This window comes from Streptomyces griseorubiginosus (assembly GCF_017614965.1).
In the GTDB taxonomy this organism is placed as follows: Bacteria; Actinomycetota; Actinomycetes; order Streptomycetales; family Streptomycetaceae; genus Streptomyces; species Streptomyces griseorubiginosus_B.
This window is the reverse complement of sequence record NZ_WVUG01000007.1, coordinates 1-55,494: the sequence shown is the minus strand read 5'-3', so window position 1 is coordinate 55,494 and position 55,494 is coordinate 1. Positions and strand designations below refer to the sequence as shown.

54 protein-coding genes and 1 pseudogene (1 of these 55 only partly in view) are annotated in these 55,494 nt (G+C 72.1%); 22 read left to right on the top strand and 33 right to left on the bottom strand.

The annotated features are described in order from the left end of the window. The 5 genes from GRC12_RS02740 to GRC12_RS02720 form a co-directional block, all read right to left on the bottom strand. Positions 1-2,233, bottom strand: the 5' portion of a protein-coding gene (locus tag GRC12_RS02740) for a helix-turn-helix transcriptional regulator (RefSeq protein WP_208777001.1). The gene continues 722 nt to the left of window position 1, outside the view; only the first 2,233 of its 2,955 coding nucleotides appear in the window; its start codon is at positions 2,231-2,233; its stop codon lies beyond the left edge, outside the window. Positions 2,234-2,323: 90 nt separating this feature from the next. Further along, a complete protein-coding gene (locus GRC12_RS02735; protein WP_208777000.1) occupies positions 2,324-2,677 on the bottom strand; it encodes a UBP-type zinc finger domain-containing protein in 354 nt (117 codons plus the stop codon). Next, a complete protein-coding gene (locus GRC12_RS02730; protein WP_208776999.1) occupies positions 2,674-4,131 on the bottom strand; it encodes an ATP-binding protein in 1,458 nt (485 codons plus the stop codon). Before GRC12_RS02730 ends, GRC12_RS02735 begins: the two co-directional genes overlap by 4 nt. After that, on the bottom strand, positions 4,128-5,804 hold the full coding sequence (locus GRC12_RS02725; RefSeq protein WP_208776998.1) for an FAD-dependent oxidoreductase: 1,677 nt from the start codon (positions 5,802-5,804) through the stop codon (positions 4,128-4,130). The genes GRC12_RS02730 and GRC12_RS02725 overlap by 4 nt, the downstream gene beginning before the upstream one ends. A 135-nt stretch (positions 5,805-5,939) precedes the next feature. Beyond that, positions 5,940-6,533, bottom strand: coding sequence for a TetR/AcrR family transcriptional regulator (locus tag GRC12_RS02720; RefSeq protein ID WP_208776997.1), 594 nt, complete (start codon positions 6,531-6,533; stop codon positions 5,940-5,942). Positions 6,534-6,673: 140 nt separating this feature from the next. Here GRC12_RS02720 and GRC12_RS02715 point away from each other — a divergent pair, with 140 nt between their 5' ends. Next, a complete protein-coding gene (locus GRC12_RS02715; RefSeq protein WP_208776996.1) occupies positions 6,674-7,606 on the top strand; it encodes an SDR family oxidoreductase in 933 nt (310 codons plus the stop codon). 24 nt (positions 7,607-7,630) lie between these two features. Here the strand turns inward: GRC12_RS02715 and GRC12_RS02710 are convergent, their stop codons facing one another. Beyond that, complete coding sequence (locus GRC12_RS02710; protein ID WP_208776995.1) at positions 7,631-7,987, bottom strand: VOC family protein; 357 nt, start codon at positions 7,985-7,987, stop codon at positions 7,631-7,633. Between the two features lie 60 nt (positions 7,988-8,047). Between GRC12_RS02710 and GRC12_RS02705 the strand changes: the two genes are divergently transcribed. Then, positions 8,048-8,920, top strand: a complete 873-nt coding sequence (locus GRC12_RS02705) for a universal stress protein (RefSeq protein ID WP_208776994.1) — start codon at positions 8,048-8,050, stop codon at positions 8,918-8,920. A 1-nt stretch (position 8,921) separates the two neighbouring features. Here GRC12_RS02705 and GRC12_RS02700 read toward each other — a convergent pair whose 3' ends face one another. From GRC12_RS02700 to GRC12_RS02690, 3 genes are all read right to left on the bottom strand, one after another. Beyond that, positions 8,922-10,157 (bottom strand): DUF4032 domain-containing protein, encoded by a 1,236-nt coding sequence (locus GRC12_RS02700; protein ID WP_208776993.1) that lies wholly within the window; start codon positions 10,155-10,157, stop codon positions 8,922-8,924. Between the two features lie 41 nt (positions 10,158-10,198). Next, complete coding sequence (locus GRC12_RS02695; RefSeq protein ID WP_208776992.1) at positions 10,199-10,945, bottom strand: MBL fold metallo-hydrolase; 747 nt, start codon at positions 10,943-10,945, stop codon at positions 10,199-10,201. Between the two features lie 169 nt (positions 10,946-11,114). Then, the gene (locus GRC12_RS02690) at positions 11,115-11,741 is read right to left on the bottom strand and encodes an alpha-ketoglutarate-dependent dioxygenase AlkB (RefSeq protein WP_208776991.1); all 627 of its coding nucleotides are present in this window, start codon (positions 11,739-11,741) and stop codon (positions 11,115-11,117) included. A 182-nt stretch (positions 11,742-11,923) separates the two neighbouring features. On the opposite strand from GRC12_RS02690, the gene GRC12_RS02685 reads away from it, so the two are divergent. Both GRC12_RS02685 and GRC12_RS02680 read left to right on the top strand, forming a co-directional pair. Further along, on the top strand, positions 11,924-12,556 hold the full coding sequence (locus GRC12_RS02685) for a TetR/AcrR family transcriptional regulator (protein WP_208776990.1): 633 nt from the start codon (positions 11,924-11,926) through the stop codon (positions 12,554-12,556). Positions 12,557-12,573: 17 nt separating this feature from the next. Then, positions 12,574-14,244, top strand: a complete 1,671-nt coding sequence (locus GRC12_RS02680) for an FAD-binding dehydrogenase (RefSeq protein ID WP_208776989.1) — start codon at positions 12,574-12,576, stop codon at positions 14,242-14,244. 1 nt (position 14,245) lies between these two features. On the opposite strand, the gene GRC12_RS02675 is transcribed toward GRC12_RS02680, so the two are convergent. Then, positions 14,246-14,596 carry a DUF488 domain-containing protein gene (locus GRC12_RS02675; RefSeq protein ID WP_208776988.1) on the bottom strand — a complete coding sequence of 117 codons (351 nt, stop codon included), beginning with the start codon at positions 14,594-14,596 and terminating at the stop codon, positions 14,246-14,248. 150 nt (positions 14,597-14,746) lie between these two features. On the opposite strand from GRC12_RS02675, the gene GRC12_RS02670 reads away from it, so the two are divergent. The 5 genes and pseudogenes from GRC12_RS02670 to GRC12_RS02650 form a co-directional block, all read left to right on the top strand. Continuing rightward, positions 14,747-16,150, top strand: coding sequence for a M1 family metallopeptidase (locus tag GRC12_RS02670; RefSeq protein WP_208776987.1), 1,404 nt, complete (start codon positions 14,747-14,749; stop codon positions 16,148-16,150). A 47-nt stretch (positions 16,151-16,197) separates the two neighbouring features. Further along, on the top strand, positions 16,198-16,956 hold the full coding sequence (locus tag GRC12_RS02665) for a L,D-transpeptidase family protein (RefSeq protein WP_208776986.1): 759 nt from the start codon (positions 16,198-16,200) through the stop codon (positions 16,954-16,956). Between the two features lie 18 nt (positions 16,957-16,974). Further along, the gene (locus GRC12_RS02660) at positions 16,975-17,673 is read left to right on the top strand and encodes a response regulator transcription factor (protein WP_208776985.1); all 699 of its coding nucleotides are present in this window, start codon (positions 16,975-16,977) and stop codon (positions 17,671-17,673) included. Further along, the gene (locus tag GRC12_RS02655) at positions 17,670-19,496 is read left to right on the top strand and encodes a sensor histidine kinase (RefSeq protein ID WP_208776984.1); all 1,827 of its coding nucleotides are present in this window, start codon (positions 17,670-17,672) and stop codon (positions 19,494-19,496) included. Before GRC12_RS02660 ends, GRC12_RS02655 begins: the two co-directional genes overlap by 4 nt. Positions 19,497-19,670: 174 nt before the next feature. Beyond that, positions 19,671-19,788: pseudogene (locus GRC12_RS02650) on the top strand (pantoate--beta-alanine ligase); the annotation flags it as partial. Between the two features lie 62 nt (positions 19,789-19,850). Here the strand turns inward: GRC12_RS02650 and GRC12_RS02645 are convergent. Next, on the bottom strand, positions 19,851-20,846 hold the full coding sequence (locus GRC12_RS02645) for a zinc-binding dehydrogenase (protein ID WP_244371929.1): 996 nt from the start codon (positions 20,844-20,846) through the stop codon (positions 19,851-19,853). Between the two features lie 54 nt (positions 20,847-20,900). Between GRC12_RS02645 and GRC12_RS02640 the strand changes: the two genes are divergently transcribed. Further along, positions 20,901-21,716 carry an AraC family transcriptional regulator gene (locus GRC12_RS02640; RefSeq protein WP_208776983.1) on the top strand — a complete coding sequence of 272 codons (816 nt, stop codon included), beginning with the start codon at positions 20,901-20,903 and terminating at the stop codon, positions 21,714-21,716. 34 nt (positions 21,717-21,750) lie between these two features. Here the strand turns inward: GRC12_RS02640 and GRC12_RS02635 are convergent, their stop codons facing one another. Then, the gene (locus tag GRC12_RS02635; protein WP_133048717.1) at positions 21,751-22,008 is read right to left on the bottom strand and encodes a WhiB family transcriptional regulator; all 258 of its coding nucleotides are present in this window, start codon (positions 22,006-22,008) and stop codon (positions 21,751-21,753) included. A 110-nt stretch (positions 22,009-22,118) separates the two neighbouring features. Further along, entirely contained in the window at positions 22,119-23,333 is a 1,215-nt protein-coding gene (locus GRC12_RS02630) for a saccharopine dehydrogenase family protein (RefSeq protein WP_208776982.1), read from the bottom strand. A 101-nt stretch (positions 23,334-23,434) separates the two neighbouring features. Between GRC12_RS02630 and GRC12_RS02625 the strand changes: the two genes are divergently transcribed. Further along, positions 23,435-24,166, top strand: a complete 732-nt coding sequence (locus GRC12_RS02625) for a TetR/AcrR family transcriptional regulator (protein ID WP_208776981.1) — start codon at positions 23,435-23,437, stop codon at positions 24,164-24,166. Here GRC12_RS02625 and GRC12_RS02620 read toward each other — a convergent pair. Continuing rightward, positions 24,132-25,040, bottom strand: a complete 909-nt coding sequence (locus GRC12_RS02620) for a LysR family transcriptional regulator ArgP (RefSeq protein ID WP_308286458.1) — start codon at positions 25,038-25,040, stop codon at positions 24,132-24,134. The genes GRC12_RS02625 and GRC12_RS02620 overlap by 35 nt on opposite strands. Before the next feature lie 66 nt (positions 25,041-25,106). Here GRC12_RS02620 and GRC12_RS02615 point away from each other — a divergent pair, with 66 nt between their 5' ends. After that, positions 25,107-25,724 carry a LysE/ArgO family amino acid transporter gene (locus GRC12_RS02615; protein ID WP_208776980.1) on the top strand — a complete coding sequence of 206 codons (618 nt, stop codon included), beginning with the start codon at positions 25,107-25,109 and terminating at the stop codon, positions 25,722-25,724. A gap of 70 nt (positions 25,725-25,794) precedes the next feature. After that, positions 25,795-27,126 carry an MFS transporter gene (locus tag GRC12_RS02610; RefSeq protein ID WP_208776979.1) on the top strand — a complete coding sequence of 444 codons (1,332 nt, stop codon included), beginning with the start codon at positions 25,795-25,797 and terminating at the stop codon, positions 27,124-27,126. 286 nt (positions 27,127-27,412) lie between these two features. On the opposite strand, the gene GRC12_RS02605 is transcribed toward GRC12_RS02610, so the two are convergent. The 3 genes from GRC12_RS02605 to GRC12_RS02595 all read right to left on the bottom strand — a co-directional run bounded on the left by GRC12_RS02605 (position 27,413) and on the right by GRC12_RS02595 (position 29,891). Then, positions 27,413-27,868: a cyclic nucleotide-binding domain-containing protein gene (locus GRC12_RS02605; RefSeq protein ID WP_208776978.1), complete on the bottom strand. Its 456-nt coding sequence runs from the start codon at positions 27,866-27,868 to the stop codon at positions 27,413-27,415. A gap of 266 nt (positions 27,869-28,134) precedes the next feature. Beyond that, complete coding sequence (locus GRC12_RS02600; RefSeq protein ID WP_208776977.1) at positions 28,135-29,622, bottom strand: aminotransferase class I/II-fold pyridoxal phosphate-dependent enzyme; 1,488 nt, start codon at positions 29,620-29,622, stop codon at positions 28,135-28,137. 47 nt (positions 29,623-29,669) lie between these two features. Beyond that, a complete protein-coding gene (locus GRC12_RS02595; RefSeq protein WP_208776976.1) occupies positions 29,670-29,891 on the bottom strand; it encodes a 3-deoxy-D-manno-octulosonic acid transferase in 222 nt (73 codons plus the stop codon). Positions 29,892-30,154: 263 nt separating this feature from the next. Between GRC12_RS02595 and GRC12_RS02590 the strand changes: the two genes are divergently transcribed. From GRC12_RS02590 to GRC12_RS02570, 5 genes are all read left to right on the top strand, one after another. Continuing rightward, a complete protein-coding gene (locus GRC12_RS02590) occupies positions 30,155-30,598 on the top strand; it encodes an ATP-binding protein (protein WP_208776975.1) in 444 nt (147 codons plus the stop codon). 196 nt (positions 30,599-30,794) lie between these two features. After that, a complete protein-coding gene (locus GRC12_RS02585) occupies positions 30,795-31,655 on the top strand; it encodes a SigB/SigF/SigG family RNA polymerase sigma factor (RefSeq protein ID WP_208776974.1) in 861 nt (286 codons plus the stop codon). A 41-nt stretch (positions 31,656-31,696) separates the two neighbouring features. Then, positions 31,697-31,939: a DUF5133 domain-containing protein gene (locus GRC12_RS02580; protein WP_208776973.1), complete on the top strand. Its 243-nt coding sequence runs from the start codon at positions 31,697-31,699 to the stop codon at positions 31,937-31,939. A 163-nt stretch (positions 31,940-32,102) separates the two neighbouring features. Then, complete coding sequence (locus GRC12_RS02575; protein WP_208776972.1) at positions 32,103-32,945, top strand: DUF1206 domain-containing protein; 843 nt, start codon at positions 32,103-32,105, stop codon at positions 32,943-32,945. A gap of 28 nt (positions 32,946-32,973) precedes the next feature. Beyond that, complete coding sequence (locus tag GRC12_RS02570) at positions 32,974-33,405, top strand: hypothetical protein (RefSeq protein WP_133048730.1); 432 nt, start codon at positions 32,974-32,976, stop codon at positions 33,403-33,405. 75 nt (positions 33,406-33,480) lie between these two features. Here the strand turns inward: GRC12_RS02570 and GRC12_RS02565 are convergent, their stop codons facing one another. The 8 genes from GRC12_RS02565 to GRC12_RS02530 all read right to left on the bottom strand — a co-directional run bounded on the left by GRC12_RS02565 (position 33,481) and on the right by GRC12_RS02530 (position 43,301). Beyond that, complete coding sequence (locus tag GRC12_RS02565) at positions 33,481-35,724, bottom strand: FUSC family protein (protein WP_208776971.1); 2,244 nt, start codon at positions 35,722-35,724, stop codon at positions 33,481-33,483. 80 nt (positions 35,725-35,804) lie between these two features. Then, positions 35,805-37,181 (bottom strand): NAD(P)/FAD-dependent oxidoreductase, encoded by a 1,377-nt coding sequence (locus GRC12_RS02560; RefSeq protein WP_208776970.1) that lies wholly within the window; start codon positions 37,179-37,181, stop codon positions 35,805-35,807. 190 nt (positions 37,182-37,371) lie between these two features. Then, positions 37,372-39,102, bottom strand: a complete 1,731-nt coding sequence (locus GRC12_RS02555) for a PP2C family protein-serine/threonine phosphatase (protein WP_208776969.1) — start codon at positions 39,100-39,102, stop codon at positions 37,372-37,374. Beyond that, positions 39,099-40,157: an ATP-binding SpoIIE family protein phosphatase gene (locus GRC12_RS02550; RefSeq protein WP_208776968.1), complete on the bottom strand. Its 1,059-nt coding sequence runs from the start codon at positions 40,155-40,157 to the stop codon at positions 39,099-39,101. Before GRC12_RS02550 ends, GRC12_RS02555 begins: the two co-directional genes overlap by 4 nt. After that, positions 40,157-40,597, bottom strand: a complete 441-nt coding sequence (locus GRC12_RS02545) for an anti-sigma regulatory factor (RefSeq protein ID WP_208776967.1) — start codon at positions 40,595-40,597, stop codon at positions 40,157-40,159. The genes GRC12_RS02550 and GRC12_RS02545 overlap by 1 nt, the downstream gene beginning before the upstream one ends. Further along, a complete protein-coding gene (locus tag GRC12_RS02540; RefSeq protein ID WP_208776966.1) occupies positions 40,597-41,007 on the bottom strand; it encodes an STAS domain-containing protein in 411 nt (136 codons plus the stop codon). The genes GRC12_RS02545 and GRC12_RS02540 overlap by 1 nt, the downstream gene beginning before the upstream one ends. Then, the gene (locus GRC12_RS02535; RefSeq protein ID WP_208776965.1) at positions 40,997-41,902 is read right to left on the bottom strand and encodes an STAS domain-containing protein; all 906 of its coding nucleotides are present in this window, start codon (positions 41,900-41,902) and stop codon (positions 40,997-40,999) included. The genes GRC12_RS02540 and GRC12_RS02535 overlap by 11 nt, the downstream gene beginning before the upstream one ends. Positions 41,903-42,131: 229 nt before the next feature. Then, entirely contained in the window at positions 42,132-43,301 is a 1,170-nt protein-coding gene (locus tag GRC12_RS02530) for a PP2C family protein-serine/threonine phosphatase (RefSeq protein ID WP_208776964.1), read from the bottom strand. A gap of 139 nt (positions 43,302-43,440) precedes the next feature. Here GRC12_RS02530 and GRC12_RS02525 point away from each other — a divergent pair, with 139 nt between their 5' ends. After that, positions 43,441-43,917, top strand: coding sequence for a MarR family winged helix-turn-helix transcriptional regulator (locus tag GRC12_RS02525; protein ID WP_308286457.1), 477 nt, complete (start codon positions 43,441-43,443; stop codon positions 43,915-43,917). Between the two features lie 79 nt (positions 43,918-43,996). Here the strand turns inward: GRC12_RS02525 and GRC12_RS02520 are convergent, their stop codons facing one another. Then, positions 43,997-44,371: an anti-sigma factor antagonist gene (locus tag GRC12_RS02520; protein ID WP_208776962.1), complete on the bottom strand. Its 375-nt coding sequence runs from the start codon at positions 44,369-44,371 to the stop codon at positions 43,997-43,999. 224 nt (positions 44,372-44,595) lie between these two features. On the opposite strand from GRC12_RS02520, the gene GRC12_RS02515 reads away from it, so the two are divergent. Both GRC12_RS02515 and GRC12_RS02510 read left to right on the top strand, forming a co-directional pair. Then, the gene (locus tag GRC12_RS02515; RefSeq protein ID WP_208776961.1) at positions 44,596-44,928 is read left to right on the top strand and encodes an STAS domain-containing protein; all 333 of its coding nucleotides are present in this window, start codon (positions 44,596-44,598) and stop codon (positions 44,926-44,928) included. A gap of 168 nt (positions 44,929-45,096) precedes the next feature. Next, positions 45,097-45,525, top strand: coding sequence for an ATP-binding protein (locus GRC12_RS02510; protein WP_208776960.1), 429 nt, complete (start codon positions 45,097-45,099; stop codon positions 45,523-45,525). Positions 45,526-45,546: 21 nt separating this feature from the next. Here GRC12_RS02510 and GRC12_RS02505 read toward each other — a convergent pair whose 3' ends face one another. Both GRC12_RS02505 and GRC12_RS02500 read right to left on the bottom strand, forming a co-directional pair. Further along, entirely contained in the window at positions 45,547-45,981 is a 435-nt protein-coding gene (locus GRC12_RS02505; RefSeq protein ID WP_208776959.1) for an ATP-binding protein, read from the bottom strand. 77 nt (positions 45,982-46,058) lie between these two features. After that, positions 46,059-47,966 carry an AMP-dependent synthetase/ligase gene (locus tag GRC12_RS02500; protein WP_208776958.1) on the bottom strand — a complete coding sequence of 636 codons (1,908 nt, stop codon included), beginning with the start codon at positions 47,964-47,966 and terminating at the stop codon, positions 46,059-46,061. A gap of 153 nt (positions 47,967-48,119) precedes the next feature. Between GRC12_RS02500 and GRC12_RS02495 the strand changes: the two genes are divergently transcribed. After that, a complete protein-coding gene (locus tag GRC12_RS02495) occupies positions 48,120-48,353 on the top strand; it encodes a DUF6480 family protein (RefSeq protein WP_208776957.1) in 234 nt (77 codons plus the stop codon). An 11-nt stretch (positions 48,354-48,364) separates the two neighbouring features. Here GRC12_RS02495 and GRC12_RS02490 read toward each other — a convergent pair whose 3' ends face one another. The 5 genes from GRC12_RS02490 to GRC12_RS02470 all read right to left on the bottom strand — a co-directional run. After that, positions 48,365-49,453, bottom strand: a complete 1,089-nt coding sequence (locus GRC12_RS02490; protein WP_208776956.1) for a glutamate--cysteine ligase 2 — start codon at positions 49,451-49,453, stop codon at positions 48,365-48,367. A gap of 62 nt (positions 49,454-49,515) precedes the next feature. After that, positions 49,516-51,720 (bottom strand): 1,4-alpha-glucan branching enzyme, encoded by a 2,205-nt coding sequence (gene glgB, locus GRC12_RS02485; protein ID WP_208776955.1) that lies wholly within the window; start codon positions 51,718-51,720, stop codon positions 49,516-49,518. Positions 51,721-51,724: 4 nt separating this feature from the next. Next, positions 51,725-53,086 carry a maltokinase N-terminal cap-like domain-containing protein gene (locus GRC12_RS02480; RefSeq protein ID WP_208776954.1) on the bottom strand — a complete coding sequence of 454 codons (1,362 nt, stop codon included), beginning with the start codon at positions 53,084-53,086 and terminating at the stop codon, positions 51,725-51,727. Positions 53,087-53,121: 35 nt separating this feature from the next. Continuing rightward, positions 53,122-54,846: a maltose alpha-D-glucosyltransferase gene (gene treS / locus GRC12_RS02475; protein ID WP_133048749.1), complete on the bottom strand. Its 1,725-nt coding sequence runs from the start codon at positions 54,844-54,846 to the stop codon at positions 53,122-53,124. 25 nt (positions 54,847-54,871) lie between these two features. Beyond that, a partial coding sequence (locus tag GRC12_RS02470) for an alpha-glucosidase C-terminal domain-containing protein (protein ID WP_208776953.1) occupies positions 54,872-55,494 on the bottom strand: 623 nt, incomplete at its 5' end.

Genomic DNA, 55,494 nt, shown 5'->3' with positions numbered 1-55,494 from the left:
CGTCCACCGTCTCCCGCGTCCTGCGCACCGCCTCCCCCGGGTCACCCCGCAGGACGGACGCCTCCGTCAACGCGATGCCGGCGACCAGCGTGCCCATCCAGTCGAAGGGCCCCTCCAGCAGCGTCCGGGCCCGCTCGGCCGCCGACAGGTCACCCCGGGCCAGAGACACGTACAGCGCGGGCCCGGACGCGTACCCGCCCGCCGCGGGCAGCACCGCGGCATCCGTCGCCGCGGCCCGCAGACACGCGTCCCAGTGGCCCAGCGTGTACAGCACCAGCAGGTGCAGATAGCGCATCTCCAGCGGGTACGGCGACGACAGCAGCCCGGTGCGACGGGCGCGCTCCAGGCCCTCGGTCACCCAGGGCAGGCACCCCTGGAGGTCACCGGCCTCGAAGCAGCCGACCGCGAGGTTGAACAGGACGCGCATCTCCACCGGCGCGTTCCCCGAGCGCCGGGCCAGCTCCCGGGCCGCCTCGAGCCGCTCGCGTCCCTCGGGGGTACGGCGGCCGCCGCTCTCCAGGACCGCCAGGGAGACCAGCAGGTCGGCCTGCGCGTCCCGCACGCCCAGTTCCTCGGCCACGTGCAGCGCCTGGCGGGCCACCCGCAGCGCCGTCCCGTTCTCCCCGACCTGGCGGGCCGCCAGGACATGGGTGGCCGCCGCCCACACCCAGGTCCGGGTCGGCGGCTCGGCGGGGATCAGCGCCAGTGCCTCGCTGCTGTAGGCGAACGCGGCGGTCAGGCTGTCCACGTCCAGCAGGTTGCCGGCCAGGGTGTAGCGGACGCGGGCGGCGAGCTCGGAGTCGGCGTCCTGGCCGATGTGGGCGAGCGCGGAGCGAGTGAGGGACACGGCCCGGTGCGACTCCCCGGCATGTCGGGCCGCGGCCGAGGCGCGCAGTGTCAGGGGCACCCGGTCCAGGCCGTCGCCCACCGGGCGGTCCGCCGCGTCGACGGCCTCCCACAGGTCGAGGGCGGTTTCCAGGTGCCGTAGCTCCTCGGCGGGCGCGCCCACGCGCTGGGCGTGGTCGGCGGCCTCCAGGGATGCGGCGAGGGCCTCGGCCAGGTCATGGCTCTCCCGGTAGTGGTGGGCGCGCTCGGCCGCGCTCTCGGCCCGGTGGCCGCACACGGACAGCAGCCGGGCGAACGCGCCGTGCAGCCGGGCCCGCTCACCGGGCAGCAGGTCCGCGTACACCGCCTCGCGGGCCAGCGCGTGCCGGAAGGCGTAGGTGTCGCCGGTCCCGGGGACGAGGAGCTGCCGGCCGATCGCCTCGCGCAGCGCCGACTCCAGCTCGTCCTCGGGCAGGCCGACCGCCTCCCGCAGCAGGTCGTGCTCCACCCGCCGCCCGGCGACGGCGGCCGTGCGCAGCACCCGCTGGGCCGTCTCCGAAAGCTGCTCGATCCGGATGAGCAGGACGTCGGCCAGCCCGCTGGGCACTCCGCCCGCCCCGGTGTCGGTCGCCGCGAGCAGTTCCTCCGCGTAGAAGGCGTTGCCCTCCGCCCGCTGGACGATCCCGCGGACCGTGTCCTCCGGCAGCGGGCGGTCCTGGAGGGCCCGCACCAGGCGGGTGACGTCCGCGTCGCCCAGGGGCCGCAGTTCGAGCCGCTCCACGGCCGGCAGACGCACCAGCTCGGCCAGCAGCGGCCGCAGCGGGTGACGGCGGTGCAGGTCGTCCGCGCGGTAGGACGCGAGGACGGCGAGACGGTGGGTCGGGGCGCCGCCCGCCGGGCGCTGGAGGATGCCGCGGCTGAGCAGGAACCGCAGCAGGTCGCGGGAGGACTGGTCCGCCCAGTGCAGGTCCTCCAGGATCAGCAGCAGGGGCACGCGGTCGGAGAGGTCGGCCAGCAGTCCGGCCATGCCCTCGAAGAGCCGCAGCCGGCCGCCCGCGTCCCCCGAGGCGTCCGTCCCCGCGCCGAGCAGCCGGTCCACCACGGGATGCGCGGCCAGCACCTCGGCGCACCGCTCGTCAGCCGCCAGCAGTCCGAGGATCTCCGTGAACGGCAGATACGGCAGACCCACGTCACCGAGGTCCACGCAGTGGCCGGTGAGCACGGCCATGCCGGCCGCCGACGCCCGCGCGGCGACCTCGGCCAGCAGCCGTGTCTTGCCGACCCCGGCGTCCCCCGCCACCAGCACCGCCCCCGCCTCGCCCCGGCGGGCGCGCTCCAGCACCTCGCCGAGCCGGGCGAGGTCCTCGTCGCGGCCGATCAGCGGCGTGGTGAAGGCGTTCTCAGACACGCATCCATCCTGGCACGCGGCACTGACAGCGCGGCTGGGACAGAGGTTGCCGGACCGGACGTGACGGGGCGTGCGAGGCCGTCGGAGGGGTCAGGACCGCAACACCCGCGCCCAGTCCGCCGGGACCCGTCCCGCCGGCCCGGGTGCGGGCTGGTCCTCGGGGTGGGCGGCGGGCGGCGCGAGGTCGGGGCCCGACTCGTACAGCTGTGAGCTGTCGAAGTCCCAGAACCACTCCTCGCCCGGCTCGAAGCTGCGGATCACCGGGTGCCCGGTCTCCCGGTAGTGCGCGGTCGCGTGCTTGGAGGGGGAGTCGTCGCAACAGCCCACGTGCCCGCACTGCGCGCAGCGCCGCAGATGGAACCACCAGCCGCCCGCCGCGTCGCACTCGACGCACCCGCTGCCGCTCGGCGGGACGCTGGGGTCGATTCCGTTGGCGCTGGTCATGCGGGCTCCTCGGGTGTCTCGTCGGCCGTGGCCGTCAGCGGAAGCAGGACCTGGAAGCGGGTGTCCCCGGGCTCCGACTCCACCTGCAGGGTCCCGTGGTGCTTGTTGACGACGATCCGCCAGGAGATGTCGAGGCCCAGCCCGGTGCCCTCGCCGACCGGCTTGGTGGTGAAGAAGGGGTCGAAGATGCGGTCGCGGATCTCCGGGGGCACCCCGGGCCCGGTGTCGCGGAACTCGACCAGCAGCTGGTCGTGCTCCAGCGCCGTCCGCACCGTCAACGCGCCCTCCCCGCCCGCGCCGTTGATGGCGGCGACCGCGTTGTCGATCAGGTTGGTCCACACCTGGTTGAGCTCCGCCGGGTAGGCCGGGATCTTCGGGAGCGTACGGTCGTAGTCCTTGACGACCTTGATCCGTTCCCCGATCTTGCCCGAGAGCATCAGCAGGGTGCTGTCGAGGAGTTCGTGCACGTCGACGACCTGGTAAGGGGCCCGGTCGAGCTGGGAGTACTGCTTGGCGGCGTCGACGAGGTGCGAGATGCGGGCCGTGGAGTCGGTGATCTCGTCCATCAACAGCTCGGTCTCGACGGTGTAGTTGAGCCAGCCGACCGCGTTCGGCAGGAGGTCCTCGTCCACGGCGGCCGCGACCTGGTCCAGCCAGTCCACGTCCAGGCCCGCCTGCACGAAGGTCGGCGCGATCCGCCAGCCCTCCTGGATGTCGTGGTCGTCCAGCCAGTCGCTGAGGGCGTCCTCCCGGTCCGAGGCCTCCAGCGGGCTCAACGCCGGTGCCTTGGCGACGCGTTCGGCGGTGCGCTCCTGGATGTCGATGAGGTTGGCCATGACCTCGGCCGAGTAGTTGCCCTGGGAGATGACGGCCAGTTTGTGCCGCATCTTGGCGACCCGCTCGCGCAGCGTCGCGGTGGCCCGCACGGCCGCCGCGGCCGGGTTGTTGAGCTCGTGGGTCAGACCGGCCGACAACGAGCCCAGCGCCAGCAGCCGTTCACGCTGCCCGACGGCCCGCTGGGTGTTCTTCGAACCCCAGAACAGCCCCTCCAGCAGATGGACCGCCATCGGGAACTCCGCCGCCATGAAGTCCGCGAACTGCTCGGCCGGCAGCACGAAGAACCGTGAAGGCTCCGTCACCCGCATGGAGTTGGCGTAGACCTGGCGCACGCGGTCCCCGAGGTAGGCCTGCACGGCTCCCGCGTACACCCCGGGCTGGGAGGTCCGTGAGACCTCCACGTCGTCGTCGCCGACCCGCCGGGACAGCACGACCGCGCCCTCGATCATCACGTAGAAGCAGGTGGCGGGGTCACCCTCGGTGTAGACGGGCCCGGGGTCGAAAGCCTCGACCCGCCCCTTGCTGCACAACTGCCCCAGCTGCTCGGGGGAGAGCTTCTCGAACAGGAACAGCGACCCGATCTCCTGCGCGCTGCACGGCAGCAGCCGCCCGCTCACGACTGCTCCAGATAACGGTGGACGAGCATCACGGCCATGGCTCCCTCTCCGACGGCGGACGCGACGCGCTTGGCGGACTCGGCGCGCGCGTCGCCCGCCACGAACACGCCGGGAATGTTGGTCTCCAGGTGGTACGGCGGCCGGTCCAGCTCCCAGTCCGCCGGCGGCCGTCCGTCGGCGGTCAGGTCGGGCCCGGCCAGGATGAACCCGTGCTCGTCGCGCAGCACGGTGCCGTCCAGCCAGTTGGTGAGCGGGGCGGCGCCGATGAACACGAACATCCACTGCGCGTCGACCAGTTCGGTCTCCCCGGTGTCCATGTCGCGCAGGGTGAGCTGTTCCAGGTGGTCGGAGCCGTGCGCCGACTCGACGACGGTCCGCGCCCGCACCGAGATGTTGGGCGCCTCGTTGATCTGCTGGATCAGGTAGTAGGACATCGAAGCGGACAGGTCCGCGCCGCGCACCAGCAGGGTCACCGACTTGGCGCCGCGCGACAGGTACATCGCCGCCTGCCCGGCGGAGTTGGCGCCGCCGACGATGTACACGTCCTGCCCCTGGCAGGAGGCCGCCTCGGTCAGCGCCGAGCCGTAGAACACCCCGCAGCCGGTCAGGTCGGTGCACCCCGGTGCCTCCAACTGCCGGTACGACACGCCGGTCGCCAGGATCACGCTGTGCGCGGCGACCGCCGACCCGTCGGAGAACCGTACGGTCCGCGCACCGCCGTTGACCTCGAGTCCCGTCACCTCGCGCGCGGTGAGGATCTCGGCGCCGAACTTCGCGGCCTGCCTGCGGGCCCGGTCGGTGAGCTGAGCCCCCGACACGCCGTCGGGGAAGCCGAGGTAGTTCTCGATCCGGGAACTCTGCCCGGCCTGTCCGCCGGTCGCCGACCGCTCCACCAGCACGGTCCGCAGCCCCTCCGAGGCCCCGTACACGGCGGCCCCCAGTCCGGCGGGTCCGCCGCCGATGACGACGAGGTCGTAGAAGTCCGCGGCCGGTGTCGTCGCGAGCCCCACCTGCGCGGCCAGTTCGGGTGCCTCCGGCTCGACCAGAATCGTGCCCTCCGCGGTGATCACGAGCGGAAGCCGCTGTCCGTCCTGCCCGGCCGCCGCCAACAGCCGCTGCCCCTCGGGCTCCTCGGCCGAGTACCAGCGGTAGGGCACCTGGTTGCGGGCCAGGAACTCCCGCACGTCGGAGGAGCGCGCCGACCAGCGGTGGCCGACGACCTTGGTGCTGGGCACCGAGCGGAAGTCACTGCACCGCCACGCCTCCAGCAGGTCGTCCAGCACCGGGTAGAGCTTCTCCTCCGGCGGATCCCACGGCTTGAGCAGATAGTGGTCGAGATCGACGACGTTGATCGCGTCGATCGCCGCGTTCGTGTCCGCGTACGCGGTCAGCAGCACCCGCCGCGCGCCCGGATACACGTCGAGCGCCTGCTCCAGGAACTCGATGCCGTTCATCTGCGGCATGCGGTAGTCCGCCAGGATCACCGCCACGAGATCACCGCGCAGCTTCAGCTCCCGCAGCGCGTCCAGCGCGGACTCGCCGGACTCCGCGCGGACGATCCGGTACGACGCGCCGTAGCGGCGCCGCAGGTCCCGGGCGACGGCCCGGGACACTCCCGGGTCGTCGTCCACGGTCATGATGACGGTCCGCGCTGCGTCGGACGCCTGTGCCATACGTCTCCCACCCCGAGGTCGGACTGACGGCACGGCGTCCCCGTACCGCGCCGGCTCCCGCCCATCGTATGTTCGATCGCCCTGGTTCGCTCCGGGATAAAGAAGCCGGTGTGAAGATCGACTGCCGCTCCGGATTCAAGCGCTCGCTGTGGCCTCGGTACCGAGGGCGGCGGCGCGGTCCTGCAGGTCGCGCAGGGCGGTGTGCGCGATCTCGGTGTACGGCTGTTCGTTGCCGGGCTCGGTCCAGCGCGCGAAGGCCGTGGTGAAGGCGAGGACGCCCATCTCGGCGGCCAGGCGTGAGGTCGTGTCGTCGACGCCCCTGTCGCGCAGCGCTTCGCCGACGGCCTCGGAGAGCCGGGCGAGCTTGAGCAGTTCGCGTTCCCGGAGCTCGGTGTGGGCCGTGGTCACCGCCCGCCGCTGCCGGGCCAGATCCTGGCGTTCCGGTGTGAACACATGGGCGACGGACTCCAGCGCCGCGGTCAGGCATCCGGCGACGGTGGTCTCCGGCGGCGCGCCGCGGACAACCTCGGCGAAACGCTCCGCCAGCTGGTCCCGGCCGCCGAAGACGACCTCGCGCTTGTCGGCGAAGTGCCGGAAGAAGGTGCTCTTGGTCAGTCCCGCGCGGTCCGCGATCTCGGCGACGGTGGTGGCGTCGTACCCGCGCTCGACGAACAGGGCGAGTGCGGCGCGCTCCAGGCGTTCGCGTGCGTTCGGTTCCCATCGGGCCATGGGGCCCATCCTAGGCGACAGGACCAAGTCCCATGACTTTGCCCCGAAGTGATGGCACCAAGTCTCATCACCTTGCTACGGTGATGAGACCGGGTCCCATCACGGGGGCCGGATCTTCTCGCATTCCTCCAGGAGCCTCCATGCGTGTTTTCGTCACCGGCGCGTCCGGACACATCGGTTCGGCCGTCGTGGCCGACCTCCTCGCGGCCGGGCACGAGGTCGTCGGCCTCGCCCGCTCGGACACCTCCGCGGCGGCCGTCGCCGCTCTCGGCGCGACCGTGCGCCGCGGTGATCTCGACGACCTCGACGGTCTGCGGGAGGCCGCCGCCGAGTCCGAGGGCATCATCCATGCCGCCTTCAAGCACGACCTGATGTCGACCGACTTCGCCGCCGCCGTCCGCACGGAACTCGCCGTCGTCCACGCGCTCGGCGACGTGCTGACCGGCACCGGCAAACCGCTGGTCACCGCGTCCGGCATGGGTGTGCCGGAGGGCCTTGGCCGGCCGTTCACGGAGGAGGACGCCGCGCCGCCCAGCACACCGGAGGAGGCGGGCACACCGCGCGCCCGGGCCGACTCCGAGAACGCCGTCGTCGGCTTCGCCGAGCGCGGCGTGCGCTCCGCGGTCGTCCGGATCCCGCCCATCACCCACAGCAGCCGTGACCGCCATGGCCTGACCCCCATGCTGGTCGCCATCGCCCGGCAGAAGGGCTTCGCCGGTTACCCCGGGGACGGGGCGAACCGGTGGCCGGCCGTGCACACGCTGGACGTGGCCCGCCTCTTCCGGCTGGTGCTGGAGAAGGCGCCGGCCGGTACCCGGTGGCACGCGGTCGAGGGTGAGGGGACACCGCTGCGGGAGATCGCGCAGGGCATCGGTGACGGCCTCGGACTGCCCGTCAAGAGCGTGCCGCTCGACGACGTGCGGTCCCACTTCGGTCCGTTCCTGGCCACGGTGATCGCCCGTGACCTCCCGGCGTCCACGCGCACGACCCGCAGCGTCCTCGGCTGGGAGCCGACCGGCCCTGGACTGCTCGACGAGTTCGCGGCGGGCACCTACTTCACCGAAGGCGACTGAGCGCCAACCCGCCCTCCGGCCGGTTCAGTTCCGCCGTGAACCGAGCACGCAGAACTCGTTGCCCTCCGGGTCCACCAGAACCACCCACGACTCGTCGCCGGACTGTCCGACGTCCGCGTGCCGTGCGCCGAGGGCCAGCAGCCGGGTCACCTCGGCGTCGCGGTCGTCGGGACGGAAGTCCAGATGCAGCCGGTTCTTGACCGTCTTGGCCTCCGGCACCGGTACGAACAGCAGCCCCGGCAGACGGTCCTTCTCGGGGCGGATCTCGAACTCGTCGGCCGCGTCGTTGACCACGACCCACCCGAGCGCCTCGGTCCACCACCGTCCGAGGGCGACGGGATCGGCGGCGTCGACGATCACTTGCTCCCATTCCAAGGTCATGGGGCAAGAGTAGAGAAGACTGTCGCCGACGACGTGACCACGACACTGGGAGGCATCCGCATGACGCGCCCGATCACCGCAGGGGTCGACGGAACCGAGGAGAGCCTGGCCGCGCTGGACTGGGCGGCCAGGGAGGCGGTCCGTCGGGGGCTGGCTCTGCGGGTGGTGCAGGCCTGGCGGTTCCAGCCGTACGACGCGATCGACGCGGCGGACCGGCAGACGCAGCAGGGGTGGGTGCGGGACGCGGTGGGCGAGGCGGCCAAGGCCGTCACCGCCCGCCACACCGGCCTCGAGGTCGGCACCGAGGTGCTGGAGGGGGAGACGGTCGACACGCTCGTCGCCGCGGCGGCGGACGCCGAGATGCTGGTGCTGGGCTCACGCGGCTACGGGCCGGTCGTCGGCTTCCTGCTCGGATCCGTGGGACAGCAGGTCATCGCCGAGACCGCCCGGCCGGTGGTACTGGTGCGGGCCGACGACCAGCCCACCGCCGAGGCGGCGGGCCGCGAGATCGTCGTCGGCCAGCAGGGCGAGGCGGAGGACAGCGCCGAGGCGCTGCGGTTCGCCTTCGAGACGGCGGCCGCCCGCGGGGCCGGCGTGCGGGTGGTACGGGCCTGGACGCTACCCCCGGTGTTCGCCTACAGCCCCGGCTCGATGCACCTCCTCGACGAGGCGGGCGGACTGGAGCCGTTCGAGAAGAAGGCGCTGGCGGCGGCGGTCGCGCCGTGGCGGGAGCGCTTCCCGGACGTGCCCGTGGTCGAGCACGTCGAGATGGGCAGTGCCGCGCAGGTGCTGCTGTCGGTGGCCGCGCGGGCCCAGCTGATGGTTGTCGGGCGCCGTGCGCACCGTACGGCCGTCGGGGCGCGCATCGGCTCGGTGGCGCACGGGGTGCTGCACCACGCGGGCTGCCCGGTGGCCGTGGTCCCGCACGCCTGAGTCACTCGGCGGTGGCGGGCTGGAGCGTCTCGCGGGCCTTGGGGAGGATGTTCGCGATGTAGTCCTGGACCGCCGTGTCCAGCCCGATGTCCTGCTGTGCCCGCTCGGACAGGTACCAGCGGTGTTCGAGCAGCTGGTGGTAGATCTCGGCGGCGTCCATCGTGCCGCGCAGCTCGGGCGGCACGGCCCGGACCGTCGGCCGGAAGACGTCGCGCACCCAGCGGTGGGCCAGCACCTCCGGGCGTGCGGCGAGCGGGTCGCCCGGGGCGTAGTCGTCCTGGGTGGCCATCCAGCTCTCCAGGTCGTTCAGCAGCCGCCGGGCCTGGTTCTCCTCGGTGTCCAGGCCCGTCAGGCGCAGCAGTTGGCGCTGGTGGTGGCCGGCGTCGACGACCTTGGGGACGAAGGTGACGGTGTCGCCGTTGGAGGAGTGCTCGATCTGCATCTCGGCCACGTCGAAACCGAGGTCGTTGAGACGGCGTATCCGGCGCTCTATGAAGTGGTACTTGCCGGCCGGGTAGACGGAGGTGCGGGTCAGCTCGTCCCACAGGCCCCGGTACCGGGCGCAGATCTCCATGCCGAACTCGATCGGGTCCACCGACGGGTGCAGCGCCCCGGACGCCTCCAGGTCCAGCAGCTCGCCGCTGATGTTGACCCGGGCGAGGTCGAGGTCGTACTCCCGCTGCCCGGTGCTGAGCTGGGGGTGCAGGTCGCCGGTCTCGGCGTCGACGAGGTAGGCGGCGTAGGCGCCGGCGTCGCGCCGGAAGAGGGTGTTGGACAGGGAGCAGTCGCCCCAGGCGAAGCCGGCCAGATGGAGGCGGACCAGCAGCACGGCGAGGGCGTCCATGAGGCGGTGCATGGTGGCCGGCCGCATGGTCGTCTCGAACATCGAGCGGTACGGCTGCGAGCCGCGCAGATGCCGGGTGATGAGCACGGGCTCCAGAGGGTCGCCCGCGTCGTCGGTGCGCCCGGTGACCACCGCCAGCGCGTCCACCGCGGGGATGCCGAGCCGGTCCAGGTCGCGCAGCAGCTCGTACTCGCGCAGGGCGGGGCGTTCGGCGAGCTCCTTGACGGCGATCACCTCGTCGCCGGCGCGGGCGTAGCGCACCACGTGCCGGGAGATGCCGCGCGGCAGCGGGACCAGATACTCCTCCGGCCACTCCTCCAGGGGCAGCTGCCACGGCAGTTCCAGCAGGAGCGCGGGGTGCTCCGGGTTCGTCGCGCTGATCTGCAGTGCCATGAGGTGCGTGTCCTTGCCTCGCGGGTGATCGTGACTTCACCTTAAAGGGCGCGCTCCTTGGCCCGCAGTGCCGCTTCACGGACCGGACCGCGCAGTGCCGGGCCGTGCCCGGGCAGCAGCAGGTCGCCGTCGAGGGCGGCGAGGACGTCCAGCGAGGCGAGAGCCCGCGCCCGCTCGTGCTGGAACATGTCGGGCAGCAGCTGGGGGCCCTGGATGCGGGACGTGGGGTGGCCGGTGGCCAGGGCGTCCCCGGAGACGACCACGCCGAGATGCGGGAGATGGAAGGCCGCGTGTCCGTCGGTGTGCCCGGGGGTGTGCACCGGCACGGGCCGGCCCGGCAGATCCAGCGGGCCCGTCGTGGGAAACGGCTCGGGAGCGGAGACCGGCACGTCGGCGGTGCCGCCGGAGCGCAGGGCGTGCAGCGCCCAGGGCAGAACGCCGGGGCGCCAGCCGTTGCGCGCGATCTGTCCCACGGTGACCTGGTGCAGGAACTCCCGGCGGGCGTGCGGCACTTCGGCCTCGTGCAGATAGACCGGTGTGTCGTAGGTGTCGCGCAGGAACTCCGCGGAGCCCAGGTGGTCGTTGTGGGCGTGGGTGATCAGTACGGCCGCGACCGCCTCGGGGGCGCTGCCCACCGCCGTGAGCGAGGCGAGGAGCTGCTCCCGGTCCCCGAGGTAGCCGGTGTCGACGAGGGTGACCTCGTCGCCCTCGCTGAGGATCACCCAGTTGGTGTCGCTGCCGTGCACCAGGTGAATGCCGTCGGTGACCTGCCGTACGTCCGCCCGCATGACCGCCCCGTGTCCGAAGTCCGTGCCCGACGCCCTCAGCAAAGCAGACCCCGGCCCGACCGGAACCGTCGGGTCCGCGCCAAAGTACGGTACGAAGGGGAAAGGCGGCCTCCGGCACCGTCCGCCGGAGGCCGCCCCCGCGTGCGCCGGAAGCGGCCGCCTCTCCGCCTCAGCGCACGCCGTGCGGACGGAACTGGATGCTGATCCGGGGTCCCGTGGCCCGTGTGGTCTTCGGTACGCAATGCTCCCAGGTGCGCTGGCAGGAGCCGCCCATCACGATGAGGTCGCCGTGCCCGAGGGGCCGCCGCACCGACTCGCCGTCGTGCATAGGACGCAGCAGCAGGTCCCGGGGCTCGCCCACCGAGAGGATGGCGACCATCGTGTCCTCCTGGGCGCCGCGCCCGATCCGGTCGCCGTGCCAGGCCACGCTGTCCCGGCCGTCGCGGTAGTAGCACAGCCCGGCGGTGGTGAACGGCTCACCCAGCTCGTCGCCGTAGTGCGCGCTGAGCGCGTCCCGCGCCTCGTCCAGCACCGGGTGGGGCAGCGCGTCGTCCGTGCCGTAGAAGGCCAGCAACCGCGGTACGTCCACCACGTGGTCGTACATCTTGCGGCGCTCCGCCCGCCACGGCACCTCCCCGACCAGCTGTTCGAACAGCTCGTCCGCGCCGGCCAGCCATCCGGGCAGCACGTCGATCCAGGCGCCCATGCCGAGCCGCGTCCGGCGGATCCCGTCGAGGGGGCCGAGACGGAGCTGGTCGGTCTGGTCGAAGAGCGAGCCCTGGAGGTGCGTGGCCATGGAACCAGCGTACTACTGATTCGAAAACATGTTCCAACGAATTGTCGGCCGATTGCCGGCCGGTTGCGATCCCCGCCCTACGGGCGCCGATCCCCGTATGCGGGCGCCGATCGCCGTCGTACGGGCGCTTTCGATGCATCGGTGTATCGGATACATTCGTGTATCGAACGGGGAGGAGCGGCATGGCGACCGAGCAGACGACGCCGCGCGTGACCAGGCGCCGGGTGCGGACGCGGGCGAACCTGCTGGACGCCGCGTTCGCCGTGTTCGCCGCCAAGGGCTTCGGAAGGGTCTCCATCGAGGAGGTCTGCGAGGCGGCCGGCTACAGCCGGGGGGCCTTCTACTCCAACTTCGACAGCCTGGACGAGCTGTTCTTCGCCCTCTACCGGCAGCGCGCCGACCTCATCGCCGAACAGGTCGCCGGCGCCCTCGCCCTGGACGGCCCCGACCTCGACGTGCCGGCCGCCGTGGACCGCGTCACCGAGGTGCTGCTGCTCGACCTGGACTGGCTGCTGGTGAAGACGGACTTCCTGGTGCACGCCGCCCGCGACCCCGACGTGGCCCAGAGCCTGCTGGAGCACCGGGCGCGACTGCGCGGCGCGATCGCCGACCGGCTTTCGCGGGCGCGTGGCCTGACCGAACTGCCCGCCGTGCTCGGGGACGTCGACGGCGCCGCGCACGCGGTGGTCGCCGCCTACGACGGCGTCACCACCCAACTGCTGCTGGACAAGGACGTCGAGAGCGCCCGGATCTGGCTGAAGCAACTGCTCACCGCGCTGCTGACCGACGGCAGCGACCCCCAACGAGCCCACTGAGAAAGGGAACGGACGCCATGGACGCGGACGTCATCGTCGTCGGAGCGGGCCTCGCGGGCCTGGTCGCCGCGCACGAACTCACCAGCCGGGGCCGCAGGGTCGCCCTGGTGGACCAGGAGAACGCCGCCAATCTCGGCGGCCAGGCCTTCTGGTCCTTCGGCGGGCTCTTCCTCGTCGACACCCCGGAGCAGCGGCGCCTCGGCGTCAAGGACTCCCTGGAGCTGGCCTGGAGCGACTGGCAGGGCAGCGCGGGGTTCGACCGCACGGACGACGAGGACTCCTGGGCGGTGCGCTGGGCCCGCGCCTACGTCGAGTGGGCGGCGGGGGAGAAGCGGACCTGGCTGGAGGGGCACGGCATCAAGTTCCTGCCGACGGTCGGCTGGGCCGAGCGCGGCGACCTGCGCGCCGACGGACACGGCAACTCCGTGCCCCGCTTCCACGTCACCTGGGGCACCGGCACCGGGGTCGTCGAACCCTTCGTCACCTACGCCAAGCAGGCCGCCCGCGACGGACTGCTGACCTTCCACCACCGCCACCAGGTCGACGAACTGGTCATCGAGGACGGCACCGCGCGCGGGGTGCGCGGCACGGTCCTCGCCCCGGACGACGCCGCCCGCGGTGTCGCCTCCAACCGCGACCGTGTCGGCGACTTCGAGCTCACCGCCCGGGCCGTGGTGGTCACCACCGGCGGTATCGGCGCCAACCACGAGATCGTCCGCCGCTACTGGCCCGCGCGCCTGGGCACCCCTCCCGCCGAGATGGTCACCGGCGTGCCCGCCTACGTCGACGGCCGCATGCTCGACATCAGCGCCGAGGCGGGTGTACGCCTGGTCAACCGTGACCGCATGTGGCACTACACCGAGGGCCTGCGCAACTGGGACCCGATCTGGCCCGGCCACGGAATCCGCATCCTGCCCGGCCCGTCCTCGATGTGGTTCGACGCCCTCGGCCGCCGTCTGCCCGACCCCTGCCTGCCGGGCTACGACACCCTCAACACGCTCAAGTACCTGCGCACCACCGAGGACATCGCGGGCCACGACCACTCCTGGTTCATCCTCACCCAGAAGATCATCGAGAAGGAGTTCGCCCTGTCGGGCTCCGAGCAGAACCCCGACATCACCGCCAAGGACAAGGCCGCGGTCCTGAAGAATCGTCTCGGCAAGGGTGCCCCGGGCCCGGTGGACGCCTTCCTGCGCAGGGGCGCCGACTTCGTCACCGCCCCCACGCTGGAGCAACTGGTGGCGAAGATGAACGGCTTGACGGACAAGCCGCTGCTCGACGCGGCCGACCTGCGCCGCCAGATCGAGGCCCGGGACCTGCAGATCGCCAACCCCTACAGCAAGGACGCCCAGATCCAGGGCATCCGCAACGCCCGCCGCTACATCGGCGACCGTCTCGGCCGCGTCGCCACCCCGCACCGCATCCTGGACCCGGCCGCGGGCCCCCTGATCGGCGTCAAGCTCAACATCCTCACCCGCAAGACCCTCGGCGGCATCCAGACCGACCTCGACTCGCGCGCCCTCGGCGTGGACGGCACCCCGATCGAGGGCCTGTACGCGGCCGGTGAGGTCGCCGGCTTCGGCGGCGGCGGCGTCCACGGCTACAACGCCCTGGAGGGCACCTTCCTCGGCGGCTGCCTCTTCTCCGGGCGGGCCGCCGGGCGGGCGGCGGCGAAGCAGACCGCCTGACTCAGGCGCCGAGGAGCCGCACCAGCACCGCGGCGTGACTGTGCTCGGGGTCCTTCGACGCGGTCAGCAGGGTGACGGTCCCCTTGCGCGCCAACTGCCGTACATGGTCGAGGAGTTCGGCGGCCTCCGGAGCGTCCAGCTCCGCCTCGTAACGGTCGCTGAACTCCTCGTACGAGCCCTCGCCCGCGTGATACCAGCGCCGCAGCTCGGTCGAGGGTGTGAGGCCCTTGGGCCACTCGTCCACCTGTGCCGCGTCCTTGGACAGGCCGCGCGGCCACAGCCGGTCGACCAGGACCCGGACGCCGTCGTCCGGCTCGGGCGGTTCGTAGACACGACGTAGGCGAACGCTCACTTCGGGCCTCTCTCCGTGCGGGGGGATTCGAGCGTAATGCGCGGCTCCGGGGTGACGCTGCGTGACTTGGCCGAAAGGAGGAGGTGGACCGGTGGCCCGGCCCCCTAGCCTGGGCGCTTGATCATCGGCCACCCCCCTCAAGGAGCTCATGTGAGACAGTCCCGCCGACAGACCGTCGCCCGCACCGCCGTGCCCCTGACGATCCCCGTCGCGCTCGCGGCCCTGCTCGCCGGGAGCGGAACCGCCGTCGCCGCCACCGGCGGAGCGCCCGGCGCCGGCGACCCCTACTTCCCGCTCTCCGGCAACGGCGGCTACCACGTCGAGCACTACGGTCTGACGCTCCGTTACGACACCTCCACCCGCCACCTCGACGCCACCGCCGTCCTCACCGCCCGCGCCACCCAGCACCTGACCCGCTTCGACCTCGACCTCAAGGGCCTGAAGGTCACCGGCGTCAGCGTCGGCCACACCAGGGCCGGCTTCCGCCGCGACGGACAGGAACTCGTCGTCACCCCGCGCCGGGCCCTGCACCAGGGCGAGCAGTTCCGCGTCACCGTCACCTACCAGGGCACGCCCAAGCCCGTCACCGACCCCGACGGCTCGGCCGACGGCTGGATCCCCACCGACGACGGCGCCTTCGTCGCCGGGGAGCCGCAGGGCGCCATGACCTGGTTCCCGGCGAACAGCCACCCCAAGGACAAGTCGTCGTACGACATCACGATCACCGTCCCCCAGGGCCGTACCGCCGTTTCCAACGGCCGCCTGCTCTCCCGGCGCACCGCGCACGGCCTGACCACGTTCCACTGGCGCCAGAGCGAGCCCATGGCCGCCTACCTCGCCACGGCGACCGTCGGCAAGTTCAAGGTGGAGCAGTACACCACCCGGGACGGCATCCGCGTCTACAACGCCGTCGACCCACGAGAGGCCTCCGCCGCCGCACCGGTGCTGAAGAAGCTGCCGTCCGTGCTGGAGTGGGAGAGCAAGCTCTTCGGGCCCTACCCGTTCCGCAACGCCGGATCGATCGTCGACAAGGCCGATGTCGGCTACGCGCTGGAGACCCAGTCGCGGCCCCTGTACGACTCGGCGCCCGACCTGAGCACCCTCGTCCACGAGAACGCCCACCAGTGGTTCGGCGACTCCGTCTCCCTCACCTCCTGGAAGGACATCTGGCTCAACGAGGGCTTCGCGACCTACGCCGAGTGGCTCTACAGCGAGCAGCACGGCGGCGACAGCGCGCAGAAGACCTTCGACTCCCTCTACGCCCGCCCGGCGAGCGACGGCCTGTGGGCCTTCCCGCCCGGCAACCCCGGCAGCGGCAAGAACATCTTCGGCACCCCCGTCTACGCCCGCGGCGCCATGACCCTGCACGAACTGCGCAAGGCCGTCGGCGATCCGGTCTTCTTCCGCATCCTGCGCGCCTGGGCCGGTGAACACCGGGGCGGCCACGGCACGACCGCGCAGTTCGTGCGGCTGGCCGAACGGGAGTCCGGCAAGAACCTCCACCCCCTGTTCACCTCCTGGCTCTACACTCCCGGGAAGCCGAACAGCGCCTGAAAGCTGACGAGTTCCTCACATGTGTGCGTCACAGTCGTTCCGTGATCATGAATAAACCCCGTGCCGCCCTGCTCGCCGCATCCCTGCTCCTGACGGGATGCGGCGGCGGGGCCGTGGCGTCGCCGGGCCACCCCTCGGGCCCGGCGGCGGCCGGGCCGAGCGCGCCCGGCATCAGCCCCCTGACCTCGCCCTCGCCCCAGATGTCCGTCGAGGCCGCCCCGCTGCAACTGCCCGGCCTCGGCCCGCGGATGCTGGCCCGGATACCCGGCGACACCCGCCAGGCCGTCGTCGTGACCGGCAAGGGCGAGAACTCCCCGGACTCCACGGTGGTGTTGTACGAGCGGACGGCGACCGGCTGGCAGGCCGGCGCGAGCTGGCCCGCGCACAACGCCCTCAAGGGCTGGTCCGGCCACCACATGAGCGGCGATCTGCGCTCACCCGTCGGCGTGTTCGGCCTCACCGACGCCGGCGGGCTGCTGAAGGACCCCGGCAGCAAACTGCCGTACCACCGCTCCAGGGGGTTCGTTGCACCCGGCACGGGCTTCGAAGGCGAACCCCTCGCGGGGTCCTTCGACTACGTTGTCGCGATCAACTACAACCGCGAGCCCGGCACCTCGCCCCTGGACTGGACCCGCCCGCTCGGTTCCGGCCGCGGTGGCGGCATATGGTTCCACGTCGACCACGGAGGCCCCACCCACGGCTGCGTCAGCATCTCCGCCGAGCACATGAAGGATCTGCTGCGCGCGCTCGACCCCGCCCTGCACCCCGTCGTCGTCATGGGCGACGCGGCGTCCCTGGCCCGCTGACCGCTTAGGATCCGCCGCGTGTGCGCACATGTACTGGTCGCCGAGGACGACGAGATGCAGGCCGAACTCATCCGCCGCTCCCTGCTGGCCGAGGGCCACACGGCCACCGTCGTCCACGACGGTGCGGCCGCGCTGGAGGCCGCGAAGGAACTCGCTCCGGACCTGGTCGTCCTCGATCTGATGCTGCCGGTCATCGACGGCTTCGGGGTGTGCCGGGTGCTGCGCGGCGGGGACCGGGACGTGCCGGTCGTCATGCTGACCGCGCGGTCCGAGGAGGACGACGTGCTGCTCGGCCTGGAACTGGGCGCCGACGACTACATGACCAAGCCCTACAGCCCGCGCGAGCTGATGGCCCGCATCCGCACGGTGCTGCGGCGCAGTGGCCGGGCGGTCGGCGTACGGGAGGATCCCGTCGTCCGCGCGGCCGGGCTGTCGGTCGACCCGGAGCGGTACGAGGTGCGCTGCGACGGCGAACCGGTGGAGTGCACGCCCGCCGAGTTCCAGATCCTGCTCGCCATGGCGGCGGAGCCCGAACGCGTCTTCTCCCGGCGGCAGTTGCTGCAGTGCACCCGCGGCTTCGACCGGGCCTCCACCGAACGCGCCGTCGACGTCCACATCATGAACCTGCGCAAGAAGATCGAGGCCGATCCGCGCCGCCCGGTGCGTCTGCTGACCGTGTTCGGCGTGGGCTACAAACTCAGCGGCGGCCGTCCGTGAAGCGACGCATACCGCTGCGCAAACGGCTCCTGGTCCGGCTGCTGTTCGCGTCGGCGCTCATCGCGGTGTGCTCGGTGGCCGCGACCACGTGGCTGGCGGTGGAGACCACCACCCGCGCGCTGCGTGAGGAACAGGGCCAGGACCTCGCCGACGACCTGCGCATCCTGGCCAGGCTCAGCGGGTACGCGGCCACCCACCCCGACTGGAAGGGCGTGCAGCCCCTCGTCACCGAGCTCGCCGAGCGGACCGGGCGGCGCATCGCCCTGACCACCACCGACCGCGACCTCATCGCCGACTCGGCCCGCAAGGGCACCGCGCTGCCCCTCGGCGCCGCCGCCACCGTCGACCCGCTGCACACCGACACCTACACCCAGCCCGGCGCGCAGCTCAGCGGCGTCGATCCGCGCGCCGTGGGCCCCTACCGGATCACGGCGAACGAGCGCTCCCGGCTGGACGCGCTCGCCGGGAAACTGCGCACCTGCACCTCCCGGTTCGGCGTCGACGTCAGGATCGAGCACACCCCGAGCGGCCGTCCCGTCCTGGTGAACCCGGACGGCAGCGACGGCTCCGACACTCTGGCCGCGGACTGCGGCTACTGGATGAACGAGCCCGTGCCCACCGAGAAGACGGCCATGAAGGAGCTGACCCAACTCGCGCGCAGCTGCCTGCAGAACAACGACCAGAGCCTGCGCGAACCGCTGCACTTCTACCTGAACCCGGCCGCCAGGAACCCGCTGAGCCGGTACCTCATCGCCGACAAGTCCCCCAAGGCGGGCAACGAACAGGCCGTGAAGACCGCACAGACCTGTGCCGACTCCGCCCTGCGCGCCCAACTCGACCCGTATGTCGCCCCCGTGGCCGACCTGTATCTCGGCGGCGACGACACCACCCCGCCCCGCTTCGACATGTCCCCCGCCAACAAGGCGAAGATCATCGGGGTCGTCGGCCTGGTGCTCGCCGTGACGGTCGCGGTGACGGCGGTCGTCGCCACCCGGCTCGTACGGCCGCTGCGCGCGCTGACCGAGGCGGCCCAGCAGCCACCGGACCTGCACGTCAGGGTGCCGGTCACCACCCGGGACGAGACCGGCATCCTGGCGGAGGCCTTCAACGACCTGACCGAGCGCCGGGAACGCATCGAGGCCCAGCGCAAGGCGATGGTCAGCGACATCGCGCACGAACTGCGCAGCCCGCTCACCAACATCCGCGGCTGGCTGGAGGTCACCCGCGACGGTGTGGTCGACCCCGACCCGGCCCTGCTCGGCTCCCTGCACGAGGAGGCGATGGTGCTGCAGCGCGTCATCGACGATCTGCAGGACCTCGCGGCCGCCGACGCGGGCACCCTGCGCCTGCATCCCGAGCCGGTCCGCGCCGGCGACCTGCTCGACCAGGTCGCGGCCGCGCACCGCGTCGCCGCGACCGGGGCCGGAGTCACCCTGCGCACCGAGACCGACGGCTCCCCGTGGCTGGACGCCGATCCGGTGCGGATGCGGCAGGCGCTGGGCAACCTGGTCTCCAACGCCCTGCGGCACACCCCGGCCGACGGCACGGTCACCCTGGCGGCGCGGCGGGACGGTGACGAGGTCGTCTTCACGGTCGGCGACACCGGCACGGGCATCGCCCCGCAGGACCTGCCGCACGTCTTCGAGCGGTTCTGGCGCGCCGAGAAGTCCCGCAGCCGCCGCACCGGCGGCAGCGGCCTGGGCCTGCCGATCGTCCGCCACCTGGTCACCGCCCACGGCGGCACGATCACCGCGGCGAGCGAACCGGGCACCGGGGCGGTGTTCACGATCCGACTGCCGGGCAGCGGGGCGCCGCAGGAGTAAGGGGCCCGGTGCTCCGAGGCACCTGTGAATCCGTGGGCCGATGCGGCCAAAGCCACGGCACCGGAGGTCTGCGGCGACTGCGGCGCACCACGTCCAGCAGCCGCGATCCCGGCCGGACTCGCGCAGCGCGCCCAGCAACCGCTCCGTCGACCCGGCCGTCAGGCCGGCAGGGCCTCGCTCGCCGAGCGGCGCACGGCGCTCGCGCTGTCCCGCGCGCTGTTCGCGGGCCGCGACCGGCACGCGGCGCAGGAGGCGCTGCGCGCCCGGGCACGCGAGGTGTCCGACACGCAGTTCCCCGGGCGCGGCCGGGGCACCCCGTATGTCCACCCACACGCCCCGGCGGCCGCCGTCGATTCACCGGGGCACGACGATCACCTTTCCCGTCGCCTCGTCGTTCTCCATGTACCGGTGGGCGGCGACGATGTCGTCGAGAGCGAAGACGCGGTCGACGTTGGGCCGGTAGACGCCGGCCTCCACCTCGCGGACGACCCGTCGCAGGACGTCCACGCCCGCGCCTCCCTTGTAGTTGTCGCTGTGGAAGGCGGTGAGCTTGGTTCCGGACGGGATCATCGCCACCGGTTCGAAGTCCGGGATCAGCCAGCCGCTGAGCGTGCCCGTCATGCACACCGTGCCGCCCCGCCGGACCAGGCGCAGCGAGTCCACCGCCGTGCTCGTGCCGACGAGGTCGAGAACGTGGTCGGGGCCCTCGGGCCAGATCGCGTGCACCCGCGGGCCCAGCGGTCCGCCATCGTCGACGAGCACGTGGTCCACGCCGGCCGCGGTCAGTGCCTCGACCTTGCTCTGCCGCCGGGTCGTGGCCGCGGTCTCGAGACCGTAACCGGAGGCGATCGACGCGGCCGCCATCCCGACCGACGACGTGCCGCCCCGGATCAGCAGACGTCCCTGGTCGCCCGGCGTGATCCCCAGGGCGTCGAGTGAGCCCTGGGCGGTCAGATACGTCTCCGGCAGGGCGGCCAGGACCTCCCAGGACAGGGTGGTCGTGAGCGGCATGAGCAGGGAATCGGGCAGCAGCGCGTACTCGGCGTAGCCGCCGTCGAAGTCGCGGCCCATCTCGCCCATGACCGCGGCCACCGTCGTGCCCTCCGGCAGCGTGGGATCGGTCGAGGCCGCCACGACGCCCACGCACTCGATTCCCAGCACCCGCGGAAACCGCACGCTCGGCGAATGCCCCTGACGTGTCCTGAGCTCGGACCGGTTCAGGCCCGCGCCTTTCACGCGCACCAGGCTCCAGCCCTCCCGGACCCGCGGCACCGGCACCTCACGGATCTCCAGCACCTCGGGGCCGCCTGCCCGGACGCACACGGCCGCTCGCATCGTCGTCCTCACCATGGGTCCACTGTCGCCAGCGGGCCCTGTGACCGGCCACCGGTAGAATGCCAGCCCATGCCCATCGGCCGCCACGTTCCCCAGACCGGCCCGACATCACGGCTCTGGCCGTCGGGAGGGGCGCACCAATGGCCGTCGGGCGGTACCAGCCCGGCGCACGCCCATTCCCGTGGCCATCTGGTGTACGCGGCCCGCGGCGTGCTGTCGGTGCACACCGAGCGGGGCACGGCGGTCGTTCCCGCCAACCGCGTCGCCTGGACACCCGCGGGGTTCACCCACCACCACCGCGCGCACGGAGACACGGACATGCGGATCGTCTTCCTGCCCGCATCCCTGTCCCGGCTCGTCCCCGACCGTCCGGCCGTGTTCCTGGCCTCGGACCTCGCCCGCGAACTCCTGCTCGCGCTCACGGGCACGCGGGAGTACGACCGCGCGGCACAGGCCCGCCTGCGCCGCGTCCTCGTCGACGAACTCCACGAGGCCCACGAGCAGCCACTGCAGTTGCCGCAGCCGCGCGACGACCGGCTGCGGGCCGTCGCCCGGATCCTGTACGACAACCCCGCGGACGCCACCCCGCTGGCCGAACTGGGGCGCGCCACCGGAGCCAGTGCCCGTACGCTCAGCCGGCTCTTCCACGACGAGCTCGGCATGACCTTCTACGAGTGGCGCACCCAGCTGCGGGTCCATCACGCGCTCGTCCTGCTCGCCGACGGCCACGGCGTCACCCACGTCGCCCACGCCTGCGGATGGTCCAACCCCAGTGGCTTCATCGCGGCCTTCACCGCCGTCGTCGGCACCACACCCGGCCGCCACGCGGCCGCGTCGGGGCCCGGACACACGTCGGGGACGCGCTCAAGATCGTCTCGGCCTTGAGCGCGTCCACCGTCCCCGTGGGTACCGGCCGCTCCTACGCGCCACCCCGGCGGGCCGCGGCGCGGCGGCGGCGTTGCAGGGCCCGCCGTTCCATCTCTCCGGTGCCGCCCCACACGCCCAGGATCTCTCCGTGGTCCAGTGCCCATTCCAGGCACTCGTCCCTCACCGGGCAGCGGGCGCACACCGCCTTCGCCTGTTCGGTCTGCAACAACGCGGGGCCTGAGGTGCCGATCGGGAAGAAGAGCTCGGGATCCTCGTTGCGGCACGCGGCCTGGTCTCGCCAGTAGTCCATCAATAGTCACCTGCGATCGAAGTCGTACGTGCCCTCGCGAATGGCTTACTCGTTTTCGGGTGACCTGTCGATGCGAGAGTAAAACAAGGGGAATCGCGGAGAAACGGTGTTCATCGCTCGCGCATGCCCCAGGGGGTGCCGTAGGCGGTGAGCAGATCGAGGAACGGGCCGGCCGGGAAGGCCTCCGGACCGAGGACGCCGGAGCCCGACCAGGCGCCGGTGGCGAGGAGTTCGAGGGCGACGACCGGATTGACGGCGGTCTGCCACACCACGGCCTGGCTGCCGTACTCCTTCATGGACCACTGGTTGTCGACGACGTGGTAGAGGTACACCTCGCGCGGCGCGCCGTCCTTGGTGCCGCGCACCCAGGTGCCGGCGCAGGTCTTGCCGTGCATCCGCTCGCCGAGGCCGGCCGGGTCGGGCAGACACGCGGCGACGACGTCCCGGGGTGAGACCGCGACCGGTCCGGACGCACTGGGCACGGTCACCGGGGCGGTGCTGTCCAGGCCGAGGAGGTGCAGCGTCCTGAGGGTGTCGATGAACTCGCTGCCGAGCCCGTACTTGAAGGTCACCCGGCGGGCGTTCACCCAGCGCGGCACGAGCAGCACCTCCTCGTGCTCCACGTTCACGCACTCCACGGGGCCGATGCCCTCGGGGAAGTCGAACACCTCGGGCTCGCTGAACGGCTCGGTGGTGAACCAGCCGCGGTCGGCCTCGTAGACGACGGGCGGGTTGAGGCACTCCTCGATCGTGGTCCAGATGCTGAAGGAGGGGGCGAAGTCGTAGCCGTCCACGGTGAGATTGGCGCCGTCCCGGATACCGATCTCCTCGATCTCGTCGAAGAGTTCGTCGGCGGCGTACCGGGCGAAGACGTCCGACAGGCCCGGCTCCACGCCCATGCCGACGAGCGCCAGCGCGCCCGCCTTCTCCCACTCCTCGGCGCGTGCGAACTGGTCGTCGCCCAGCTTGACCCCGCACCGCGCGTACGGCTGCTCGGGATGCGGGTGCGAGAGGGACATGGCCATGTCGAGGTAGGTGGCGCCGGCCGTGCGGGCCGCCTGGAACAGGGGCATCACGAAGCGCGGGTCGGTGGCGTTGAGGAGCACGTCGCAGCGGTGCCGTCGCAGCAGGTCCACGACCGCCGGCTCGTCGCCCGCGTCCACGCGCTCGGCGGTGAAGCGGTCGTCGTCGAGGGCCGCGACCGCCGCCTCGGCCCGTGCCGGGTCGTAGTCGGCGACGACCATCGCGTCGAAGAAGGAACGCCGGGCCGCGATCCGGGTGACGGCGGTGCCGACACCGCCGGCGCCCACGAGCAGTACACGCATGGCAGAACTCCCTGTGCGGGGGTGGGTGACTTGGGGCCCCGCTGGAGATGGAACGCCGTGCGCTCGCGTAAGGTCAATGGCGTTGGCATAAGGAGGTCGTCATGCCGAAACCGGTCGTGCCCGAGGAGCGGCGGCGCAGGCGTCGGCCCACCAGGAGCGGGACGGTGCTGTCGGAGCGGCTGATCGTCGAGACGGCGCTGCGGATGCTGCGCGAGCACGGCAGCGCGGGCCTGACCGCCCGTCGGCTGGGTCTGGCGCTGGACGCCGACCCGAGCACGCTGTACCGCTACTTCCGCGGCATGGACGACCTGACCCTCGCCATCGGTGACGCGCTGATCGGCCAGGCCCTCGACGGCTGGCGGCCGACGGGGGAGTGGCGGGCGGACCTGCGCGCGGTCGGACTGCGCATCCACGCCGCGTACGTCGCCCATCCCCAGGCCGCGCTGCTGACCACGAACCGGGTCACCGGCCGGGCGAACGAACTCGCCGCCGACGAGGCCGTCCTGGACGTGCTGCGCACGGCCGGGTTCCCGCTCGCCGACACCGTGCGCGTCTACCACGCCTTCATCGACCAGACGCTGGCCTTCGCCGCCCTGGACGCGGCCTCTCTCACCCTGCCCAGCGCGGCCCTGCGCGCCGACGAGGAGATGTGGCACTCGACCTACGCCCGCCTGCCGCGCACCACGCACCCGCGCATCGCCGAGGCCGCGCCCCTGCTCGCGACGCGCATGGTCCACAGCGCGTACCCGATCGCGCTGGAGATGCTGCTGGACAGCGCGGCCGCACGGCTGGCCTCGCTCAGCCGCGCAGCGCCTGCCGAGCCGCCCGCGTGACCGCGTCGGCGACCGCGGCGAGGGCCGGGGAGTCGAGCTTCCACTGCTGCCAGTAGAGGGGGACGTCGAGGGTGAGCTCCGGGTCGAGGCGGACCAGGCGCCCGGCCCGCAGCAGGGGTTCGGCCTGCACCTCGGGTACGAGTCCCCAGCCGAGGCCCGCCGCGACGGACTCGGCGAAACCCTCCGACGTGGGCACGAAGTGCCGTACCGGACTCGCGGCGCCGCCGCCCCGGCGCAGTCGGCGGACGAAGGCGTCCTGCAGGTCGTCGCCGCGGTCGAAGGCGACGGTGGGCGCCGTGGCGAGCACGTCGTGCAGCGGGCCGTCGAGATGCTCGCGGGCGAAGTCCGGGTTGGCCGCGGGAACGTAGCGCATCCGGCCCAGCGCGCGCACCGAGCAGCCCGTCACGGGCTCGGCCGAGGACGTCACCGCGGCCATCACCGCGCCCTCGCGCAGCAGCGAGGCCGTGCGGGTCTCGTCCTCGCGGCGCAGCTCGAAGCAGAGCCAGGGCTCGTGCCGTACCGCGGTGAGGGCGGGGAGGAGCCAGGTGGCGAGGGAGTCGGCGTTCACCGCGATCGACACCCGGGTCGGCTCCCCGGCCCCGCTCATGCCGAGCTCCGCGCGCGCGTCGCGCTCCAGCCGGGCCAGCTGGCGGGCGAAGCGCACCACGACCTCGCCCGACTCGGTCGGCCGTACCGGCTTCGTGCGCATCAGCAACACCCGGCCGGTGCGCTGCTCCAGAGCCTTCACCCGCTGGCTGACCGCCGACGGCGTCACGTGCAGCGCGGCGGCCGCCGCGTCGAAGGTGCCCTCGTCGACCACGGCGAGGAGGGTGCGGACCTGGTCGAGGGGGAGTTCGGTCAGCTCTGTCTTCACATCGGCTAATGATACGTGAGAATCTTTAGCTGTACATGGATTGATCGTCTCCGTAGCGTCGATGTCATGACCAACGCCCTGACCGCCGCGGCCGCCGGATTCGGCACCGGCCTCTCGCTCATCGTCGCCATCGGCGCCCAGAACGCCTTCGTCCTTCGCCAGGGGATCCGCCGTGACGCGGTGCTCGCCGTGGTCGGCATCTGCGCCCTGTCCGACGCCGCGCTCATCGCCCTCGGCGTCGGCGGGGTCGGCGCGGTGGTGGTGGCGTACCCGGGGGCGCTCACGGCGGTCGGCTGGATCGGCGGCGGCTTCCTGCTGTGCTACGGCGCCCTCGCCGCCCGCAGGGTGCTGCGGCCGGCCGGGGACTCGCTGCGCACCGAGGGCGAGTCGACCCGCTCGCGTCGCCGGGCGGTGGTGACCTGTCTGGCGCTGACCTGGCTCAACCCGCACGTGTACCTGGACACCGTGTTCCTGCTCGGCTCGATCGCCGCGCACCGCGGCGAACTGCGCTGGACCTTCGGCCTCGGAGCGGCCCTCGCCAGCCTGTGCTGGTTCGCCGCCCTCGGCTTCGGCGGTCGTCTGCTCGGCCGCTTCCTGTCCAGGCCGTCCGCCTGGCGGGTGCTGGACGGGCTGGTCGCCGCGACGATGATCACACTCGGCGGCATGCTCGTGGCCCGTGCCTGATGTCCGAGGGCTGAGATCGAGCGTCCCAACTTCCCGGCGTTGCTGCGATAGTGGGCCCCGGCCCCGAAAGATGTATCGAGCAACCAGGACACCCGTGGACACGAGCGAGAGCAGCACCGAACCGCAGCCACAGGCCCCCGCCGCGGAAGAGGCGGGGGCCCCTACCGGGCGCGGCTGGCGCCGCTGGGCGATGGACACCCGCCCGCTGCGCGTCCCCGCCTACCGGCGCCTGTGGTCCTCGACGATCGTCACCGCGGTCGGCAGCCAGCTCACCGCGGTCGCCGTGCCCAAGCAGATCTACGACATCACCCACTCCTCGGCCTGGGTCGGCGCCGCGAGCCTCGCCGGACTGCTGCCCCTGATCGTGTTCGCGCTGTGGGGCGGCGCGGTCGCCGACACCATGGACCGCCGCAAGCTGCTGCTGATCACCAACATCGGCATCGCGGTGACCTCCCTGCTGTTCTGGCTGCAGGCCGTCGGCGGGCTGGACTCGGTGTGGGCGCTGATGGTGCTGCTCGCGATGCAGCAGGCGTTCTGGGGCCTGAACGCCCCGGCCCGCAACGCCTCCATCGCCCGGCTGGTGCCCGAGGAGCAGCTGCCCGCGGCCAACGCGCTCGGCTCCACCGTCATGCAGACCGGCCAGGTCGTCGGTCCGCTGCTGGCCGGCGTCCTGATACCCGTCATCGGCCTGCCCGAGCTGTATCTGATCGACGCCCTCGCGCTGTGCGTCACCGTCTGGGCGGTCTACCGGCTGCCCTCACTGCCGCCCCTGGCCGGCACCGCCGTCCGCCGGGCGGGCGTACGGCAGATCGCCGAGGGCTTCCACTACATCTCCCGGCACAAGGTGCTGTTGCTGTCCTTCCTCGCCGACATCATCGCGATGGTCTTCGGCATGCCCCGCGCCCTGTTCCCGCAACTGGCCGCGCAGACCTACGAGTCCTACGGCGAGGGGCTGGCCCTCGGCCTGCTCTTCGCGGCCATCCCCATCGGCGCCGTGCTCGGCGGACTGTTCTCCGGCACCTTCTCCCGGGCCCGCCGGCACGGCTGGATGGTCATCGGCGCGGTCGTCGCCTGGGGGCTGGCGATCGCCGGGTTCGGGCTCAGCGGGAACCTGTGGATCGCGGCCGGCTTCCTGGCCGTGGCCGGCCTCGCCGACATGGTCTCCATGGTCTTCCGCGGGGCGATCCTGCTGTCCGCCGCCACCGACGAGATGCGCGGCCGGATGCAGGGCGTCTTCACCGTCGTCGTCGCGGGCGGACCCCGCCTGGCCGACGTCCTGCACGGCACCGCGGGCTCCGCCTTCGGCCCGCGTGCCGCGGTCGTGGGCGGCGGCCTGCTGGTCGTCGCCGCGATGCTGGCCCTCACCGCGGCGGTACCGGCCCTGCGCCGCTACCGGATCTAGGGCCCGCCGTTCGGATCAGGATTGCGGGGAGGAGAGCGGTGCCTTCCGGAGAGAGTGCGGTCAAGGATGTGCGCGCCGGACCCGCCGGCCGCCCGGGATGATCCAATGACGGCCCTCGGCCGCCGAGGGCCGATCCTCGACGCGATCGGCCCGGAGCATGGCGCGGGCCGGCCGGCCGATCCGAGCGGACCGTCGGCGCGCGGGTCGGAGGCCGGTGCGGCGAGGCATCTCTCCCAGCGTGGGCCGGGGCCTGCGGGACCGGGCCGACCGGTGGTGCGGTCGTGAATTACAGACCGCCGCGCCGGTGTGTCGCGTACTGCTCCATCAGCCTGCCCCGGGTCATCTCCAGACGGTGGGCGAGGATCTCGGCGACGCTGCGCACCAGCACGATGCCCAGCGGCGGATCCTCCTCGCACAGCCGCAGCACCTGCGCCGCGTCGAACTCGTAGGCCCGCACCGGACTGAAGGCCTCGGCGCCGAAGTCCCACTCGTGCGGGGGGAACAGCCACGACCAGCCGAGCAGATCGCCCGCGCCCAGGCTGGCCACGGTGACCCGCTGCAGCGAGTTGACCCGCTGGTCGAGGGTGACCGCCCCCGAGCGGATCACCCAGAAGCGGTCGGCCCGGCCGCCCGCCTCGAAGATCCGGGTGTCCTCCGGGAAGGAGACCTCCTTCGCCAGCGCCATCAGACGCTGGCGCTGGGGCGGAGGGAGGGCGGTCAGCAGCTTGATCGCTTTGGTCATGGCACGGGGCTCCTCGCCGGCGTGGGTTGAGGTGTTTCCCTACGCCCATTTCAGCCGCTCCCGGTCCGCTGAGCACCTCGGCGGACGGCAGTTCCGGTGAAGAAGTCGCGCGCATGAAAAAGCCCTGGCTGGACGGGGGAGGCCAGCCAGGGCCGTTCGCGGTGATGCCGGAGGACGGATACGGTCGACTCCGCCACCACGTATGAATGAACGGTAAACCATCGAGGGGCGCTACGCGTAGCGAAAAGCGGGTTGCGTGACCGGTTTCACTCCGCGGGCGCGTTTCCGGCCGCCACGACCCTGATCGTCCTTAGTTCAGGATCGCTGGGATCGGGCAGGTTCATGCCCGCCTCCAGACCCGTGCGCAGATACCGCAGCACCGGCTCGGTGAGCCGTTCGCCGGGCAGAACCGCCGGAATCCCGGGCGGATACGGCGTGATCATCTCCGCCGCGATCCGGCCCGCCGCCCGGCCGACCGGCACGTCCTCGGCGGGACCGAAGAAGGCGTCCCGCGGCAACTGCGCCTGCACCATGCGCAGTTCGGCGGGCGAGGGCACCTCCACCCGTGGCGCGCGCGGAAGTTCGGGCGCCGCCTGCGCGAGATCCTTCAGCCCGGTCAACAGCTCGCCGGTCGTCTCCCGGTCGTCGGCGTGGGTGATCTGGGCGCCGATCCGGCGGTGGTCGTTGAGATGCATGTCCAGCCGCCGGTGCTCACGCAGCCAGTCGGCGGCCTGGAAGCCGGTGATCCCGAGCCCCGCGACATCGATGACGCACGGCAGCGGGTCGAAGTCGTCGGCCAGGCCCTCACCGCAGAAGTCGTCCCGGTCGTTGACGTGCAGGCCGTCGATCTCCTCGATCGCCGCCCGCACCTCGGCCGCCAGGTCCAGCGCCCCGCCCATCAACTCCCGGCCGTGCAGGACCATCTGCCGCCGCCAGCCGTCCATCCCGGCGTACAGCATCACCGACGGGCTGGTGGTGCCCAGCAGGTCGGCCCGCGTCTTCAGCAGCTGCGGCGGCACCAGGTCGCCGCGCAGATGGAACACCGAGCCCTGTTCGAGGCCGCTGCCCATCTTGTGGATGCTGGTCACGCAGATGTCGGCGCCCGCGTCCATCGCCCATGACGGCAGACCGGGATGGAAGGGCAGATGGGCGCCCCAGGCCTCGTCCACGATCAGCGGCAGTGAACGGCGGTGACAGACCTCGGCGATCGCCCGCAGGTCCGCGCAGGCCCCGTACGGCGTGGGACTGACGACCAGGGCGCCCTTGGCGTCGGGATGCTCCTCGAAGGCCTGCTCGAAGCGTTCGGCGGACGGGGCGTGCGCCAGATGCCGCTCGGCGTCCCAGCGGGGCTCCACCCACACCGGTTCGATACCGGACAGGACCAGCCCGGCCACCACCGACTTGTGGGCGTCCCGGCTGATCAGCAGCTTCTCGTGCGGGCCCGCGACGGCCAGCATCGCGGCCTTGACCGACAGCGAGCTGCCGCAGGTGGTGAAGAACGTGTGCTCGGCGTCCACCGCGTCCGCCATCAGCTCCTCGGCCCGCTCCAGCACCCGCCCCCGGGTGAGCCGGTCGTCCAGCCCGCCCGAGGCCAGGACGTCACCGAGGAACACGGCGTCGCCCAGCAACTCGCGCACGGCGGGATCGGCGCCGCGGGCCTGTTTGTGCCCCGGCGGGGAGAAGGCCAACTGGCCCTGGCGATGGAAGTCTGCCAGGGCTTCCAGGACGGGTGCGCGGCTGTGATCGGCTGACATGCCGCGCCGGGTGCCCAGGGCGGTGGACGTCAATCGAGCCGCAGGGATCAGCCCTGATCGGAGTGGGCGCCGGGGGTGAGGATCTCGTCCAGCACCCTGGTCACCGTCTCGTACGCCAGGGTCCGTACGACGGCCTCGCTCGCGGGGTCCGGCTCGCCCGCCCCGAGGCCGTCGGCGCGCTCCCGCCAGGACCGTGCCTCGTCCTGTGCGCAGGCCCGGGCGCGCTGGAGGCGGCGCAGCAGTTCGTCTGAGTCCACGACATCGCTCATGACGGCCGGGTACCCGCGATCTCCGGGAGAAGACCGGTGTCCACCGGCCCGACACGGGAGGTTTGGGCGGGCTTGCGGCGGTGAGCCGATAGGAGAGACCTGCGGTGCTCACGCAGTGCGACGGTACGCCGCCGCTGTCGGCCGGGACCTCGCCGTGGCCGTGAAGCAGCCTGCGCCCGTGCGGCGCCGTGGGGCGGCCAGGACCCAGCCGCCTGCCTCGTCGATCAGCAGCGAGTCCGTCCTTCCGACAGGGAGTCATGGCGATGTGCGAGAAGCACGCGACCGATACCGTCATCGAGCCGTCGGGCGCGCGGGGCACCGGCCCGACACGCCTGTGCCGCCCGGCCGACGCCCGCAGGGCCGTGGAAAGGTTGGTCGCCGAACGCTGCCGGGTCACCCATACGCACTGGGACCCCGACGCCCTGGGGGACGCGCTGCTCGTCGCCTCGGAACTCGCCACCAACGCCATGCTGCACGGCGGCGGCGTCACCGACTTCCGCGTCGACGTCGCCGGGCCCTGTCTGTGCGTCTCGGTGAGCGACCGCAGCGCCGAGCTGCCGGTGGCCAGGCCCCCCGTGGACGCCCGGGGACGGCGCCGGTCCGGCGGCCTGGGCTGGCCCATCGTGTGCCGGCTGGCCCGCGATGTGCGGGTGTCCGAGCTGCCCGCCGGCGGCAAGTGCATCACCGCGTTGGTGGCACTTCCCTGAGGACTGCGGACGAAGCGGAGCGAAGAGTTTCGGCAAGCGGAGTTTGTACCCACCACCTAGGGGCAGACGGAGTTTCGTGCTTCGGACCGGAGGCGCGCCAGCGGGAGCGGTATGGCTGGCCGGACCTTCAGGCGGTCCGGGTGGCGACTTCTCCCGCGGTATGTCCCTGAAACCCCCAGTTCGGGAGCGAATCCGCATGCTCATCGACACCTCGACCAGCCGTCCCGGCACGCAGACCACCCAGGCCCCGTCCAGCAGGCGGCGGCACGACGACGCCCCCGACACGGCCGACCTCTTCGCCCGGCTGGCGAATCTGGAGGACGGACCGGAACGCGACGCGATCCGCGACCAGCTCGTCAAGGCCTGGCTGCCCATGGCCCACCGCATCGCCGGCCGCTTCCGCGACCGCGGCGAGTCGGTGGAGGACCTGAGGCAGGTCGCGGCCCTCGGACTGGTCAAGGCCATCGACCGTTTCGCGCCCGAGCGGGGCGCCTTCGAGAGTTACGCCGTCCCCACCATCACCGGCGAGGTCAAGCGGCACTTCCGGGACCGCATGTGGGCGCTGCGCGTACCCCGCAGGGTGCAGGAACTGCGCAACAAGGTGCGGATCGCGCGCCGTGAGCTGACCCAGACTCCCGGCAGCCCCGAGCCGTCGGTCGCCGACCTCGCCGCCCACACCGGGCTCACCGAGGAGGAAGTGAGCTGCGGTCTGGAGGCACTGGAGAGCTTCAGCACCCTGTCGCTGGACGCCGAGCTCTCCGGTGACGACGACGGCTACAGCCTCGCCGACACGCTCGGGACGACGGACTCCTCCTTCGACACCGTGATCGACCGCGAGTCCGCCAAGGAAGGACTGCGCCGCCTGCCCGAACGCGAACGGGCCATTCTCTACATGCGCTTCTTCGAGGACATGACGCAAAGCCGGATCGCCGATCAGCTGGGCATCTCCCAGATGCACGTCTCCCGCCTCATCAGCCGCAGCTGCGCCCAGGTGCGCGCCGAGGCGATGGGCCAGCGCGGCCGACGGGGCACCGACGGGCGGTCGACCGGGGTCTGAGCCGAGCCGAGCGATTACCGATTCGAGGAGGAACGGAAACCATGCTGATCCCTCATCCGGCCTTTCTGCGCAAACTCGTCGAGGAGTACGAGTCGCTGCGGGCCGAGGAGGCCGAGACCGGCACGGGCCGGGTCAGCCCGCGCGCCCAGGACGTGGCGTACACGCTGTGCGTGTCGACCGGTACCCGTGACGTCAGACACGCCCTGGAGACGGCCCACCGGCTGCTGGCGGCGGCGGACCCGGCGCACTCGCCGTCGAAGACCGCCGCACCCCTGGCCGACTGACATCACGCACCGGTCCACGACGGCTGTGCCCGGAAGCGCATCGAGCCCGCTTCCGGGCACAGCCGTGTCCGCCGCCGGCGGCGGGTCCTGACTGGCGCGATCGCACGGGTTGCGGCCGGTGTCGGGGCCCGAAGCCGGGGCATCCGCACGACGGGAGGTTCACATGAACGCGAGTGCTATGTCACATACCACCCGCATGCAGGCCGAACGTGCGGCCCGCGGCTCGGTGACCGAGGGCGCCGCCCGTGCCGGGCTCACCGCCCGCGGGGTGATCTATCTGCTGGTCGGCGTCATCGCGCTGCAGATCGCCTTCGGCGACACTGACCAACAGGCGGACCGCGGCGGCGCGGTCGGCGAGCTGGCCCGACAGCCCTTCGGAGCCGTCCTGCTCTGGGCGCTGGGCATGGGCCTGGTCGGCATGGCGCTGTGGCGGCTGTCGGAGGCCGTCTTCGGCTCGGTCGGCAAGGACGGCCGCAGCGCGCGCAAGCGGCTGATCGCGGCGGCCCGGTGCGTCTTCTACGCGTTCGTCGCCTACTCGGTGCTCCGGTTCGCGGCCGGCCCGCACGGCGGCAGCGGCGGGGGCTCGAGCGACGAGCAGTCCCGTGACATCACCGCGCGGGTCCTGCAACTGCCCGCCGGGCAATGGCTGGTGGGCATCGCGGGTGCGGGTGTCATCGTGGCGGGCGTCTGGGTCGGGGCCCGGGCCGTACGGCGGGACTACCGCCGTCAGCTCAAGCTCACGCAGATGGCCCCCTGGGCGCGCCGGCTGGTGGACGTGACCGGAGTGGGCGGCGGAGCGGCGCGCGGCCTGGTCTTCGCCGCGGCGGGCGTCTTCGCGGTGCGTGCCGCCGTCGACTACAAGCCCGACAGGGCCAAGGGACTGGACGACACCCTGCGCTCGTTCGCCGACACCCCGCTCGGCCCGTGGCTGCTGGCTTGCGTGGCGACCGGCCTGGTCCTGTTCGGACTGTTCTCGTTCGCCCTGGCGCGCTGGCGCCGGGTCTGACGCGGGAGGAAGCGGGAACACGATGGGGATGAACGAACCCGAGTTTCCACCCGAGCACCGGCCCGTCGACATGTATCTCGGCCTCCTGCGCACCCGGATGGACACGGAGGACTACCTTCAGCTGCTCGATGTGGTCCAGCCGATCCTGCGGGCGATCGAGGAGCAGCGTCTGCCCGAGCTCGACTTCGCGCTCGACGGTGAACGCACCGACGGTCTGTCCCAGGAGGTCCGCGACGAGGCCGCCCTGGTCATCGCCGCCGCGGTCACCGGCAGACTGGACAACGAGGTCGTCGAGATCAACCTGGACGAGACCGGCCCGGTCCGCGTGATCACCGACGCGGACACCGCCTCCGACCCCACCCGCCTCGGCGAGATCGCCGACTACATCCGCGAGCGGCACCGTCAGAACGAGGAACTGCGCGGCATCGCCGAGGTCAGCGGCCTGCCCACGGACTTCTGACGGAGCAGTGGTATGTGACATGGCACTGAGCCCAGTGGTATGTGACATACCACTGGGGACCCCAGGCCGTCACCGTCACCGCTTAGGCTCCGCCACCGGCACCCGCAGCGGCCGGGCCAGGCCCACCACCGCCTCGTCCAGCCGCTGCAGATGCCGCAGCACGCGGTCGGTGATCCGGCCGTAGCGCGATCCGCCGGCCAGCTCCGACTCCAGCAGCGCGGCGATGCTCGCGCCCGTCTCGACCTCGACGGCCGCCCGTTCGTCCGCGACCCGCGCGGCGATCGCGTCGATGTTGCGCAGCAGGCGCCGTCCCGCCCGGCGCAGCCGGGGATCGGCGGCGATGGCGGGATGGGTGGGCAGCAGCTCGGCCATCGCGGCCAGCGACCGCGCGTGATACGCGGAGGTCTCCAGCAGCGCGACCACGTACCGGGCGGTGTTGCGCCGGGCCCGCATCGGGGTCACCGGGTGGGTCAGCGGCTGCGTGGCGGCCCTCAGGTCGGCCAGCGCCTGGTCCAGGTCCCGCGCCTTGTCCAGCAGTTCGGCCGGCGGCCCGCCGCTGAGCTGCTCCACCGCCGCCTCGGTGACCTCACCGAGCCGCTCCAGCACCGTCTCCAGCAGGTCGTTGGTACGGTGATCGGTGTGCACCGGCAGCACGAACGCCGCCGCGATGATCCCGCAGGCCGCGCCCAGCGCCGTCTCCTCCACCCGCAGCACGAGCACCGACAGGCTGTAGGTGTGCAGCAGCGTGTACAGCAGGCCCAGCGCCGCCGTCACGAAGAACGACATCAGCGTGTACGACAGCGGCGCCGTGTAGAACATCGCGAACACGCACAGCAGTACCAGCGCGAACGCCGTCCAGGTGTGATGGCCGACCAGCGCGGCGAGCAGCAGTCCCGCGATCACGCCGAGCACGGTGCCCACCAGCCGCCGGTAGCCCTTGACCAGGATCTCGCCCGTGGACGCGGTGTTGAGGAACACGATCCAGCAGGTCAGCACCGCCCAGTACCAGCGCTGACTGGAGAGGAACTCGCCGCCCACGATGGCCAGCGACGAGCCCACCGCGACCTGCACCGCGGCCCGGGTGGTCGGCCGGCGCAGCCCCGTCGCCGCGTCCTCGGCGCTCTCCTCGCCACCGTCGATCGCGGCGTCCTCGGCGTCCAGCTCCTCACGGGAACGCGCGGCGGAGGGGGTGTCGTCCGACTCGTCCTGCGGCCCGTCCAGCGCGATCCTGAGGCCCAGCACGGCGCGGGCGGCCTCGCCGATGCCGCGGAAGACGTCCTGCACGGCGGGGGAGGCCTTGGGCAGGTTCTCCTCGTCCCGGTAGCCGAGCAGCCGGTTGCGCAACTGGACCAGTCCGGCGCCGGGGTGGGCCGAGACCGGCCGCAGCACCAGCGCCCGCAGCGCCTGCAGATCGCGGCGCAGGGTCTCGGTCGCCTCGTCCCCTACGGGCAGCCGGCCGCCCTCGGGAAGGGGCGCGCCCGGCAGGTGCAGGGTCAGGGTGTCCGCCCGCTCGGCGCTGCGCGCGGTGAGCAGCAGCAGACCGAGGCGCTCGGCGGCGATCTCGGCGTCGGCGATGCGCCGCTGCACCAGCCGGGCCACGGCCTCGTCGGAGGTGCCGTCCTCCAGCCGTCCCTGGATCATCATGGCCGTGTCGTGCAGCCGGGCGGTTCCCTCGCGGGTGCCCTGCAGGGCCTTGTCGATGTCGTCGGGGCCGGCGTCCAGCAGCTCCAGCTGCGCGGACACCAGCTGGGCCAGCCGGGCCCGGAAGGCGTCCCGCAGCCGCTCCAGGATCCCGGCGGGCGTCTCGCGCACCAGGCCGAAACGCATGACCGCACTGGCCGCGAAGGCGACCGCCACGACGCCGTACAGCTGCGGCAGCGCGGAGACGGTGGCGCCGACGAACAGGGACATGAAGTAGACCTGGAAGCCGATCAGGCCCAGCGCGGTGCCCCGGTCGCCGAACCGGCGGGCGTAGACGGCGCAGAAGATGAGCGCGACGAAGAAGACGTCACCGGCGATCACCCGGGAGTGCAGCAACGCGCCCAGGGACACGGAGACCAGGGCCACCGGAAGCCCGAGGGCGAGGGTGACGGCCTGCGGGCCGGGCTGCTTCTCGCGGATGGCGAAGGTGGCCACCATCGCCGCGATGGCCCCGCCGACCAGATGGCGCACATCGGCGTGCAGCAGGGTGAGCACGGCCAGCGTCAGGGCGATCGCGCCCATCGTCCGCAGCCCGGCGGTCAGGCGCAGCAGCCCGGGGTCGGAGGCCGCCACGAGATCCCGCAGCCGTACCCTGACCGACCCTCGTGCTGCCCTCACGCCGCCGTACTCACTCCCCGCTTCACGTCATGATCCGCGACCCAGCATGACACGACGGGCGCGGACCGCTCGCACCCGTCTCACAGCTGCTTGCGCCCGGCCCCCTCGACCTGCTCGCGCACCTGCTCCGCGCTCAGATAGGCGTCGGTGTACTCGAAGTCCTTGAGCCTGGCCGGCTTGCGGGCCTGGAAGCCGGTGCGGACGAAATCGTCGCCGGCGAGCGCGTTGAGCGTCCAGTTGGTCGCCACGCGGACCTTGGCGACGTTGGTGCGCAGCGCCCACCAGTGGTAGCCCCGGGCGGCGAACTGGGCGGGCAGGCCGTGCAGTTCGATGCCCAGCGGCTTGGAGACGGCGTCGGTGCCGCCGAGGTCGACCACGAGACCGAGGTCCTTGTGGCGGTACGGCGTCATCGGATGGTTGCGCAGGCTCGCGATGATGTTGTCGGCGACCTGCGGGCCCTGCCGCATGGCGTGCTGCGCGGTCGGCGGGCAGATCGCGTCCTCCTGACCCTTCGCCAGGTCCGGCACCGCGGCGGAGTCGCCGAGCGCGAACACCCCGTCGTGACCGGGCAGGTTCATCTCGGGGGTGACCACGAGACGCCCGCGGACCGTCTCCGCGCCGAGCGTGGCGATGAGCGGGCTGGCGGCGACCCCGGCGGTCCAGATGAGGGTACGGGTGGGTACCACCCGTCCGTCGGTGAAGGTGACCTCCTCGGGCCCCGCCTTCTCGATGGACACGCCCAGTGAGACCTCGATGCCGCGCCGCTTGAGGATCTCCTGCGCGCTGCGGCCGAGCTTGTCGCCGAGTTCGGGCATCAGCTTGGGGGCGATGTCGATCAGATGCCACTTGATCAGGGCCGGGTCGATGCGTGGGTAGCGCTTGACCGCGGCGTGGGTGAGCTTCTGCAGACAGGCGGCCGTCTCCGTGCCGGCGTAGCCGGCGCCGACCACCACGAACTGCAGCCGTGCGGCGCGCTCGGCCGGATCGTCGCTGGCGTCTGCCAGGTCGAGCTGGGAGATCACGTGGTCGCGGATGTAGGCGGCCTCGGCGAGTGTCTTCATCCCGAAGGCGTGCTCGGTCAGTCCCGGGATGTCGAAGGTGCGGGTGATGCTGCCGGGGGCCAGCACGATGTAGTCGTAGGGCTCGTTGACGATCTGGTCGGTGATGGTGCGGATGACGCAGACCTTGGCCTTCAGGTCGACGCCGATGGCTCCACCGGGAATGATCCGGGTGCGGTACTTCTTGCTGCGGCGCAGCGAAACGGCGATCGACTGGGGCGTCAGCACACCGGAGGCGACCTGGGGCAGCAGGGGCAGATAGAGCTGGTAGGCGAACGGGGTCACCAGGGTGACGTCCGCCTCGGCCGGCGCGAGTTTCCGCTCCAGCCTGCGTACGCACTCCACGCCGGCGAAGCCCGCGCCCACCACCAGGATCCTGGGTCGTGTCACGTCGTTCATCCCTTTCTGCGGCTCCAGGCGGTCTGCAACCGACGCCCTTCGCCTGCCCTGGATCTCCGCTCGCACCACATCGATCCCACCGCTTGCCCAGCCGTTCCGCCAGCGGGGGCACGGCGGGCAGACGAACGCGTCGAGCACAACCATGCCCGCCCGGCTGCGGAAACGCACCGCAAAGAAGGCAAGGAAACGGCTAGCCGCGCTGCTCCGCGAGGTGGCACAGCAGCAGGCAGACGTCGTCGTCGCGCTCGGAGTCGCTCAGCAGCGGCTCCAGGATGAGGTCGGCCGAGCCCTCCAGGTTCCCTTCCAGCTCGGCCGCCTCGAAGCCGCCCAGGGCGGTCGCGAGGCGGGCGATGCCCGGATCTATGCCCTGGGCACGGCGTTCGACCAGACCGTCGGTGTAGAGGGCCAGTGTCGAGCCGGGCGGCAGGGGCACCGTGTGGTCCGGGATCTCCTGGCTGAGCGGGATGCCCAGCATCGCGCCGGGCTTGGCGTCCAGCGTGTGCACCCGGCCGTCGGGGGTGCGCAGGACCGGCGGCGGATGACCGGCTGCGGCCCAGGTCAGGGTGGGCTCGTCGGGGTGGAGACGGGCGATGACGGCGGTGGCGTACAGGTCGGGCTGCAGATGGTGCAGGAAGGTGTGCAGCCGGGTCAGCAGGGTGCCCGGGCCCGCGCCGTCCACGGCGTAGGCGCGCAGCGCGGTGCGCAGCTGGCTCATCATCACCGCCGCGTGCAGCCCGTGCCCGGTCACGTCGCCGACGACGGCGATCAGTCCGCCGTCGGGCTGCGGGAAGGCGTCGTACCAGTCACCGCCGATGTTCAGGCCGTGCGTGGCCGGCAGATAGCGGGCGGCAAGCCGCAGGCCCGCCGCGCTGGGCAGGTCCGTGAGCAGGGCCCGCTGCAGCGTCTCGGCGATGTCGCGGTTGTGCTCGAAGCGCCGGGCGTTGTCGATGGCGATGCTGGCGCGCCGTGCGAACTCGATGAGCATGACGGCGTCGTCCGGGTCCCAGCGGTCCCCGGGCGGGGCGAGGGTGATGACGCCCAGCGGGGCCCGGCGGGTGGGCAACGGCAGGCACAGCAGGGGGTGTTCGGGATCGAGCGCCGACGGCGGACGGTCGTCGACCCCGGGCAGCTCGCCGGGGCGGCCGGCGGCGTACTGGGGACGGCCGGTGCGCGCGGCGAGCACGGCGGCGGCCGGGTGCGGTGCGGGCGGGCGCCGGTCGTCGTCGCCGTCGAACAGCCAGACGTCGACGCTGCGGGCGTACTCCGGCACGAGCAGTTCGGGCAGCAGGCGCACGATCTCGTGGTGGTTGAGCGAGGAGGTCAGGACGGCACTGGCGTCGGCGAGGAACGTCAGCCGGCGGCGGGCGCTCTCCGCCTCCTGGCGGGCGCTGCGCTCGGCGGCGAAGGCCTCGCGCTGGGCACGCCCCGCCGCGTCGAGCTCCGCGTGCAGGGCGAGCACGCCCTGGTTGGTCTGGTGCAGCTCGTCCCGGAGGAAGGCGACCAGCTCCTCCTGCTCGGCGAGCTTGTCCAGGACCAGGGCGGCGTCCTCGTCGGCGCCGAGCAGGGACTCGGCCAGTACCGAGGGGGTGTCGGCCGGCATGGAGGCGTCCGCCGAGGCCGGTGCCTCGGGGCAGAGGAGGGAGGTGCGCCACGGGGTGTGCGCGGTGGACTCCGCGGTTTCCAGGGGGGTGACGACCGCGTGCAGGACGCTCTGCGCTGCCGGGGCCGGGGCCGGGGTGACCTCGAGGGTGAGCCGCCAGGAGCCGCCCTTGGTCAGGCACTGGCGCAGATGGGTGCTGAGGGCGGTGGCCAGCCGGGTCCGGTCCAGCGCCGTCACCCCGTGCGCGGCGGCGAGACGCGCGGCGGCGATACGGGCGCGCGCCGCGTCGCCGACGGTGCTGATCTGCCATGTTCGCTTCATGGGCGCTCCGGCAGGGTCGGGGCCAGTACGGCCACGGCGGTGTCGTCGCGGGCCGGGCGGGCGGCGCTGCCCGCGTCGCGGATCACCCCCGCCGCGACGACGGCCGGATCCGCCGTCAGCATGGCCGCTTCGGCCGGTGGCGTCCAGCGGCTCGGCAGGCCGTCGCTGTGCAGGATCAGTGTCCCGTCGGCCGCCCACGGCATCCGGTCCTCGTGCAGCGTCCTGGGCCGGTGCACGCCGATGATGCCGGGCCGCGACAGCAGGGAGCGCCAGGTGTCCCCGGTACGCAGCCTGGCCCCGATGTTGCCGACGCCGGCGAAGCGGAGCAGGCCCGCCGCGGTGTCGACCTGGGCGACGGCGACGGCCGCCCCGCGGGTGCCGCGCAGCGCGCTGTCGAGACGCCCGAGACAGTCCGCGGGGGAGAGGTGCGCCGAGTGGTGCAGCTCCTCGACGGCCGCGGACGAGGCCCGCGCCGCCTCCGGCCCGTGTCCCAGTCCGTCGGCCAGCATCAGGGTGGCCCGGTCCCCGGCGCGCACCCAGGTCCAGGCGTCACCGGAGTACTCGGCCCTGGCGAAGGGCACGTTGATGCCGCCGGCCCGCACCGCGGCGGGGGCCCCGGCCCGTTCGGTCCCCGGGGCGGCGCCGATCCGGGCGAGCGCCACCGTGCCCCGCCCGGGGACGCTGTGCAGGGCGAAGTCGTCCGCGACCCGCCGGCACGTGCCCAGGCCCGCGCCCAGGGAGCGCGCGGTGGAGAAACCGTCGCTCAGGGCGGCGGTGACGTCGGCGATACCGGGACCGTGGTCGATCGCCGCGATCTGCACGAGCCGCGCGGGGACGGCGGCGTCGGCGGGCAGGGCGGGCGGCACGAGCTCGACCAGCAGCTGTCCTCCCCCGGCGTGCTTGACCAGGTTCGTGGCCAGCTCGGTCGCCACCAGCGACAGGGCCGCCGCGCGCTTGGCGTCCAGCCCCGCGAGGGCGGCGGCACGCTCGGCGGCGACCCGGGCGTCGCGCACCCGGGTCGAGTCGTGCACCGGGACGTCCCACACGCGCGGCATCACGGTTCCTCGCGCGGGGGCGGCGGCGTCGACGCCCAGGAGATCACCGTGACCGTCGTGCCCACGCCGGGGGTGCTCTCCAGGGAGAACTCGTGGACCAGCCGGCGCGCGCCGCCCAGCCCCAGGCCCAGGCCGTCGCCGGAGGTGTAGCCGTCGCGCAGCGCCTGCTCCAGGTCGGCGATGCCGGCGCCCTCGTCGGCGAAGGTCAGCCGCAGCCCGACGGCCCGGCCGCGGGTCACCCGGGCCGACTCCATGCGGCCGCCCCCGCCGTGCACCAGGGTGTTGCGGGCCAGTTCGCTCGCGGCGGTCACCAGTTTCGTCTGTTCCACCAGCCCGAACCCGAGTCGGGCGGCGGACTGTCGTACGTGCTGCCGTACCCACGCCAGGTCCATGTCGGAGCGGATCGGCAGGCAGGCGTCCACGCCTGCGGACATCGGCATCACCGATGCTCCCGTGGCCCGCCGGGCCGGTGCGTGTCGGCGGCGAGCAGGTCCATGGCCGCCTCGGTGTTGAGGGCGGTCCGCAGTCCGGGCAGCGTCAGCCCGAGCTCCACCAGTGTGATCGCGACCGCGGGCCGCATGCCGGCGACCACGGTCCGGGCGGCCAGCAGCGAGGAGTTCGCCGCGATCTCCGCCAGCGTCCGGGCCAGGAAGGAGTCGACGATCTCGACCCCGGAGATGTCGATGACGACCCCGGTCACCCCGCTGCTCGCGACGGTCTCGCCGATCTCTTCCTGCAACTGCTGCGCCGTGCTGTCGTGCAGGTCGCCCTGCAGGGTGACCAGCAGGACGTCACCGAGGCGGAGCACCGGCACATGGGGCGGGGGGACGCGGTAGAAGTCATCGGTCACCGCGGACCGCCCCGCCGTTCGTCGGGGCGATGATCCCGGAGCCCAGTTCGTGCAGGGCGTACGCCAGCGCGTCGGCGAGGCTGGCCCGGGTGAGCACCGTGCCCAGGTCCAGGCCGAGATGGACGATGGTCTGCGCGATGGCCGGGCGGATGCCGGAGACGACGCACTCGGCGCCCATCAGGCGGGCGGCCGCGACGGTCTTCATCAGATGCTGCGCCACCAGCGAGTCGACCGTGGGCACACCGGTGATGTCGAGAATCGCGAAACGGGCGTGCTGTTCGACGATGGCCTGCAGCAGCGTCTCCATCACGACCTGGCTGCGCGCACTGTCGAGGGTGCCGATCAGGGGTACGGCGACGATGCCGTCCCACAGTTTGATGACCGGGGTGGCCACCTCCAGCAGTTGCAGTTGCTGCCGCTCGATGAGCGCCTGGTTCTCGTTCAGCGCCGTGTCGAGGACGACCAGCCGCAGGGTGCCCATGAGCACCGTGAGGGCGGTCGCGCGCTCGAGGACCTCGTCGGGCGACGCGTCCGGGAGATCGGCGATCAGCAGGTTCACCGTCGGCGGGCGCAGGGCGTCCACCTCGTTCGACACCTGTGCCGTGGAGAAACCGGCGCGGGAGCGGGAGGCGCTCATCCGGGCCAGCTGCTCGCGCACCACGGTGAACCCCGCGGCGTCGGTGTCGTGCGCCCGCTCCGCGTCGGCCACCTGGGCCAGCGCGTCGATCACGGTGCGGGCCGCCTCCACGGCCTCGTCCCGGGAGACGGTGAAGACGGCCCGGAAGAGGGCCTCGTCGGCCCAGCGCTGGGCGATCTGCTCGCGGCGGCGGCGCAGGAACCCGCCGACCTCCCGTATCGGCGATCCGTGCTGTTCTGCCGTTTCGTGCTCCGGCACCTGCTCACTCCTCATCCGCGTCGTCGGCGTCGCGTCGGCCGTACCCGCCGCCGGCCGGGTACGGAAACCGCGACTCTTGCCGGGCGACAACTGTAGTCATGGTGCGAGGCCACCCCGGCCCTCGCCCCCGCCAGGTGATCCCGTCGGGTGGTCCGCAGGTCCGTACCGGCACGACACGCGTGCGACCGTGGCCGCACCGTTCGATATCCGATGGCCCCGGGGCCGTCCGCTAGTCGGCGGGCTGCTTGCCGAACCAGTCGACGCACGCCACCAGCGCGTCGTCGTCCGGTTCGGATCCGCCGCGGTGGGCGCCCAGTTCCCGCAGGACCGCGGCCGGCACATCGGCGGCCGGCAGCAGCCGCGTCGCCGTGACCGCCCGAGCCAGCGCCCGCTCCCCGTAGCTCTCGCCGTCCGGCCCGGCCACTGTGTGGACGCCGTCGCTGACGAACAGCAGCCGGTCGCCGGGCCGCAGCAGCAACTCCTGGGCCGTGTAGTCGGTCTCCTCGAACATGCCCAGCGGCAGCTGCGCCTCCAGGTCGACCAACGACACCGTCCCCTCGCGCAACCGCAGCATTCTCGGCGAGCCCGCGTCGACCACCTGCAGCCGCCCGGTGGCCAGTTCCAGGTCCACCAGCAGCACGGACAGATGGACCGCTCCCCCGTACTGGGCGTAGATCGCCTGGTCGGCCAGGGCGGCCTGGTCGCAGATCGGGATACCCGCGCGCCGGGCGTTGCGCAGCGCGTTGACGCCGAGGCTGGTGAGCAGGGAGGCGTCGATGCCATCGCCCATGCCGTTGGTGATGTACAGCAGCAGCCGGTCGGGCGACTCCGACCAGTCGAAGTTGTCGCCGAAGACCGCGTAGGCGGGCTCCAGTTGGGCGCCGAGGGCATACTCGGCACGGGCGCTGGAGCGGGCCGGCAGCAACTGCCACTGCATCTCCGCGGCCAGCGTGAGCCGGTCGGTGCGCCGTGCCTGCGCGTACACGTCCGTGTGACGCTCGGCTACGACCACCTCGTGCCCCAAGGTCCGGGCCAGCTCCGCCAGTTCGCCCGGATCGGTGCGCGCCCGCACCGCGGGCGGCAGGGTGACGGACAGCACTCCCAGCCGGTCGCCGCGCACGGTGACCGGCAGATGGACGCGGACCCGTCCGGCGTCGTCCTCCTCGATCGGCTGCTGCGCGCCGAAGGCACGCCCGGCCGCACCGCCGTGCAGGGGCACCGCCTCCGGCGGCCCGGTCAGCGGGGACACGGGCCGCAACACCGTCAGCCCGTAGTCGGCCATGCGGAACTCGGCGTACTCCGCCTCGTACAGGCCGCAGAGCACCTCGCGGACGGTCGTCGCCAGCCGGTGCGGAGCCGCCGAGCGCAGGGCGTGCTCGGCGGCCATGAGTCTGTTCATGCTTTTCGTCACACCGTTTCGTGCGGGGGAGCGCCGTCGGGGACGCGGCCCGCGGACGCCGCCGTCCGCTGCTGGCGCCGAGCGCCGCGTGCCCCGGAGGCGAGCTGACAGGGGTCGGGAAGGCTGCGACAGTGTCAGGGTGACGACCCCGCATCCGCGCCCGCGACCCCAGGAGACCGCGCGTGTCACCGCCCGGGCGGCCGAACTGCTGGAGGTGCTGTGGGGCCGGGCCTCGACGGCACCGGTCTCCGCCTCGCAGTTGCGTGTCCTGTTCATCCTGGAGCACAACGAGGGCATCAACCTGCGCACGCTCGCGGACGCGCTGGGCTCCACGCCCCCCTCGACCAGCCGCCTGTGCGACCGGCTGCAGGCCGTGGGGTTCGTGGAGCGCAGGACCCCGCTCACCAACCGGCGGGAGCTGCAGCTTCATCTGAGCCGACACGGCAGGGCCTTTCTGACGGACCTGCGGCTGCGCCGGGAGACGACCCTGCAGTCCGTGCTCGACCGGATGCCGGCCGACCGGCGGATCTCACTGCTCGACAGCCTGGAGGCCTTCTGCGCGGCCGCGGCGGCGGCGATCCACGAGGACGAATCCTCCGCGGCGCGTACCGCCTGACACCGGCCCATTCCTGATCCCTTCCGCACTGGCGCGCTCACTCTGTTGTCCGGACCGCACAATTGTCAAACGGCAACCGTCACTGCTCCCGTGCCTGGTCGACGCGGGCCAACGCCTCCTCGACGCTCTCCGAGACGGGCACCGTGATGCTCACTCCGGTCAGGTCGAGAATCCGGCGCACGGCGGGCGTGGGAGAGATGATGTGCACACTCCCCGGCAGCTCCCTGGCCTCCTGGTAGACGCGCAGGATGATGTTCATGCCGGAGGAGTCCATGAACGGCACAGCCGTGAGATCCAGCAGGAAGTGCCTACGGCCGTTATGCAGCTGGTTGGCCAGATGGTGCTGGAACTCCGTCGCCGTGTCGACGTCCAGGTAGCCCTTCACCGTGACCAGCGCCACGTCCTCACCGGGCAGGCTGACCTCGACGGACAGGGGGTTGTGGGCAATGGACACGTCTACCTCCGACAACAACGAGTGCTACGGCCAGGCCGGTTACCCGCGTGATCGGTTCCCACGCACGCGAGCGGACAGCCGCATCCGCAGTTACCCCTGATCCCGCCCGGCATGCGTCCGGACTTTCCAAGAGCGGTTCGACGTGCCCGGCGGTTCGTGACACGGTGGGGGAGCCCGCAGGCCGTCACCCGGCCACCAACCCCCAGGGAAGGGGGACACGAAGCATGGGCGCGCACATCTCACTGGGCCCCGGCGGCCGAACCGCCACGCTCACCGTGGACACCGACCTCGACGACCGCAGCCGTCCCGCCGTCGAAAGCGCGGTGGCAGGACTTCCCGTATCGGTACGGTGGCTCACCCTCGACCTCACCGGCGTCGCGTTCGCCGACTCGTCCCTGCTGTACATCGTTCATGTCGCGGACCGGTCCGTCGCCCGCAACGGCGGGCTGCTGAAGGTCTCCGGCCTGGGCCCGCAGCCGCGCAGGCTCCTCGTCCACGCCGCCGAACTGTGGCCCGAGGGAGGCTGGCAGACGTATCTGGCGCCGCCCCTGACGTGACGGGCGTCGCTCCCGCTGTGCGGAATGCGGACGGAGCAGCCGGGTAACTGCTGGGAAACACACGGCCGTGATCCCGGCCCCGTCCGGAAGGAAGAGACAGCGTGAGTGTGGCCGCAGAAGCGTTGAAGGGCTGTTCGGGGTGACGGGGACCACGAGGCTGACGCGGCGGTGAGGCCGCCGATCACGACGGCGGCGACGGCGCGTGACCACGCGCGTTCGGTGGTGCGCGAACAGTGGGACACGGCGGACCGCACGGCCTGCGAAGAGGACGTCATCGATCTGCTGCTCGTCGTGTCGGAACTCGTCACCAACGCGATCCGGCACGGCGGGGGACTGGCGGGACTGGAACTCGCCCCCACGCCGGACGGACTCCGGCTCGCCGTCCACGACAACAGCGACGTGGTGCCCGAGGTCATGCACGGGTCCGGCGCGCTGCCGGTGGGGCACCGGGGCAGCGGCTACGGCTGGCCGCTGGTCGTGCGCCTGGCCCGCGAGGTCACCGTCGCACGCCGTCCCGGGGGCGGAAAGACCATCAGTGTGCTGGTCCCGCTGCGGGCCGCGCAGCGCAGCGCTCCGGAAGCCGGGCAGCCGGCCTGAAGGACCGCTTCCCGGCCCCGCTCACCAGGGCAGGAAGACGTGGATGTCCTTGCCGCTGTCGGTCGTGGTGACACTGACCTGGTCGCACAGCGTGTGGATCAGATGCCAGCCGACCCCGCCGCCACCTCCGTCGGGACGGAACGGACGGGGGGCGGGCGGAGTGGTGCTCGTGTCATGCATGACCACGTGCACGCCGTCGAAGGTCTGCCGCAGCCGGAGTTCGAAGGGTCCCGGCGCGTACTGGATCGCGTTCGCGGCGAGTTCCGTGACCACCAACAGGATGTCGTCCCAGTGCTCGGGTGCCGCCGGCGCCCTCACCTCGCTAAGATCCTCCAGGAACCGCTCCGCGTCCAGACGCGCGTCCGTCACATTGTGGACATCGCCGGGGAAACGCGTGGCCCGCTCCGGGAGGTGACCCGAAGGAAGTCCTCTTTCCCAACGCCGCTCGGTTGCCATCTCGCCTTCCCGCCCGATGCCGCGGGGCTGTCGTCCTTGCTCGGATGTCCTACCCGTCCCAGGTTCCCGAGCAGAGCTCATCGGAACACATTGTCCGCCTCGTCCCAGCTGGACAACTCGTCGGGCATGTTCTGCCGGGCCGGGCGCGCGCGTGCCTGGTACATCGCGTCGATCTCGAAAGCGTAGTGCTTGACGATCGCGTCCCGCCGCAGCTTCATGGACGGGGTCAGCATTCCGTTCGTCACGTCGAACGGCTCGGGCAGCACCCGGAAGACCCGGATCGACTCCGGACGCGAGACGGAGCTGTTGGCCGCGGCCACCGCACGCCCGATCTCCTCCCGCAGCGCGTTCTCCTCCCGGGCCTCCCGGCTGGGCGTGGTGCTCTGCAGCGCCAGGGAGCGGCGCCAGTACGCCAGGAACAGCGGGTCCAGCGTGATCAGCGCGCCCACACAGGGACGGTTGTCGCCGACGACGACCGCCTGATGGATCAGCGGGTGCATCCGCAGCCGCTGCTCCAGGGCGGCCGGGGCGACGCTCTTGCCGCTGCTGGTGACGATGATGTCCTTCTTGCGGCCGGTGATCGTCAGATACCCGTCGGAGTCCAGGTGCCCGATGTCCCCGGTGGCCAGCCAGCCGCCGCGCAGCGCGGCCCGGGTCGCGGTCTCGTCGTTGATGTAGCCCTGGAACACCGACGGCCCGCGCACCAGGATCTCCCCGTCCTCGGCCACGGCGATGTCCGTGCCCGGCAGCGCCTGCCCGACGGTCCCGGACATCTCCCGGCCCAGAGGCTGCGCGGTGATGCCGCCGGCGGCCTCCGTCAGGCCGTACCCGTCGTTGACGTAGATGCCGATTCCCTCGTAGAACAGCGACAGTTCACGGCTGAGGGGGGAGCCGCCCGAGGTCGCGCGGATCACTCTGCCGCCCAGCGCGGCGCGCAGCTTGCGGTACACCGTCCGCTCGAACAGGGCGTGTTGCAGCCGCAGGTCGAAGCCGGGGCCGGAACCGCCGCCCAGCCGCTGCCGTTCCAGCGCGGCCGCGAAGTCCCGTGCCGTGTCCGCGGCCCGCTCGAACAGCGCGCCGCGGCCCGCCTCCTGGGAGGCGTGCAGGAAGTTCTTGTAGATCCTCTCGAACAGGGAGGGCACGGCGCAGAGGTAGGTGGGTCGGAAGGACCGCAGGCCCGCCGACAGCGCCTCCTCGCTCAGATCGGGCTCGTGCCCCATCACCAAGCCGCCGCGCACGCACAGCGTCTGCACCAGCAGCCCGTAGACATGGGAGAAGGGCAGGAAGGCCAGCACCGACCCCTGACGCTCGCCGGGCGGCACCACCGTGTGGCCCCAGCCGGCGAGCAGGGTGTCGCAGGCGCTGGCCAGATTGCGGTGGCTCAGCGCGCAGCCCAGGGGGTGACCTGTCGTGCCGGAGGTGTAGGTGACGGCCGCGGTGGAGTCGGGCAGGACGATACGGCGCAGCGAGTCGACGGTCGCCAGCGGGATGAGCGCGCCCCGCTTCACCAGATCGGCAAGCGCCCCCGCGTCCAGCTGCCACACATGCCGCAGTCGCGGCAGCGCCCCGCACACCGAGCCGACCGTCATCACGGCCTGCTCGTCCTCCACCACCACCGCCACGCAGCCGGCGTCCCGCAGCATCCACTCCACCTGGTCGCGGGAGGACGTCGGGTAGATCGGGACGACCTCCGCGCCCACCGCCCACAGGGCGTAGCTGAGGACCGTCCACTCGTAGCGGGTGCGCGCCATGATCGCCACGCGGTGGCCGGGGGAGATCCCGGACGCCACCAGGCCCTTGGCCAGGTCGACCACCTCGTCGCGCAGTTCCACGGCGGTCACCTCCTCCCAGGCGCGGGAGGCGGGGTCCGTGCGGCGGGCCAGTACCGCGAGCGTGGGGTCGGCGGCCGCCGTGTCGAAGATGCTGTCGGCCAGCCCGCCGGTCAGGGGCGCGACGGAGGGCGGAGCGAGGGCGACGTTGCGCATGCGCTGCTCCTGAGGTGTACGGAGGGTGACCCTGCCGACGATCTCTGTTGTCGACGGTGCTCGAATCTAGCTCAGGTGGGTGCGGATGGTGACCGGAACGTGCGAAGTTGCGGAGCCGTGATGATCTCGCCGTGTCGGGGGGACTCGGGGGGCATGAGTTACGTCAATCCCGATCCGGAACCCGAACGCACCACCGGTCTCGAGCCCGGCGGCGGAGTGCCGCCCGGCGAGACCCCGCCCGCGGAGAGCAGCATGCCGGAGGCGGGGCCGCTGGAGAGGCACAATCCGCCCAAGGGCTGGGCGAAGGCGCCCCTGGCGCTGATCCTCGTCGTGGTCGTGCTGATCGCCGTGGGCTTCCTCGCGTTCGCCCTCGCCATGATCCTCTGAGTACGTCCGTCTCACGCCTGGGTCTGACGGGCGCAGGCGGTGACGACGTCGCGCAGGCTGTCGGTCTGAGCCAGCAGCCGGCGCTGGACGCCCGCGCCGGTGTCACCCTCCAGCAGCCTCGCGCAGCTCGTACGGGCGCGCTCCAGGTCGCCGGTCTCCTCCAGGGCCTCCCCGACATGCTCCAGCAGCCCGGCCACCACGGACTCGGCGGGCATCCGGCGCATGGTCGCCGGATGCAGCAGCTCCTCCTCGAGGCCGGAGCGGGCGGCCCGCCAGGCGGCCAGCCGCAGCAGGCTGACGCTGTGGTCGACCGGCTCGCGTCCGGCCCGCCACTCCCGCGCCGCGGTCTCCACGAGCCCCCGGGCGAGCAGGGCGACCAGAACGGCCGTGTCGGCGTGCAGACAGACGTCGGCGACCCGGAGCTCCACCGTCGGGTACTGCTGGGAGAGCCTGACGTCGAAGTAGACCATCCCCTCGTCGAGGATCACCCCGCTCGCGACCATGTCCGCCACCCGCCGGTGATAGCGCTCGGCCGACCCGAACACCTCGGTCGGCCCGGCCGACGGCCAGCGCTGCCACACCCGGCTGCGATAGCTGGCGTACCGCGTGTCCTGCCCCTGCCAGAAAGGGGAGTTGGAACTCAGCGCCGCCAGGACCGACAGCCAGGGACGGATGCGGTCGATGACCGCGACGCCCTCCTCGTCGGAGTCGACGGCCACATGGACGTGGCAGCCGCACACGAGCGGCTCCTGCGCGGCGAGGCCGTACTGCTCGGCCATCCACTGGTAGCGGCTGCCCATCCCGACCGTCGGGCTGACCGGCAGCGGGGAGGTGGCGAGCGCGGCGACCGTGCACCCGATCTCCCCGGCGTGCCGGCCGGCCTCCTTGCGGCACCGCACGATCTCCGCGCTCAGATCCCCCATGTCGGCCTGGGGATGCGTGGCGAACTCCAGCATCTGGCCGTACAGCTCCTTCTCGAACACCCCCTCGACGGCGCCGTCGTGCTCCGCACGGGCGAGCACCGCGGCGGACGACGCCTTCGGCTCACCGGTCTCCGGGTCCACCAGGAGGAGCTCCTCCTCCACACCGACGGTCCGCACCTTCAGGCCGCCTCTCTATGACATCGTCACCGTTACGACGCCATCGAGTACCCCGCTGATCGTCACTGCAACGGGGTGAACCAGACCGTGGCGAGCGGCGGCAGGGTGATGGTGATGTTCCCGTCCTCGGGCTTGAGGTCCTCGGCGTTGACGACGTCGCCGCCGCCGTAACGGGCGGCGTCGGTGTTGAGGGTCTCGCGCCAGACCGGGACCTCGTCGCCGACGTGGAGACGGTAGTCGTGGCGCACGACGGGGGAGAAGTTGGAGACGGCGAGCAGCGGACCGCCGTCGGCGGCGAAGCGCAGGAAGGCGAAGACGTTGTCCTCGGCCGCGTCGCCCAGCACCCAGCGGAAGCCGCCCGGATCGCTGTCGCGCTGCCACAGTGCCGGGGTGTCCAGGTAGACGGTGTTGAGGTCGCGGACCAGGTCCCGCACTCCACGGTGATCGGGCTCGGCGTCGTAGCCGGGATCCAGCAGCCACCAGTCCGGGCCGTGTGTCTCGGACCACTCGGCGCCCTGCGCGAACTCCTGCCCCATGAACAGCAGTTGCTTGCCCGGGTGGGACCACATGAAGCCCAGGTACGCGCGGTGGGTGGCCCGCCGCTGCCACCAGTCGCCGGGCATCTTCGACACCAGCGCCTGCTTGCCGTGGACGACCTCGTCGTGGGAGATCGGCAGCACGTAGTTCTCGCTGTAGGCGTACACCATCGAGAACGTCATCTCGTTGTGGTGGTACTTGCGGTGCACCGGCTCGTGCACGATGTAGCCGAGCGAGTCGTGCATCCAGCCCATGTTCCACTTGAGCCCGAACCCGAGTCCGCCGCTGTCGGTGGGGCGGGTCACACCGTCCCAGGCGGTGGACTCCTCGGCGATGGTCACCACACCGGGCGCCCGTCGGTACACGGTCGCGTTCATCTCCTGCAGGAACGCCACCGCGTCCAGGTCCTCCCGGCCGCCGAACACATTGGGCGACCACTGTCCGGAGTCCCGTGAGTAGTCCAGGTACAGCATGGAGGCGACGGCGTCGACGCGCAGCCCGTCGATGTGGAACTCCTCGCACCAGTAGACCGCGTTGGCGACCAGGAAGTTGCGCACTTCGGTGCGCCCGAGGTCGAACTCGTAGGTGCCCCAGTCCGGATGCTCGGCACGCCGCTCGTCCCCGGGCTCGTACAGCGGGTCGCCGTCGAAGCGGGCCAACGCCCAGTCGTCCTTGGGGAAGTGCGCCGGCACCCAGTCCATGATCACCCCGATCCCGGCCTGGTGCAGGGCGTCGATCAGGTACCGGAAGTCGTCGGGGCTGCCGAGCCGGGCCGTCGGCGCGTAGAAACCGGTGACCTGGTAACCCCAGGACGGCCCGTAGGGGTGCTCGGCGACCGGCATCAGCTCGACATGGGTGAAGCCGAGGTCCTTGACGTACGCCGGCAGCTGCTCCGCGAGCTGACGGTATGTCAAACCGGCGCGCCAGGACGGCAGATGGACCTCATAGACGGAGAACGGCGCCTGGTGCACCGGTGTCCGGCCGCGCCGGGCCATCCACTCCGCGTCACCCCACTCGTGGTGCGCGGTCGTCACCACGGACGCCGTGTCGGGCGGCGCCTCCGTGCGGCGGGCCATCGGGTCGGCCTTGAGGAACCGGCTGCCGTACCGCGAGGTGATCTCGAACTTGTAGCGGGCGCCCTCGCCGATGCCGGGCACGAACAGCTCCCACACGCCAGAGGCGCCCAGCGAGCGCATCGGCAGCGCGGTCCCGTCCCAGCAGGTGAACTCACCGGCGACCCGGACCCCTTGGGCATTGGGCGCCCACACGGTGAACCGGGTGCCGGTCACGCCCTCGTGGGTCATCGGCTCGGCGCCCAGCGCCTTCCACAGCTGCTCGTGCCGGCCCTCGCGGATGAGATGCAGATCCAGCTCGCCGAGCGCGGGCAGGAAACGGTACGGGTCGGCCGTCTCGTGCTCCTCGTCGTCGTAGCGCACCGCCAGCGTGTAGGCGGGGATCTCGTCGAGCGGCAGCACGCCGGAGAAGAGGCCGTCGCCCTCGGAGACCAGCTCCTCCCGCTTGCCACCCATCACGACGGTGACCGAGCGGGCGTACGGGCGCAGCGCCCGCACCGCGATGCCGCCGGGCACCGGATGGGCGCCCAGCAACGCGTGCGGGTCGTGGTGCCGGCCGGACAGCAGGCGTTCACGGTCGCCGGGGTCCAGGGGCGGCGCTGCCTGGGGGTGCGCCGGGCCGGAGGGCTCGGGGAGTGAGGTGTCGCGCAGGGCCACGGCTTCAGCCTCCTCTTACGGCGAGACGCTCGATCGCCGCCATGGGAACGGGAAGCCAGTCCGGACGGTGTCTGGCCTCGTAGAGCACTTCGTACACGGCCCGGTCGGTCTCGTAGGCGCGCAGCAGGCCGTGCTTCTTGCGCGGGTCCCAGCCGGCCCGGTCGGCGTAGCCGGCGCAGAACGCCTCCCGGCAGCGGCGCGCCCATTCGGGACGCCAGGGACGGCGCTGCCGCGCCGCGTAGTCGAAGGACCGCAGCATGCCCGCGATGTCCCGCACCGGGGACTGCGCGGCACGCCGTTCGGCGAGGGGACGGGACGGCTCCCCCTCGAAGTCGATGACGAACCAGTCCCGGCCGGCCCGCAGGACCTGCCCCAGATGGAGATCGCCGTGGATGCGCTGGGCGGGCGGCCCGGGGTCGCAGGCGACCAGTGTGCCGAAGGCGGCACGCAGTCCGGGCACGTACGGGCGCAGGGCGGGCACGGCGTGGGCGGCCGCGTCCAGACGCTCGGTCATCGCGGAGGCCGTGCGCACGCTCTCGTCGTGCGCACCGGTCGGGAAGGCCGCGGCCAGCGCGAGATGCACCTCCGCCGTGGCCTGCCCCAACTGGCGGGCCTGCGCGGTGAAGTCGTCGCCCGTGGCGAGCGCGCGCAACGCCAGCGCCCAGCCGTCGTGCGCGTCCCGCAGGAACGGCTGCAGCACCCCGAGGGTGGCCTCCTGCGGATGCGTCGTACGGAACCAGGCCACCGGCGCCGGCACGCGCCGGCAGTCCTGTTCGGCCAGCGCCTCCGGCACCTCCAGGTCCGGATTGATCCCGGGCTGCACACGCCGGAAGAGCTTCAGGATGAACGCGTCCCCGTACACCAGGGAGGTGTTGGACTGCTCGGCGTCCATCAGCCGCGGCACGAGCCCGCTCGGGACCGTCGGGGACGGAGCGGTCTCGAAGCGCAGCGGGCCGGCCGTCCCGGGCCGGCGCAGCCGCTCCAGGAGCAGCTGGGCCGAGCGGGGGTCCTGGAGCGCGTCGAAGACCGTCAGACCGGCCAGCGGTCCCTCCTCGGCGCGTCCGATCAGCGCCCGGCCGAGGCGGGGCGAGAGATGACGGCGTACGCCGAGCAGCAGTTGGTAGCAGTCACCGGCCGGGGGAGTGCCACCGGGCGTGGGCACTCCGCCGTGACCGGCGTGCACCAGCAGATGCAGACAGCCCGGGAAAAGCTCCGTCATGGACACCAGGGCGAGGTCCGTGACGGGCCGGTCCTTGCCCGCGAACCAGCGCTGCCGGGGCAGCCATTCGCGCAGCAGTCCGGCGAGCGAGGCCATGGGGCCCGCGTCGACGGTACGGACTGGTCGGGGAGTTGCGGTCTTCTGCATGGTGACGCGTCCTTTCCTCGGCACACGCTCGAAGCTCACGCCGATGGGCGTCGGCCGATGCGGGATGCGACTCGGGTGAGCCGGAACCAGTAGAAGCCGTGGCCCCCGAGGGTCAGCAGGTACGGCAGTTCGCCGATGGCGGGGAAGCGGACCCCGCCGAACAGCTCGACCGGGTGGCGTCCGGCGAACTCGCGCAGGTCGAGCTCGGTGGGCTGCGCGAACCGCGCGAAGTTGTTCACACAGAGCACCAGGTCGTCCTCGTACTCGCGCAGGAAGGCCAGCACCGCCGGGTTGGAGGACTGCAGCTCCGTGTAGGACCCGAGGCCGAAGGCCGGGTTCTGCTTACGGATCTCGATCATGCGGCGGGTCCAGTGCAGCAGCGAGGACGGGGAGGCCATCGACGCCTCGACGTTGGTGACCTGGTAGCCGTAGACCGGGTCCATGATCGTGGGCAGGGTGAGCCGTCCGGGGTCGCAGGTGGAGAAGCCGGCGTTGCGGTCCGGTGTCCACTGCATGGGGGTGCGGACGGCGTCCCGGTCGCCGAGCCAGATGTTGTCGCCCATGCCGATCTCGTCGCCGTAGTAGAGGATCGGCGAGCCCGGTAGGGCGAGCAGCAGGGCGGTGAACAGCTCGATGGAGTGGCGGTCGTTGTCGAGGAGGGGGGCCAGGCGCCTGCGGATGCCGATGTTGGCGCGCATGCGGGGGTCCTTGGCGTACTCGGCCCACATGTAGTCGCGTTCCTCGTCGGTGACCATCTCCAGGGTCAGCTCGTCGTGGTTGCGCAGGAAGATGCCCCACTGGCAGTTCGAGGGGATGGCGGGGGTCTTGGCGAGGATCTCGGAGACCGGGTAGCGGGATTCGCGTCGTACGGCCATGAAGATGCGCGGCATGACCGGGAAATGGAAGGCCATGTGGCACTCGTCGCCGCCGGAGTCGTAGTCGCCGAAGTAGTCGACGACGTCCTCGGGCCACTGGTTGGCCTCGGCCAGGAGCACGGTGTCCGGGTAGTGGAGGTCGATCTCACGGCGTACACGCTTCAGGAACTCATGCGTGGCCGGGAGGTTCTCGCAGTTGGTGCCCTCGGCCGCGTACAGATAGGGGACCGCGTCGAGGCGGAAGCCGTCGATGCCGAGGTCCAGCCAGAAGCGGAGCGCGGCCAGGATCTCCTCCTGGACGGCCGGGTTCTCGTAGTTGAGGTCCGGCTGGTGGGAGAAGAAACGGTGGAAGAAGTACTGACCCCGCACCGGGTCGAAGGTCCAGTTGGAGGCCTCGGTGTCGACGAAGATGATCCGGGCGTCCGGGTACTGCTTGTCGTCGTCGGCCCACATGTAGTAGTCGCCGTAGGGGCCGTCGGGGTCCTTGCGGGACTCCTGGAACCACGGGTGCTGGTCGCTGGTGTGGTTCATGACGAAGTCGATGATCACCCGCATACCGCGCTGGTGGGCGGCGTCGACGAACTCCACGAAGTCGGCGAGGTCTCCGAACTCCGGCAGGACGGCGGTGTAGTCCGAGACGTCGTAACCGCCGTCTCGGAGGGGTGACTTGAAGAAGGGCGGCAGCCACAGGCAGTCGACACCCAGCCACTGCAGGTAGTCCAGCTTGGCGGTCAGGCCCTTGAGGTCGCCGACGCCGTCGCCGTTGCTGTCCTGAAAGGAACGGACGAGGACCTCGTAGAACACCGCGCGCTTGAACCACTCCGGGTCCCGGTCCTTGGCAGGAGTGTCCTCGAAGGTGTCCGGGACGGGCTGGTTGACAGTCATGACGCTGTGACCCTCCGATCGATGGCTACGTGGACGACCGCTGGATGTGGAGCACGTGGGCCGGGGACCGCCCCGGTTCCAGGCGCACATAGTTGTTCCTGCCCCAGCGATAGGTCTCACCCGTCAGTTCGTCGTGCGCGGACATGAGTGCGTGCCACTCCAGGCCGAGTTGCGGCATGTCCAACGAGACCGTGGCCTCCTGGGTGTGGTGCGGATCGAGGTTGACGACGACGAGGACGCTGTCCCGGTCCGTGGTCTTGCTGTACGCGAGGACCATGTCGTTGTCGGTGTGGTGGAAACGGAGGTTGCGCAGTCGGCGGAGGGCCGGGTGGCGCCTCCTGACGGCGTTGAGCCGGGTGATGAGGGGGGTGATGGTGCGGCCCTCGCGTTCGGCCGTCTCCCAGTTGCGGGGGCGCAGCTGGTACTTCTCGGAGTCGAGGTATTCCTCGCTGCCCTCGCGCAGGGGGACGTTCTCGCACAGTTCGTAGCCGGAGTACACGCCCCAGGTCGGGGAGAGGGTCGCGGCCAGGACGGCGCGGACCTCGAAGGCGGGCCGGCCCCCGTGCTGAAGGTATGCGTGCAGGATGTCGGGGGTGTTGACGAAGAAGTTGGGCCGCATGTAGGCGGCCGTCTGTGTGGACAGCTCCG

Excerpts from the sequence above, each read along its gene's own strand:
- GRC12_RS02715 (WP_208776996.1), top strand. The coding sequence starts at position 6,674 with ATGCGTGTTTTCGTCACCGGCGCGTCCGGACACATCGGTTCGGCCGTC.
- GRC12_RS02605 (WP_208776978.1), bottom strand. The coding sequence starts at position 27,868 with ATGACCAAAGCGATCAAGCTGCTGACCGCCCTCCCTCCGCCCCAGCGC.
- GRC12_RS02705 (WP_208776994.1), top strand. The coding sequence starts at position 8,048 with ATGACGCGCCCGATCACCGCAGGGGTCGACGGAACCGAGGAGAGCCTG.
- GRC12_RS02515 (WP_208776961.1), top strand. The coding sequence starts at position 44,596 with ATGGGCGCGCACATCTCACTGGGCCCCGGCGGCCGAACCGCCACGCTC.
- GRC12_RS02530 (WP_208776964.1), bottom strand. The coding sequence starts at position 43,301 with ATGAACAGACTCATGGCCGCCGAGCACGCCCTGCGCTCGGCGGCTCCG.
- GRC12_RS02500 (WP_208776958.1), bottom strand. The coding sequence starts at position 47,966 with ATGCGCAACGTCGCCCTCGCTCCGCCCTCCGTCGCGCCCCTGACCGGC.
- GRC12_RS02480 (WP_208776954.1), bottom strand. The coding sequence starts at position 53,086 with ATGCAGAAGACCGCAACTCCCCGACCAGTCCGTACCGTCGACGCGGGC.
- GRC12_RS02725 (WP_208776998.1), bottom strand. The coding sequence starts at position 5,804 with ATGGCACAGGCGTCCGACGCAGCGCGGACCGTCATCATGACCGTGGAC.
- GRC12_RS02545 (WP_208776967.1), bottom strand. The coding sequence starts at position 40,597 with ATGCCGATGTCCGCAGGCGTGGACGCCTGCCTGCCGATCCGCTCCGAC.
- GRC12_RS02635 (WP_133048717.1), bottom strand. The coding sequence starts at position 22,008 with ATGGACTACTGGCGAGACCAGGCCGCGTGCCGCAACGAGGATCCCGAG.
- GRC12_RS02735 (WP_208777000.1), bottom strand. The coding sequence starts at position 2,677 with ATGACCAGCGCCAACGGAATCGACCCCAGCGTCCCGCCGAGCGGCAGC.
- GRC12_RS02505 (WP_208776959.1), bottom strand. The coding sequence starts at position 45,981 with ATGGCAACCGAGCGGCGTTGGGAAAGAGGACTTCCTTCGGGTCACCTC.
- GRC12_RS02640 (WP_208776983.1), top strand. The coding sequence starts at position 20,901 with ATGCCCATCGGCCGCCACGTTCCCCAGACCGGCCCGACATCACGGCTC.
- GRC12_RS02615 (WP_208776980.1), top strand. The coding sequence starts at position 25,107 with ATGACCAACGCCCTGACCGCCGCGGCCGCCGGATTCGGCACCGGCCTC.
- GRC12_RS02710 (WP_208776995.1), bottom strand. The coding sequence starts at position 7,987 with ATGACCTTGGAATGGGAGCAAGTGATCGTCGACGCCGCCGATCCCGTC.
- GRC12_RS02550 (WP_208776968.1), bottom strand. The coding sequence starts at position 40,157 with ATGCCGCGCGTGTGGGACGTCCCGGTGCACGACTCGACCCGGGTGCGC.
- treS (WP_133048749.1), bottom strand. The coding sequence starts at position 54,846 with ATGACTGTCAACCAGCCCGTCCCGGACACCTTCGAGGACACTCCTGCC.
- GRC12_RS02600 (WP_208776977.1), bottom strand. The coding sequence starts at position 29,622 with ATGTCAGCCGATCACAGCCGCGCACCCGTCCTGGAAGCCCTGGCAGAC.
- GRC12_RS02570 (WP_133048730.1), top strand. The coding sequence starts at position 32,974 with ATGAACGAACCCGAGTTTCCACCCGAGCACCGGCCCGTCGACATGTAT.
- GRC12_RS02580 (WP_208776973.1), top strand. The coding sequence starts at position 31,697 with ATGCTGATCCCTCATCCGGCCTTTCTGCGCAAACTCGTCGAGGAGTAC.
- GRC12_RS02685 (WP_208776990.1), top strand. The coding sequence starts at position 11,924 with ATGGCGACCGAGCAGACGACGCCGCGCGTGACCAGGCGCCGGGTGCGG.
- GRC12_RS02720 (WP_208776997.1), bottom strand. The coding sequence starts at position 6,533 with ATGGCCCGATGGGAACCGAACGCACGCGAACGCCTGGAGCGCGCCGCA.
- GRC12_RS02680 (WP_208776989.1), top strand. The coding sequence starts at position 12,574 with ATGGACGCGGACGTCATCGTCGTCGGAGCGGGCCTCGCGGGCCTGGTC.
- GRC12_RS02575 (WP_208776972.1), top strand. The coding sequence starts at position 32,103 with ATGAACGCGAGTGCTATGTCACATACCACCCGCATGCAGGCCGAACGT.
- GRC12_RS02610 (WP_208776979.1), top strand. The coding sequence starts at position 25,795 with ATGTATCGAGCAACCAGGACACCCGTGGACACGAGCGAGAGCAGCACC.
- GRC12_RS02625 (WP_208776981.1), top strand. The coding sequence starts at position 23,435 with ATGCCGAAACCGGTCGTGCCCGAGGAGCGGCGGCGCAGGCGTCGGCCC.
- GRC12_RS02560 (WP_208776970.1), bottom strand. The coding sequence starts at position 37,181 with ATGAACGACGTGACACGACCCAGGATCCTGGTGGTGGGCGCGGGCTTC.
- GRC12_RS02700 (WP_208776993.1), bottom strand. The coding sequence starts at position 10,157 with ATGGCACTGCAGATCAGCGCGACGAACCCGGAGCACCCCGCGCTCCTG.
- GRC12_RS02630 (WP_208776982.1), bottom strand. The coding sequence starts at position 23,333 with ATGCGTGTACTGCTCGTGGGCGCCGGCGGTGTCGGCACCGCCGTCACC.
- GRC12_RS02555 (WP_208776969.1), bottom strand. The coding sequence starts at position 39,102 with ATGAAGCGAACATGGCAGATCAGCACCGTCGGCGACGCGGCGCGCGCC.
- GRC12_RS02695 (WP_208776992.1), bottom strand. The coding sequence starts at position 10,945 with ATGCGGGCGGACGTACGGCAGGTCACCGACGGCATTCACCTGGTGCAC.
- GRC12_RS02495 (WP_208776957.1), top strand. The coding sequence starts at position 48,120 with ATGAGTTACGTCAATCCCGATCCGGAACCCGAACGCACCACCGGTCTC.
- GRC12_RS02665 (WP_208776986.1), top strand. The coding sequence starts at position 16,198 with ATGAATAAACCCCGTGCCGCCCTGCTCGCCGCATCCCTGCTCCTGACG.
- GRC12_RS02585 (WP_208776974.1), top strand. The coding sequence starts at position 30,795 with ATGCTCATCGACACCTCGACCAGCCGTCCCGGCACGCAGACCACCCAG.
- GRC12_RS02590 (WP_208776975.1), top strand. The coding sequence starts at position 30,155 with ATGTGCGAGAAGCACGCGACCGATACCGTCATCGAGCCGTCGGGCGCG.
- GRC12_RS02645 (WP_244371929.1), bottom strand. The coding sequence starts at position 20,846 with ATGGTGAGGACGACGATGCGAGCGGCCGTGTGCGTCCGGGCAGGCGGC.
- GRC12_RS02690 (WP_208776991.1), bottom strand. The coding sequence starts at position 11,741 with ATGGCCACGCACCTCCAGGGCTCGCTCTTCGACCAGACCGACCAGCTC.
- GRC12_RS02595 (WP_208776976.1), bottom strand. The coding sequence starts at position 29,891 with ATGAGCGATGTCGTGGACTCAGACGAACTGCTGCGCCGCCTCCAGCGC.